Source organism: Bacillus sp. AG4(2022), from assembly GCF_031844465.1.
GTDB classification, from domain to species: domain Bacteria; phylum Bacillota; class Bacilli; order Bacillales; family Cytobacillaceae; genus Bacillus_AB; species Bacillus_AB infantis.
Genome location: NZ_JAUZVH010000012.1, coordinates 1 through 57671, shown reverse-complemented (window position 1 = coordinate 57671; position 57671 = coordinate 1). Strand labels below are relative to the sequence as shown.

The following is a 57671-nucleotide window of genomic DNA, read 5'->3' as shown; positions in this document are numbered from 1 at the left end:
GGGCTTTCGATTGATTCTCAACAAAGACAACATCCGCAAAAATATCAAAATTGCTCTTATCCTGGCCTTCTTTGACTATGAATTTTTTCACTTCTTGAAAAGTCATGATGCCATTCATGGATTGAACATCATTTTCTTTAACATAATAAGACAACTCTTGAGGAGTACCGGTTGTATAAACTTTAAAGAAGGTATCGAGGAATGTTTTTACTTCCTCCTGAAGTTCTGAATCACTAACCTCCCCCTCTTCATTAAGGTTTATGTCAGCAGCTAACACGGGCTTTGTTGGCTTAGAAATAAAGTATGGAACTTTATTAACGACAAACGATTGGCCATCTGTCTTGACAGGAACGACAAAATATTTTTCATATGGTCCTGCTTTCTCTTCCTTTGCTTTTGGCGGCTCCTTCTTTTCCTTTTTCGCTGCCTCTACAGCCTTTGGGTCTGGAGGTGTTACTTTTGACAATCCGTGCAGAATGCGAAGCGTGACTAGCGCTGAATCTGCACCTGTCTCTTCTACTTTCCAAATTTGAGACTTTGCCAGCTTACTATTCCATTGCATGCCTTCAAAAGCTAACCCAGCTTGTTCATCTAATCCACTGGCAAGGAATGACGATAAACGTTCCACCCTGCTCTGCTTGGCTTTATCCGTATTCTCCCAATCAAAATAATGGACCGCAAAATTTTCGGCGAATGTCTGGCTGCCTTCACCAGCTGCAAGGTTAACTTTCTTTACTTCTTCTTTTGGCTGCGAATCTGCCTCAGTCGATCCAGCCCCAGCATTACCTACTCGAACAATGGCAACAACCGAAAGGAACAACACGAGCGTAAATCCTGTCCAAAAAGCACCTTTTATCAACTTCTTCCTGAATACCGTTTTCGGATATTCACGCTTTTTCATGCTTGCCCTCCTTCACTTCATCATCTCGTTCATCGCCTGTTTCCTGCGCTCTTTTTTCTTGGCTTCTTCTCCTAGCGCCCAAACCGCAATGCAAACAAAGATGAATAGGCCGATAGTAGCCCAGATTCCATGTTCAGCGTAAAAAATTTTCACCAACCCTATTACATCTTCTGCCGCTTCTGCAAACGGAGGGTACTGATTGTACGCAAATTGAAACAGGAAATAGCCCAGCAATATGACTAATGCGAATATTAGGAAAACTCCGAGCAGTCTTTTGCTAAAAGAGAGCAACATTTCTTTAAGGGTACTATTAGATGATGGGGAACCACGCTTAACCTTATAGCCCAAACTTTATCACCTCCTTTCATGAATTTACAAAAAATTACATTATTCTATACGTTTATACAAGCTATAAAGTTTCTCTGGATCACTAGAATTAGACGATTTCCAAATAGTACCATACGGAGTGGATATAACATCATCATACGTGGCAAAAAGTAGTGATCCGCCAATCTTTTCTAATTCTCTCGAATCAGCTTTTTTCGCATTGAGCATTAACTGATTTCGTTCTGTCTCATTGTTTGAAACAAAGAGCACACGAACGATTCTGATGGCTTCCCCGAATATAGCATCATTTTTGAAGGTTCCTTTTCTCACATACTCGTTGTAACGCCGTACCTTATTCATGGTCACATCAATTCGCTGCCGGCTTCTTTCTAGCTCAACTAAAAATAGAATTTGTACTTTTTGTTCATTCACTGTACGCTCCAAAACAAAAGCTCCATCCGGACGAATCACAGTTGTTGAAGACTGGCGATCCTTCCCCTGTTTATCCTTCGAAACTTCACCATAATTCCGAAAGGCTCTCCTTTCAGAGAAATATTCTTTGAAAGTAAACAATTCATCTTCACTGGAAGCGTAAGCTGCCTGAATATGTGACATCCTGAGTGAATGGAAAACATAAGTTGGGGTTCGCTGCGTCCAGCGCGCATCCCAATCAGCTTCGCCTAAAATCTCTTTCACCTCTTGTACCCCTTTGGTATCCAAGGTGTACACCAGCCTGTCATTTCCTCTTGTAGACGCTTTAGCGACCGGGAAGGACTTTATATACCCCTCTCCTTCTAACGCCTTCATTTGGCGCGATATCCACGCTCTCGAGTATGGTTTTCCATCAGCATGAACAAATATATACTTTTCGAGATACTCCACATCTGCAAATACAAGATCATGTAATGAAACGAATAGTTGTTCCTCGATTTCTCCAATTCTTTTGACCATCAAAAATCCCCCTACACCAACAAATCATCAATGCTGATTTCTTTTTTCTTTTCATCCGAATCCCTCTCTTCTCGATCATCAAACTGAATAACAATCTCATTAGGATCTTTTTCAACTTCCGCTTGGACCTGATCTTCGTTTAACAAGGAATGTTCCACTATGTTTTTTCCTGCTGTTCTTTCGGATTCTTCATATTCCACTCCTTCCACTTTACTCAACTGTTCTTTTCCTATCAATACATGACCGTCTTTAGATTGATCCTCAATAGTTTCAATTGCAGCAGCAGCTTTTTCTCTCCCCGCCTCGGCAACTTCATCGGACACCAGTACTGAGTCAATTTCATGGGTACCTCCTCTTTCTTGCTCGGCTAATTCAGGTTCCGAAAAAGAGGAAAGCGCCTTCATCTCGTGCTCCATGGCTTCATCAATCGTCCGTTTTTTCATTTCAGGGATAGATCTTTCATAAAGGGCGGGTCCAGGAGCCTTCATCCGAAGTAAGAAAGGACGTGTACGCTCATTGGCAACCTGCATTCTCATATAACCATGAAACGGCTCAATATTAAGATAATCACTATCTTTTAAAACCTCTGATGGCATCGAGCGATTGACAGCCTGGGCATCCTCCGGGTTCCCTAACCTTAGTGAAACAAAGGTTCCGAAGTTCCGAAAGATGGCATCCGATACTTCGGAAGGCACTTGCCCTTTCAGGCCTTGCATACCAAGTATGATAGACGTTTTATATTTCCGGAGTTCGGAAGCAAAGGATTCTATTGCATCTGTGCTATGTTCCATCAAAGTGGGGGCTTCATCAACCATTACAAAATGATAAGGTAATTGATCTCGTTCTGCTGCAGGGGTATCAGCCCTGCTTTTTCCTGCAAGCTCTGCAAAAGTCAGACACATAGATCCAATTAGCTTCTTTTCATCACTTGTTAGTTCAGACAAATCCAGAAGAGTGATTCGGCCCTGATCCATACTTTCGCGGAAGCGCAATCCATTGGTTTGAGCCCGCAGCATTTTCCCCAGAACTCCTGATAAAGTGATTTTCCTTAACTTATTAAGCGTGGAATTGGTTTTTTGCTGAAGCTCCCGGTCCTGAAGCCCCTGTAAATTCGAGAAATACAGATATAGATCGTTTTCTATGGGATCTTCTCTATTCAATCTTTCAAGCACACTTTCACGATAATCCGGGTCGCTCAATAACCTCTGTAGATTCGGCAAACTCGCTTCCCCGATTCGCTGCAGCGCAATGCCGCCATTAAGAAAGTTATCATCTATATTCGGACCCCAAAAATCCTTCCAGGTACGTTTTAAAACATCTGCGACTGTTTGAGCAATTTTATCCTCACTTGTCGTAAAGTCCACATCATAAACATTGAAGGGGATTTCACCTTCAGAGAACTTTATATATCGGACCAGATGCTGTTTTTCAGGAGGAATCCTAGCTGCAATGTCCTGGCATAAATCACCGTGAGGATCTATCACTGTCCCACCGATTGCATTTCCTGCGCCATCAAGATTGATTAAATCCTCCACCAAGTTATACATAGCTGTCGATTTTCCCATCCCCGACATTCCAATAAAAGCTGCATGATATCGTAATGTACCAAGATCAAACATGACAGGATAGTTCTGTCCATGAAAACTGTGCGTACCAAGTGGGATGGCCAGATTAGGATCAAATGATGCCTGTTTCACTTCTTTGGGCAAAGGGGTAAATCGCATTTTCAGCCTGTTTAACTTATTATTTTGAACCCTTTCACTGGGTAGCCGCATGATGGCAGCCATTTCTTCAGTCCCTAAAACAACATGCTTTTTCTTTCTCTCCATTGAATAAATCCGTTTACGAAACTCCCACCTGAACAAAGGACGGATAATACGGAACCACCACCACTCACGACCATATAGCTGATTCAGGCGCCCACTGGAGAATGTACCAATGGAACCTTTCGCGCTTTTTATTAACAGCTTTGCATCCTTCTGATCCCGGCCAAATGCAACGACCTTTATTCCAAGCCGCGACAATGTTCTAGTCGATTTGCCCTCAATAGCTGACAAATAAAGCTCATTATCCTTTTGAAGAGTTTCATCCCTTTCCCCCTGCTTATGAAACTGACGAACAATACCTCTAAAACTCTTCTCTGTTCCATAAGCTGGCTTGACAAGAAATTGCATATGAATCTCCTGGTCATCCCCTACACTATCAAGAAACTCTATTAACTCTGCTTGCGTATCAACCACTTCGTTATGATAAGTTTTAATCGGGACAGTCCAGTGGCTTTCAGTGAACAGCTTGGTTCCAGCATGAGGACGGGAGAAATCAATGGTATGGTCCTGAACTTCAAAAATTTCTACTCCCGGATGCTCTGCGTAAAACTTGCTTTTAAACGCCTTTCCAACATATTCATCCGGAACCCAAACAAAGAACCGGATATCATTCTTAGTGGCAACGATCTCCCAACTAATCCATTCCTGCTTAATAATTCTCCTATACCATGGCCGCTGCAAAAAGCTCAGCATTGTGGCCCAGGCAGTTTCATCTTTAAAATACAAGATCTTAGAATCCATCGTTGTCTTCAGCTCATAAACTTTCCCCTCGCTAGGTATCAAAAACGGCAACAAATGGAACCTCAAACAGCCTCACCCTCCTCTAGATATTCTCAATAAAACCATCAAATTATCAATTACATTATTGTCCCCAAAAAACTAAAACCATCTTTCTAACTCCGACCTACACCATAAACCTTATTCTTTACCCACTCAAAATCCCTGGAACTTATCCCTTGAACTTTACTCTTTTACTCACTTGAACTCACTCTCTTGAACTTACTTACTTACTCTCTCTTACACTCACTCACTTACTTACTCACTACTCTCTACTCACACTTACACTTAACACACACACACTCACTTACTCTCTAACTTACTACTCACCACTCCCCACTACTACATATCATTTGAAATCAGGTAAGTGGGTTAATTATCTAAGGTCCTGCCAAATGGTCACGGATTAACGCTCTATCGATCCGTGACCATTTGGCAGGACCGGCCCCGGTTTGAGCACCCCAAAAAGTAAATTAGATGTTAAAAGTAAGTAATAGTATTAATTAACAATTAATTAAATGTCTATTTGTCTCTATACTAACAGTTTGGGAATAATATACAACATGACGCAGGTCCCATTTTTTAGGAGGTTAATGATATACATTCGTACTAATATTGAAAACTAATACAACTACAAAAACCTGGCGAAGAAAAGTATTAATTGATTCTTTGTTACTCAAAAAAATAAGATTTATATCCATCACCTATAAGGATGATCAAAAGAATAGTAAAACATTAAAATACATCCAGAACTCCAATGCATAAAAAAACTAATAATAGTAATTCTAAAATAGAAACAATAAGCAGTTACAATGTCAGAGCCAGAAAGAGGATACTATAGATATGTATTGGCAGACTGGCTCATTAACCGGACCTTGATAAAGGCTGCGATTCAGACCGGAACAGCTTGTCCATTTCAGCGTACAGCCAACTATCGAGCGCAGGGAATTCTAATGGCTTGCCTGCAGGGAAGTGATAAGGATTAGGCAGCAGTTCAGCAAATGACAGTTGGGCCTGCTGGATCTGCTTCCTCCGCAAATGAAGCAAATGCTTGAAGATCATGCTCCGGCTGCTAATTTTCGAAATCGCTCCCCTTCCTCGTCCACTGGTGTGTTTTACAATACTTTTTGAGCGTTTAATCACTTCTTTAAGAGAAGAAACGGCCAGTCCGAAGGTTTTAGCAAGCATAGTCAAAGAAGCCTCTAAAAACGGCTTTTCAGGGCTTAGGTGTTTTTGGATATATATTAGAATGTCCTCTTCCCATTCTTCGTAATGGGACCTTTCACGAACCTCCCGGTCTTTTTTAAATTTATACCATCCTTCCCGGCCTTGAAATTTCGCCTCTCCATCTGTCCATAGAGTAAGCAAATTTTCAGCATACGAGCGCTTTACACCTTTGTACTTGCCGGAGTAGGCACTTTTTAATATCCGTTCAAATTCTCGTTTTAACAAAGGATGGGACAAGCGGCTATTGAATTCATCCAGTTCATCATAGGTCTCTTCAAATGCCCTTCCACTGGCATAGTTGGCCAAGGCAAGCGTCATAATGGCATTGTTTCGGCTCGCACTGTGGTAACCTTGTTGAATGTCTCGAGCGTTAATAAGGGCATGATACCAGTCTGTTTGCGTATAAACCAATTCCTTACCGTTCGGGTTCTGCACCAGCTGCAGGAAGGCACCCTTTTCTTGCTTTTCAAATTGTTTTGACCAGGAAATCAGCTGCACGGTATTTGCTGGCTGATCGTAAAAGTCCAAAATATTGTCTTCTGATGGAATACGGTAAAAGCCGAAAGGTGTGCAATTCAAATCAAGCGGTATATACTTCAATAAAGCTTTCCGGATATTATCAGACAAACGTTCTGCTACCCTCAAAGACTTGTATTCTTTTTGTTTATGAATATAAAAAGGCGATTCCAGGACAAAGAAGCACTGAAATCCTCTTGGTGTTTCCAAAAGAAGGTTGGGCCGGGGAAGACCTATCTCCTCGCAGCCTAAATACAGTGCATAAAGATCAACTTCTTTTGTATCGATGTCAAAACCTATGACATTGACCTGCTTAAGATTTTCTCGCACATGTCCTTTAATGATGCGCTTCTTAAAATCATAATAGGTGCCTCCACGGTATGTATTAGGCGTCCAGTGGGTCAAATGCTGGTATTTATCCCTTAGCGCTTCATACGAAGTAATGATATATCCTTTTCCTTCTGTAAGTTCGGCTTTTGAAGGTGATACAAAGACCGCTCCTTTTCGGCCCGGATTCATATCTTGCTCTGTCTTGCAGGCTTGTATTCTATGTATAGGTTCTCTGGATCCTCTCTGCTTATACATGTGCAGACTGTTATGTGTCATGAATTGCATAATTTCGACAGGAGAAATAACGGTTTTTGCAGCCATGCTATTCGTAGAAATGCTCAAGTGTCACACCTTCTTTTTCATTCGATTCGTAACGGGCCATATCTGCCTTCCGAAATATTCGAAAGATCATATGTGTAGATTTTGTTGAAACTAGTATATCGAAATCGTTTTTTGAAAAAGGATGCCCTCTAAGAGAAATGCACCAAAAAAAAAAGGCCCTCGAAGCCTAGAGCTTCAAGGGCTGAAAAAAAAGTTCCATTTTTTTTATTATGCAGGTTCCGCTCAACTTTCATCCCAAAAATCATATAATGGTGCATTTTTTCTGCTCTCATATTTATAAAAATTTCAAACAAACCCACTGATATCAAGGTTAATAAGAAGACATATGTTTAGTGATAGTAGACAGGTTCCGCTCAACTAAGTGTTTTCTGGTGCATTTTTGATATACAGGTTCCGCTCAACTTTAAAATTTTCCTTCTGAACTGCAACAATCAGTATGGTATTAACTCGTAGAATCCAATTAAAAGTTGAAAGCTATAGTATTTCATCCTCCACAGGTTCTGCACATATTTTGCACCAAAATAAAAATTGGTGCATTTATAATTTTAAAGGCTACTATTAATAAAGCCCGGAATTTATATTATTAATAGTTCTGTGTTTATTAGAAAATGAAATCAGTACTACTGAATGGTGCATTTTCTAATACTGTGCGTAACCTGTGTAGTATTTGGTGCATTTCATCCCAAATAAGCATGATTTATTGTTATAATGATTATCACGTGGTGCATTTTAATATGGGTTTTATTCCGTTATCTTATTTCAGAAAGGATGTCTCGCTAATGAAATATGATGATTTACCTGACCATCTGACTCTGAACTATGAATATTTAAAAATATCTATTTTCGAAGAAGTGAAATATCTATTTCAAGATCGTCCCTACATACTGACCGAATGGAAAAAAGAAGCGTATGGAATGACGGAAGAAGAGATGATAAAGCAGGCTCCTGGTAAATCCATGAAAGCGAGTTTGCGGGCTTTGTTCTTTCTTTTTACACAGACTCTATACTCAGAAAAGCAAATCACCAAAAAAATGATTCAGGAAGCAGTCAGTCGATACAAGGAGACCATAAAAATCTTGCTGACAGAGCATTTGATAACTGACTTTCCCGAATATGAAATTAAAATAAGCATGAACAAAGAAAAAATTGATGAGGCTCTCGAACGGGATTTTATCTATGGCAGCATGGATATTGACTATCACTTGATGAGAGACATCGTAACGAAAAAAAAGGAATTTAAAGAAGTTGAACCGGGATATTTGACAAGTGAAATTATTGATAATAGAGGAAATGTCAGAGGACTCGCTGAACTCAGGCCCTTTGAATCGCAATTGACTGGAGTAGGCAAAGACCAGCAGGCGATGTGGCTTGAAATGATAGAATCCACATTAAGCTCCTTGGATGAAATGACAGCCGATTTGTTCGATTTGATTACATACCTTTGGATGGTGTCTCCAAAAAACAGTGATGGATTTATAGAATTTCACAGCAACGATGCTTTACGCCTCAGGAACGTTAAAAAACGAACCTCTAAAGGACGAGAGTTAGATTTCCGGGAAGAGGACCGTTTTAATATTATGAAACGTGTGGCTGCCCTTTCGAGCATATGGGTTTCTTTAGGTGAACAAAAAGTCAAGGTTATTAATACTGCAGATATACAAGACAATGAACTTTATAAGTTCAAAGACTTTCAAAAGATGTTTGAAATTGGGAAGATTAGAGTTGCTTACGATAAAAAGACAGGTGAAGCAAAAGGAATCTATGCCGTTCAGGTAAAACCGACATCTATTCTAACGCCTTACTTGGTCGGCCCTAACCAATCCATTGGTATTTTAGACCTTAAAGTCTTTCAATACAGCCATTTTACTCAACGAGAACAGAAGCGTCTAGCAAGGTATCTAAACTTCCAGTGGAAAATCAGAACCATCAAGCGATCTCTCCAGCAGCCATTTAAAGTATCGACTCTGCTAAAAGTAATGGACATATCATCACGTTATAATGGAGTGCAAATTAGGGATAAATTTGAAACCATATTAGATGAGCTGCAAAAAGATGAAGTTATTAAGACCTGGTCTTACTCGGAAGAAGTTAATGAAACCAAGGTTGGAAAAAAAGGATGGCTCAACCAATACTGGTCTAAACTCAATGTCACCATCTTGCCAACAGATTCGGTAGTGGAGGAAAACCAAAAAAACCTGGGGCTTTATAAAAATCAACACCAACAGGTTGATGAAAGAATCATTCAAAAAATGAATCAGATAAGCCAATCAGATTCTTTCCCTGCGTTTTATAGTTCCTCCATTCATTCTGACAGCAAAGAACAATTCCCTAAAGAACAAATAGAAACAAAGATGGAGGCTGCAGACTTAAATAACGACATTAAATTTGATGCAAAATTTGAACAGCAGTCCTTTCACTTTATGGATAATCAGCAAAATATCACCTTGGACCCTGAAACAATGAAAGAAACGATCGACTCTTTAGGCATTAGCATCCGTCAGGCAGCCAGCGAAATTGGTATTGCCCATACAACCCTTTCTCGTTATATACGAAAAGAAAGCAAGCGTCAGAATAAAAATAATGACACTAAGATGCTTATTTGGTTAAAAGAAAAAATTCCGGTATAGATACTGTTTCACACTCATCATAACCGACAATTTCTAAAGTTAAAGAACTAAAATCTTTCATATCAAAATTTGCTAAGTGTATCTCTGAGATAAAGGTATTCCAAAAATCATATAAAAGACTTCTAGGAATACGATATTTTTAAGATCAACAAAAGGTTCTCGCAATCTATTCGGATGGGGTTCCGAAACAATAGGACCTGGCCTATCCCGCACTCAATCCGATTTGAATGCCTATAGCCCTTTGATCCAGACTTAAGTATAGGAACGCCTTGGATTAGATGAACTTTCGCTTTGTAGCTACCTCTAGTATCTCTTGAATAAAGAACAACCAAAGGCAGATTCAAAAATCTGTCTTTTTTTATTTTTCTCAACACATACATATTAATATCTATGTTAATATGTATGTAAATGTATACAAAAATATTTTCATTAATATTAGCTTAGGGGTGGAATAATATGGCCAAGATAATAACAATTGGGCTTCAAAAGGGCGGGGTCGGAAAAACGACTACAGCTGGGACACTTTGCTACTTGTTGGCGGAGGATGGCTACAAGGTCCTGGGGGTGGATATGGATTCTCAGAGCAACCTTTCCAATCTACTTACGCAGCATGACGATACTTATTTTGAAGGAAGCACAGTGCTTGAGGCAATCGAAGCCGGAGAAGTAGAACCATACATATATAAAGTGACTGAGAATCTCCATGTGCTGCCATCAGATGATTACCTGGCAACTTTAGCTAAATACCTTTACACACAATGGAAAGGAAGAAATCAATCGCTCGCTTTACGTGAGCTGCTGGATCAGGTTCGAGATAAATATGATTATATTGTCATCGATACGCCCCCATCGCTATCAGAACCAATGGTCAATGCCATCTGTGCGTCTGATTATGTTGTTGTATTGGCTGAAAGCTCCAAGTGGGCATTTAACGCAATCCCTCGATTCCTGGAAACGGTTGAATTTAGTCAGCAGAACATCAATCCAGGACTCAAGGTGGCCGGGATCCTCCGCACCATGAATGATGTTAGGCGCGCAGACTCAAAAGCATTTGTTGAAGTCATTGGAGAGGAATATCCAGAGCTATGCTTTGATGTAGTCATCAGAAGAAAAGCTTCAACAGGAAGAATTTCATTAGAAGGGCTTTTTGATAATAAAGAGCTTAATCAGGCATTGGATCAATATAAAGAATTTTATAAGGAGTTGTTGCAACGTGTCTAGAGCAGATGATATCAAAAGTAAAATTCAAAATACTAAAAGGAGAGACCCACGTGGAAGTCTAATGGGTACTACTCCAAACGAAGATAAGAACGAAAATATTAATGTTGATGAAAATATTAATGTTGATGATAATATTAATGTTAACAATAATGTACATGTAAATAATAACCAAGATGGAAGCTTGCTGAGTGAGCTAGTGTCCGGAAAGAAGACAAAGAAGAAATCTGATTCACTAATCAATTCCGGGATCTATTTCGAGCCTGATGTTTATGAAGTTCTTCAGTCACTTGCCAAAAAGGGTGGACGCGGGGCAAAATCCAGAATTGTTAATGAGTCATTGCGGAAAGAGTTTATTGCCGCTAATTTACTCCCAAAAAAAGACTGAGGTACAATGTATAACAAGAGTCCTTTTAAAAGGGGAATTTCAACTGATAAGTTATCCTTTTTAATGATGATTTGAGCGGAGACGACTTAAGTAATTTAAGCAGATATTATGGACCTGCTTTCTTAATTTTATTTTATATATAATTACATAAATATAAATATACACATTAATATAAAAGGCTGCATCATTCTGGTGCAGCCTTTTATATGCTCAGCAACTATAAATTTTCTTCCTTCAAATATAAAACACCTGCGAAAAGCCACTAACTATAACATTAACATTAATATTAATGTTAATGTTAATGTTATAATTAATGTTAATGTTAATGTTAATGTTAATGTTGATATGGATGTTAATATGGATGTTAATATGGATGTTAATCTGGATAGTTAGATGTTTATACATGTCAAAAAACAATAAAAGGATCCACACATGTTACGTCAAATATGTGTAGTCCTTATTCAACTAAAGCACCCGATAGTTTAAGTACAATATTTCACAAACTTTTTTAAAGTCCCCCATTGCTGAATATTTGAAAAGCCCTCTTAGTTATGATATCTCCCTTGACAAACCAAAAAATTATTAATTTTCCATGCAATAATACATAATTGATAAAAAAATACCAGATACTTGTTATAGAATATAAAATTAATCTTAAAAAGGAATTGATTATATGGATAATAAAAAGGCTGCAAAGTTAACTGCGGGTGAGTTAGCACACTGTTGGGAACAGTTCATGAATAATAGTATGTCAAATGTTGTTTTGGAGTATCTTACCCTAACATCAGAACTAGAAGAAGTTAAATCTCTTTGTAGTGAGGCGGTTTCTATTTCTAAATCTGCTGTACAATTTTTTGAATCTGTTCTACGAAGTGAAAACTATCCAATCCCTAAAGGCTTTAACATTAAAGATGATTTAAACCCAAATGCCCCTAAGATGTATACGGATGTTTTTATACTATTTTATTTAAATAATATGTCTAAAATTGGAATGTCCTTAACAAGTATGGCACTATCCGATTCAGTAAGGGAGGATATCCGCAATTTTTTCCATGAACAATTAAAAAACGTTTCAAATTTATTTGAACGTACAACAACTATTCTATTAGAAAAGGGAGTATTTGTAAGACCTCCTTCAATTACCTCCACTCATGAAACAAACCCAATTGCAGATAAAGGATTTTTGGGTAACTTCTTTAATGATAATCGAGAATTAACGGCAAGAGAAGCAAATGAGCTACACAAAAATGTTTTTATGAATTATATTGGTAAAAACTTATTAATTGGATTTATACAATCTACATCTAATCAGCAATTAATGAGTTTATTGCAACATGGAAAAGAATTATCTTTAAATATTATAGACAAATTAGGTGATATTTTAGTTCAAAATGATTTGCCTATTTCAATGACTTGGGATACGAATGTTTTGGATGGTAAAACATCTCCTTTTTCAGATAAATTAATATCTTATCTATTAGACCAACTTAATCGTGATGGTATCGCCAGTTATGGATATAGTGCAGCAGTAAGTATCCGAAAAGATTTAAAAACTACATATGCAAAGATAATTGCAGATGTGTATCAATATGAAGAAAATATAAAAACCTTTATGATAAAAAATGAGTGGATGGAGAAACCTCCTGTTGCACTAAATAGAGATAAGCTTGCTCAAGACTAAAAAAAAAATAAAGCTACCAAAGTACGGTAGCTTTTTTGTTTTTCAAAGGAGTATTCCAAATCTCCTTTAAGAAATGGTGAGTGTACTAGATATATGAAAGCCATTATTCCACTAACCTGCCCCGTTAGTCATATAAGAAAATCTGCAAGCACTATAACCTGTAAGAAATATCTCAGAAGGACTAACAGGGAGTCTTCTTGCCACTGGTGCTCTTCAACAAGCCACCATTATTTTGTCTAGCTTAGGTATGGTTAAGCTTCCAAGTTATTATTTGAAGAAGAAATTGGGGCCTGGAGGAACTTGCGCGGAATCAAATCACATAAACATTTATATACATGTTAACATTTACATTAGTGTATATATTAACACAAAAATTCGCACCCCAAGATACGGCTTTTTATATGCTCCAGAAATCATCATAGTCCGCATTGTAACCAGACTTTTTTAGAGCCTTTCCATCCAGCTGGAATAGCGCACTTGTACAGAATACACGGCAAAGCAAAACAGCAAAGGGCAGAGATTGCTTCCTATTCGTGCATACATTGCTTTCTCCTGTCCGTTCCCTTTAGCCCTAACCCCGAAAGGGGACCTTTTATAACATACAATACTCAAGCACAAAGAGTTCTCTTACTTTACGGAATCAGTGGCCCCTTTAGAAACAGGTTCCCTGTCCTTTAAATCAGCCTGGCGCTCCTGTCGAATAGTCATCGGCTTATTCTTATCCCTTTTCATTTCTTCTAAATATCTGGCTAAATAAGCATCGGTAATACGTCGGGGCACATACCCTAATCGCTGCCGAATTAGATTTTCAAGAACAAACATTTTGCGTGTTATTCTTTCATAATTTACCCCTGTTTCTTCTTCTGTTTCCCGATAATCGTCTAACTCTCCGTGTTTCCGGGCCTTATAAAATATATTCATGTAGTTATATATATTAGTTCTCTCTGTGCGTGCATACTTGAGAAGACTGAGCAGTTCAAATGTTGAAAGTCTCATTAACTCCGGTGTGGTTTTCTCCAAATAAGCATCCAGTGCAAAGTCGCGCACTCTGACTGAAATGCGCTCATGATTCCGTTGCACTTGATGCTCCCCTAATATCATAATGCAAAAATCACAATAATATTTTGGACCCTGCGGCATCAACTCGCTGCCACAATACGGACATGTTATGACACTTTGTTTATCCATGTGAATACCTCCTCGCTTCTCTTCTCCTTTTAACAGGGCCGCCTTTCTTTCTGGAAAGGCGGCTTGCCTTGTGCTTGCGATATTGTAAGCTATTACTCTTTTTATTCTTCGCCCTTTTCGTCTTCACCTAAAATGTAGTCCGATGCTTTTTGAGCTTGTGCAGCTGCTTGAACGACAAGGCGGTTATCATCCTTTAAAGAGCGAAGCCAGGAGTTGATGTAACTTACGCTATTTTCAATAGTGCTGTTATCAATTCCAGCTACTCCACAAAGCATTGCTGCTCCCAATTCTGCCACTAATTCTTCTTTGGAATAAACTTCATCCCCGAATGCTACATTCGCTGTAGTTACTCCGGAACGGGCAAGCCTACTTTTATGGCCTGTACTATGAATCATTTCATGAAATAGAGTGCTGTAAAATTCTTCAGCTTTCACAAAGTCCTTAATGGGCGGGCAGTTAATTTTATCGAGTGTTGGATAGTAGACGGCTCTTCCAGAATAAAAGGTGTAATCCGGGCAGTTTATATATCCCTTATATATCTCTTCAGCTTTTTCAATTGGATCGTGATCAAATGATACTTCTTTTCTTTTACTTTCCAAACCTTCTACCTGCGAATTAATTTCAAATACCCGATAGTATCGCAGGCACGGGATTTTTTCGACTTCTCCGTTTTCTTCATTCTCTTTTTCTAACCATTTCCAAAATACCACAATGTGCGATTTTTCTCCCTTTTTAACCTTGCCTCCGGCTTCCTTGATTTGCTTAAAGGTGGCATATTCTCCGGCTTCTAAGAGAAATGTATTGACTCCCCTATATGGTTTTTGTGTTTTCCAGTTAACAGCTCCCCCATTGATCCACGGCTTACGCCAAGGGATGACACCCTCCTCTAATTGCTCGATGATCCTTTCTGTAATCATTTTATACACGTTCTTTTTTCCTTCTAAGTTCTTCTCTTTTGTTTTTGGCATTGTCTGTTCCTCCTTTTGTTCTTTGCCTTCTGAAGCGTTTCCTTTCCCCAAAGGGAAGAATTTTGCCCCTTTGACAGGAGAAACGAACAATGAGCATAGAGAAGGAGTCAAGGGAGCTCTTAGCGGAAAAGTTTTTTGTGTTGCGAAGCGTATGTAACAAAAAAGTTTTTTGCCCCTTGACTGCTTCTCTATCCGACTTAGCTTGCAGCAATTGGAGGGCGAAGCCTAGGAGGCTCCGGTTGCTGCAAGGTTAGCTCGGATTGCGTTATTGTACGATTCGGAAGGCAAAGGGCAAAATCCTCATTTAATAGCAGCCGGCGGGCTGCTTTCCGCTTTGTTTTTAGGTTTTGGTTTTTTCAGAACTTCGGCTCGTGGGGTACGGCCGAAGGCAAATGGAACAGGAACCTACGGAATGTAGGCGAAGCATGAGCCGTACAAGCCGTGGTTATCGGTTCATTTAGTAGCACAGCGACACGTACAGGCTGTTAGAAAGGGGCTCTACCCTTTCTTACAGCCTGTAGTGCTGCCGCCCAAAGAAGGTTTTAGCTTCCATATAACATATAGACGACAGTATGACTACGAGCCATATGTTTTTGCTTCATGCAAAAAAGGAGAAGGATTCAACCTTCTCCTCTTGTACTTTTATTTATTCTTGTTCATTGTATTTTTGGGAAAGGATAATTAAACGAGGCATCCATACCCCTAAAAACAAGAAAAAAGGCATTTCGAATGCCTCCATTCGAAATGCCTTTTTAAAGAATTCTATTTTAGTGTTGCACTTCCATACATATGCCCCATTTTTGAAGCACCAACATATACTTCGCAAGTACCTGATTTAAGAACAAGGCCAGCCCATCTTATACCGTACACTGATTCAAAATAGGTTTGAGTATAAACTTCTGCATATGTCTCAGAGCCAACTGCTGGAAATCTGCTTCCTCCATTTACACGCCTTTCCAGAGTAATGGTAGATCCTAAGGCATAACGTCCATAACTTCCTGTACCTGTTTGAACTTGCACTGAAGTGCCATTATATTTAAATTGCCCTTCTGCCCATACGTGGAATAACTTCCCTCCGTAAGCATTGTAGGCGATACCTGTTGTTCTTTCAGTATCTGTGTATTCCCAAGGGAGAGCGTTTGTACCAATCAATCCATCATTTGCGCCAGCATTGGCTATTAATGGCTGCTCAGCTTTTTTAACTTTCTTCCTCTCAAGAACAAACATTTCACCAGTATCTCCTACATACACATCAACACTTGCCTCAGAATTATTTAATGAAATTAATTCACCATCGTTGGAATTATTTTCACCTTTCTTCTCCTGAATGAATTCATTAAGGTTTAAAACTTTCTCATCGTCTTTATTAGCATTTTCTTGAGCTTTTTCAGGAAAAACATCAGATAACGAAATGTTCGGATTTTTAACTGCTTCAGGCGCTGGGTTCTCTTGATAGTGAGAAGAAATTACTTTATCAACAGCTTCAAGGGAAGCATTTTTATTATCCAATCCCTTTAATTTTGAAACTAATTCCGGAACAGTCGTTTCGAGGTAAGTTCTCATTTCTTGAATATCTTCTGCATTTTTATCTTTTTCACTTGCTTGAGCAGAAGACATCCCTGGAAAAATACCTAAAATCATAGTAAATGCCAATAAAAACATACTCAACTTCTTTTTCATAATGTAGCCCTCCCTTTTGGTTTAATAAGGAGATTCTACAAAATAATTACAATCCCTTCAAAAAATTACAAAATTAGATAAATTAGTAAATATTTACCATTTATTTTTAATTACTCCGTAGACTAGATATACTAGTAAAATTAGTGCAGCAATCCAAATTGGTCCCAACAATATAGGGGCAAAATTGGTAGTGATTTTTAATAACACCCCTGTAAAAACAAATAATACAATGAAAATTGATATCAGATACATAAACTTCGGGTATTTTAATCTCATGTTCATCACCTTCACTTTTTAATTTTTTGGAAATACACAGGTTGGATTATTTAGCACCTTTCTTATTAGGGGTGGCTAAACCTTGTCCCTTTAGATCAATGCAACTGATGCCGTTTATTTAAGCAGAAAAACACAAGGGCTTCCAACTGAGCTCACTGGTTTTTTTAAAACACTACTCCTATAACTATAACAAACCTTACATAGGTGAAAGGTTGGGAAAATTTTTTACATAGTATTCAATATACATTCCTCAACTTAATTTGACATTGACTGAAATAGGGCCTACTAATTCCAAACTGTTTGTCTTAGTATATTTATCTGCTTCTCACACTCAAAGCATGAATTCTATTTAAGACTCATCATCTTCCCATCTAGCATTATTTAATACGTCCAAAAGGTCACATTCCTAACCGTAACTTTTCTTTTCCACAAAAGTCTTCAACTGTACTCAAGGACCAATATTTCACACCACCAACAAATAAATCTGGATTAGGAACTTTCCCACGGTCATAGTAAAGATTAAGCTTTTGTCTTCCGTAATTAAGCCCTTCCTTTGATAAGTAGTCAGCAAACTGGCTTAGACTTAAATATTCGGACCCGTTTTTAACCAGACAATAGGACGGATGTTTAATCAAATAGGTATCTTCGCGAAAATAATTTGTTATCAACTCAAGAGCAAATTCCAGCCAATCATTATCCAAACGTTTATACAGATGCCCTAAATCAAACTCTTCTTTGTCGGGATCTTCAAAAAACCAGGCTAACTTAAGGAATGTAGCTTGGACTTCATCCAGCTGCGTCAGGGATTGCTCAGACAGAAAAAGGTTTTCATAATGATTCAATCTTTCTTCCAGCAAGGGGAACTTCTCAACGATCTTCCGGGTTGCCTTTTTCATATTAACTCCTCCTTGTATACATTGTATACAAAATATAACACACGATGTATACAATGTATACATTTCGACCAAAAAAAGGGAGATTCCTCTCCCTTTCTGCTACATTTGACCTTTCTCTTTCATGCTGTAGAAATCAGCTTTCGCATTGACAATCAAATGATCTAAAACCTCAATCCCCAGATGCTTGCCGCATTCAGCCAATCGTCTTGTGACATCTATATCTTCTCTTGAGGGAGAAACGTCCTGGCTGGGATGCTGATGCGATACGATGATTGATGCGCTGTTATTCAAGATGGCACTCTTGAATACTTCCCGTGGCATAACTAGGCTTGCGTTCAATCCTCCAACATGGCAGCGATGGACGGCAACTACCTGATTTTTCGTATTCAGACACATGACGAAGAACACCTCACGGTCATCCTCTCCAATGAAATGCGCGGCCGCCTTTGCACCATCTTCCGGGGAACGGATGATAAACTTTTCGTCAGCTTCAACCTCTGTGATGACCTGCTTGATCCTTACCACTTCATAAATCGTTTCCAGCTTCATTTCCTTTTTCATTTTCGCCTCTCTCCTTTCTTTGTTCGGATCCACCTGAACCATTCGCGCAAACGGGGGAAGGGTTCGCTTACGAAGAAGCGAACTTGCCAGAGAGGGGTAGGCCCATCCCATGCTTTACGGGATGGGCCGTTAGAAAACGAGTGAAGCCCAATGACTTAGGGGCAGTTAGGAAGCGTTTTGTGCTTCCTTATTGCCCCTTAGCCTACTTGGCTTTGCCGTTTTCTTTCCCCGAACGCCCGCCCTTCCCGCCGTCATAAGCGAATGGTTACAATGAGGAGAACGAAGGAAGGAGAAGGGGAACTGCACAATGGGCGGCTAAAAGCATACCGGGAGGTATGCAGCCGCCTAACGGCAAGGGTTCGATGCCCGCAGCCGTTATAACAAAGCAACCTTCAGAACCTGCTCGGAACTTCCGAAGGGGTTCTGAAGGTTGCGTATTGTATCACGGCGGAGCCTGATGCAATCGGATTTCAGGGGGCTCGATGCCCCCTGAAATCCGTCAGTAAAGAAGGTTTGCAAAGCCATTTCGATCAGGTGCTTTCGCTCTTAGAAAGCAGCAGAGAAATGGCGTATGGCAAGAAGCGCAGCTGCTTGCAATCGGGTTGCAAAGGCTCGATGCCTGCAGCAACCCGACCTTTCATTTGAAGCGATCCAACGGGCTACCGTTGGCGGGGTGTTGGGCGCGCAGCCCAAGGTATTCAGGTTTTCGGCTCGTGGGGTACGGCCGGAGGCAAATGGAACAGGAACCTACGGAATGTAGGCGAAGCATGAGCCGTACAATCCGTGGTTATCGGACCATTTAGTAGCACAGCGACACGTACAGGCTGTTGGAAAGGGCGCTTTTCCCTTTCTTACAGCTTGTAGTGCTGCCGCCCGAAAATGTCTTTAAGTGCCCTGAAATTGTTTCTAAAGAAAAAAAATTCGCCTTAAGGCGAATCTAGTCATCAATCACATAGGATTTCTAATGGTCTCGTCTGATGAATTTCTCTTTAATCCATGGCAAGCTAAAATGATCCTTTTCCACTCCCGGAAAACACCGGGGGCAATACTTTCTATTTAAATGAGGGCTATCATCCAAAGGCAGACTTTTTAATTCATGCTCCGGAAAAGATCTGTTGCAATATGTACAGCGCTGCAATTAATAATCCCCCCACACATAATAGTCTTCTTATTCCATAATGACTGGCTAATTGGGAACAGATCCTTAACACTTAGTTCACCTGTTTACGAGACGCTCTCACATATTCAATGATCGCAAAAATGACTTGTTCTTCCTTCTCTGCAAAATTTTGATCAAATAGCAGCCGTTTCCCATCAAATTTAAATGCTTCGAGCAAATAAGAGACACGGGGTTTACTATAGGCTTTGCTATTGGCCACACAAGCCTCCCAAACGGATTGCTCCAGCTCTTTTGAATACCTTCGATGTAAGATACATTCGCGAAGTTGAGTTTTCTTGATTTCTATATACCCTTCCCATATGTTTTTGTTCGTGATTTCGTACCACATTTCAACGCGGGCTCGTTCTTTTGCTTCTTTTACAATATCTGTTTCAATTATTTCTGCATTTTCTATTGCAACATCTGTTTTAATAACATCCGGAAGCCTCTCAGACAAAAAAGACTCTACACTTTCCATTGGAATCTTCCAGCCCTCTTTCCGGGAAGAAGGAGAAACTCCTTTAATGACTCCTTGCCGCAGCCAACGGCGAACGCTCTCTTTGTGGCTTGTAATTTTATTTTTCTTGAGTATCTCAAATACTTCATCCAAATTATACATATTCAAGCACTCCTCTTAAACAACAATTGTTTTATAAAAACATAATAAAACAATTGTTGCATTATTTCAAGTATAATCAGGAATCATCATACTAATCCTGATTAATCTTATTTGGGGAGAACTGTTAACTCTTTTTTATCATTTACAGAAGGCCAACTTTATCAATAAGCGATAATTAGTATAAGTTGCCTCTCTCGCGGACATGACTGTTCCTATTGCCATATTCAAGGCATTGAGTGACAAGCCATACTATGTAAAAGAACGGAGTCGAAGGCCACACATGAATGATCTATTGGAAGCAAAGCTGACAATTACAAGGATAAAAGAGAAGCTTCTTGACCTGGTCGGTGGCCTTATAGCCGACAATCTAACTGACAAGGAATACACGGTAGCAAAACTGCTGGAAATAGTGGATTACATTGATGATAAAGATATTAAAGTCGGTGATATTGAAGTTAAATAGTTATCAAATAAAAACACCATGAAGGAGCTCGAATTATAATAAAGCGAATGTTTTAATTAAAAAATGCTATGCTATAAACACGCTATCTTTTCTTTGAATGCCAAAAGAGTTGAAATACATGTAGTGAATAAGAAATTGCATACTACTATTGAGCGTGCAAAGAAATACCGATTATTCTTCTATTGTTTGCTCTATGAATTCTAAAAAACAAAAAAACCAAAAGTATAAACTTTGGTTTTTTTGTTTTTTTCTTATTAACAACTAATTATTGCGTTGCTAAACTAATTAGTATTCCTTTTTAATTAACAAAAACAGCTATGTCATACTTCTCAACCAATAGAAGCAAAGACAGTATTGTTGTTGAACATTGGTATTCAACTCCCAAAAGGTGTTTTTAAATTAATCAAAAAGGTGACTTTTTTAGTTTATAACACCATCTTAAGCCGATTCTTTAGAATATTTTCGGGTCTATCCTCCTTTATATAATTATTTTGTATTTCGTGAACGTAATGGAAAAGTTATAATGGGAGTAGGTATTTGGGGAACCTTTAGGTTCCCTTCCTACCTATCTGTTGTGAACTCCTAGCTTAGTTCCACCAAGAACATAAATTAAGCCTGGGAGTTCGATTTACTATCCATCCCGTTCTTAAGTTTTTTCCGATCGCAAATTATGCGATGGATGGAACTTAAGGCCGAAAGGAGAATAGCAATCATTTCCCACTTTTCCAAATTGTTCACCTCGCTTTATATAGAATTACTTACCAGCTTACCAGCATTCTGTATATTATTCAAGCAATCTCCATTTATATAATATTCTATTGAAAAATAGCAAAAGAACTTTCCATCTTTCTCTTATTAGTTTATTTTCCAATAAGAAAAGCAGCTGTTCAGACAAGTCACATGCCCCCCACCTGCTTCTTCCTAACCACCTTAAATATGGTTACTGGTTACTCTGTGTTTAATCTTATAAAAACATTCGTACTTCCTGCTCTTCTATACTTCCTTCTTCCAGTGCCTTAAGTAGGCTTTCCTTCTGAATCTTTATCAACTTGCCGTCATTAACCTGAAAATAAGTAGGATATTCATTACTCAATAAATTTGCAACATACCTAGATAACCCCATGTTTTGAAGAATAATGACAACCATACTGCGTGTACCATACTCCAAATAGTTGCTCCAATTTGCCCCTGCCTGATCTTTACCGTAAACCTCTTGCAATATTAAGTAATAATGATTTACGTACTTTTGTATAGTAAATCTAAGAATCTCCTCTATCTCTTTAATTAAATCATTTATAAGTGTGTTGACCTGAATTCGACTATTTCTAACAAAAAAATCATTCCTCTGTATATTAGACTCATCATAATATACGATTTTTCTTTTAGTTTTCGAGTAAAAATCAATACTCTGATTAATTAGTTCATTCAAGCTTTTACCATTAATCCAGTTATTCATAAGTAGTGCAAAATACTTTAAGCTATTTTTACTCTTCAACCTTCTTTCATATTGATCCCACTTATAAATATTATGGAATAAATCTAAAACTGCCAAACACTCTTCATAATTTATTTTTTTAGGAAAAAGTGTCTTTTTAAAATTATGCTCATTTTTAATAATGTATTGAAAAGCTGATTCCTGTTGCTCAACAGCCATATGTTGGTTAGTTTTTAATATTTGATAAGGAATTTCTATACTTTGCACTTTTTCTTTAGCAATCTCAATGATTTTTTCTTGTTTATTTTGTATTAACTTGTTAATGACAGGACTTTGATACTCGGTCACTAAATCCAACGTGTCGATACTGATAATGTTTGCAAGATAACGAACAATGTCTTGTTCAGTTTTATTTATTTTTTTTATTTCTTTATTTAGCATAGCATCGGTAATATGGTTTAAATTGTTTTCCAAGTTGTTAGAAACAGTTGGATTCATAAATATCTGTTCCTTATTCTCTAAGTATTCATTAACTTTTTTCCAGTCTTTTTCCTCATCTCGGATACAGTAAATGTTACCTGACAATTCATATTTTAATCTTCCTGCTCTGCCAGCAAGATTCCAAAAGTCTACCTTTTTGAAATTTCTAATGCCATTTTTATTTTTCAGTATAAATACATTTTTTGCTGGCAGATTAACACCTTCCAATAAAGTCGAGGTACAAAATAAATACCTGATTATTCCGTCTTTAAAAAGCTGCTCAATATTGTACCTAAGCACCTGCGGCAAACTGCCGAAATGATAAGCGACTCCTCGTTTCAAACAATCAATTAAATAGTACTCTGGATGCACTATTTTCTTAATTATTTGAATAGCTTCTTGAATTCTTCTCTTTTGATAAGTGGTTAAGCTTGTTTCACCGTACTCTTGGCTGAATTGTCTTGCCTTAGCAACTGCATCTCTTCTCGAATGACAATAGATTAAATTCGATTGTTCCTGAGAAAGTAAGTTAATTAAGTCTAAACTGTCATTATCCTGGTTCGAAACAATTTTTGGATAATACTCTTTTATTCCATTCTCAGTATAATGATCAACTTGTTTGGTTATAAGATCCACAAAGAATAACTGCTGTGAAACTGGTGATTCATTCGAATAAAATACATGTTCAACTTCTTTATTGAATAATTTCAAGAAAACTTCAGGATTTGATACATTGGGAGAAGCAAAAAAGAGTTGTACATTGCGATTAGCATATATAGTCCTCTCGACCGCTGTGTATAAAGTTATGCTCCTCTTATCTTGATCACTAGCAAGTTTGTGTGCTTCATCAACAAAAAGACAATCGATTGAAGGATATCCTTCTTCTGACAAAAAGGATAACAGCCTTTCAGGGGTTAAAACCATTATCAGATTCAAACCTTCAATATTAACTCCTTCTAGATTACCATTTGTTAATACAGTGTAATTTTCATCTTCTAGTTGGCTGTATAAATCTTTTTTTATTTCAGTAGCAAATTGATGGATTAACGCTCTTGTCGGCACAATAACCACAATATTTGGCTTGTTATGCTTCTTCATCTGCTCCGCTATGTTTATTTTCATCATAAAGGATTTACCCATGGAAGTTGGGCCCGAAAAACTAAACACAGGTGCATCTTTCATTTGGTGATATAACAAATATTGTGGATCGGTTAAGTATATATTTTCAAAGTCCTTAATATGTTGGATTGATTTTTTTACACCTTTTTCAATCTCCCGATCCAAGGGAAGAGTGACATCGTAGTCTAACAATTGCAGAGCAGGAAAGTTGCCGATTTTAGAAAGCACAGCGCTAGAAACTGTTTTAAAGTTCAAATCTTCTTTATAAAATGGAAAAAGCAAGGTGACAATCTTATAAGCTATGTTTTTGTGTTTACTGGAAGTTGAATTAGATAATAAATCACAGAATCGCATTAAATCTATTAACTCTTTTTTACTTAGAAAGTTATTTTCTTCATTGAACAGTTCCTGGTAATAGAGTTTATTGATTCTGTCAAACAGCACATTATAATACTCATCCTTTAGTACGTCGGTAGCAAGTCTTTCTAGTAATTTCATGACACTTCACCTTTTAGCCTTTTAATTACAGCTTTTCTTACCTCGTCAATTTTTATAAACGGTATACAGTATATATAAAAGGAATAGCCATATAAATCGTACTTTTCCACTAATGAATCGATATGCTTAAATTCCTTTTGCACTTTTTCGCTTACCAATTTTCTAATTTGTGCTTGAAATTCATTATTAGGCAATTTTCGCATTTCCTTTGTTATTTCAAGATTAAATCCTACAAAAATACCAAAAGCATGATTGGTTTGGATAGCGTCTTCTTTAGCGCTTGGAAAGATAACTTTTTTTAACTGTTCATACATTTGATCATCAACTATTTCCTGTGCTAAATGAGAATTAATAAGTTGCATTTCATAATGAACATTATTTTTAGTATGATTCAAAAAACTGTCAATTGATTCAAAAGCTTTATTAATCCCTCCTCTAAGTGTTTTATACATTTTCGACTCACCGAAAACGATTTGAAACTCATTGGAATTTATTTGTAACAAATGAATTCCATCAGCACCCTTCACATAATCATTATGTGATGTCTTTAAATTCATTTTTGTTAAAAGCTTAGGTGCTTCAAGGTGTGTTTCCAAAAAGCAGTATAATAGTAATTCACCAAATTCTCCTTCATTCGCTTGATAATCTCTGAATTTTTCTTGAGCAAGGATATTTAGTTCACCAAAACGTTGCTGATCAACATACTGCTGATACTCTTTCTTTGATAAACAAAACGTAATCATGGAATTTGATAATTCCATTAAAAGTGGATTCATATCAAATTTATTATTGGAAATTTTCAGAATGTGCAAGTTAATTTTAGTTTGGGTTTCATCAAGTAAATGGTCCTCAATATCATGATAAAAATGATCAAGAAAAGTTTTCCTTACAAGCGGTCGAAGCAAAAGATCCACCCTCTAGTACATTTTTGTTGGTTCAATTATACCATTTCATTTCCAAAATAATATAAGTCTGGTGTATATTGCTGTGCTGCTGTGACCGCCAAGTAAAACAATTATTGCACTGACACAAACTTCTTATTCATTTTAGAACTTTCTTACAATGGTTATTCGGCTGACTTTTTGCGTTTAGCTCTTATTAAAGTGCTTTTTGAAATTCCGGTTAGATTTTCGACTTCTTTGTATGAGCGCGAGGTCAATAGCTCTAGCGCGTGTTCTATCTGCCCACGGCTAAACTTTTTCGGCCGTCCCTCGCGGTAATCTTTGCGTTGCCTTGCTATCGCTTTACCTTCCTGTGTACGCTCCACGATCAAGTCACGCTCGAACTCCGCAAATCCACTCATTATAGTAAAGATTAAGCGTCCAGTCGGCGTATTTTCAATCAGTCCCATATTAAGGACATGAACCTTCACGCCGCGGTCGAATAGCTCCTTAACAATTGCTAGAGCTTCAGACGTCGACCTGGCAAAGCGGTCAAGCTTCGTTATGACTAAAGTATCGCCTGTCTTCAGCGTAGTTAATAAAGCCTGAAATTGTGGTCTGGCCGCCTTCGTGCCAGTAAACTTTTCCGAATAGATTTCCTCGCAGCCTTCCGACTCAAGCATAGCAATCTGTGCTTGCAAATCCTGGCCCATCGTGGACACTCGCGCATATCCGTATTTCATAATATCTACCCTCTTTTTAACCCATATATATGAACCTAAGTTATGACACCATACAACACCTTGAGTTTACTGGGTTGCCAAAACGGTGTCAATACTTTTGAGTTATGAAACCGTATGTTTTAACGAAAACAAAAAAAGCTGACTAATAATGGTCGGCTTTCCAATTTCTTTATTAAACTAAAGCACCCGTTTGTTTAAGTACATTCATTCACAAAGTCATTCTTTTCACATAAAATGTTACCTTTTGTGAGTCAAAAAAAGCTGCCTTTACTGGCAGCTCATATAAACTAATTTTTGATAATATATATTATTTAGCTGAAAGTTCGTCACCTGTGACCCATTGGTGATTTTCCACTTTTTCTCCACCTGTGGTTGGCGTGTAATCAACCATATAAATAGTTGTTTGTTCTGCTGAGTCAATAGTAGCTTTTACGCCTTTCATTCCTTCCATATGGTTTACGTTCAAAGTGACTTCATCTCCCACTTTGTAAAGAGTATCTCCAGCATCTTTTAAATCCTCCTGAATTACCCACTTATGATTTGTCACCTTTTCTCCACCAGTTGTTGGAGTATAAGATACGGCATAAACTGTTGTATCGTAAGCACCTACAATTTTTGCTTCTGCACCATTCATTCCTTCCATATGGTCGGTTTCTAAAATAACTGCACTTCCAACTAAATAGGTGGGATTATTTGCTTCTTTTAACCCTTTAGGCACTTCACCAGAAAGAGAATGATTCATTTTCGAATGTTCTGAATGGTTCATCTGTTCCTGTTCAACTTCGTTATTGTTATTTTCTGTGCTTGTATCATTTCCGCAACCACTTAACCCTAAGGTAGCAATACTTAGAAAAACAATTAGTTGCTTCTTCATTTTAATTCACTCCTCTATAGTTCTTACTTATTTTCAAAACTTATTTAAATTAATTTCACTTTTTGCAACCTCAACGCATTTAACACGACAGACACAGAGCTAAATGCCATGGCAGCGCCGGCTACCCATGGTGCTAGCAATCCGATGGCAGCAATCGGTATCCCCAGTGTATTATAGGCAAATGCCCAGAATAGGTTTTGTTTAATATTCCTCATGGTCCTTCTGCTCATCAATATCGCATCAGCAATGCTGTTAAGGTCTCCCCGGATCAGTGTAATATCGGCTGCTTCCATGGCCACATCGGTCCCGGTGCCAATAGCCATGCCGATATCGGCGGTTGCCAGTGCCGGTGCATCGTTGATTCCGTCGCCGACCATTGCCACCTTCCTGCCTTGTTCCTGAAGCTTCTTCACTTCTTCTGCTTTACCTTCAGGCAGCACTTCGGCTATCACCGAATCGACGCCGACTTCTTTCCCAATTGCCTGTGCAGCGCGTTGGTTGTCGCCTGTCATCATGATTACCTGAATGCCCATCTCTTTTAAGCGGCTAACCGCTTCACTGGATGTATCCTTAACGGTATCAGCCACCGCGACAAGCCCTGCATATTGTCCATTAATGCCAGCCAGCATGGCTGTTTTTCCTTCGCTCTCCAGCTTTTCCATGACAGGCAATACCGAGGTAATATCAATAGCATATTGCTGCATAAGTTTTCGTGTACCGACGACAATTCCCTGGCCTGATACTGTTGCCATTACCCCATACCCAGGAATCGCTTCAAAAAATTGTATATGTGCAGGCTCTATCCCTTTCTCTTGAATCCCTGTAACGATGGCTACAGCTAACGGATGCTCGGATTGCTTTTCCGCAGCGCCGATCAATGACAAAAATCTCTCCTCTTCCTGGCCTTCCGCCACAATGAAATCCGTTAATACCGGTTTGCCATGTGTAACGGTTCCTGTTTTATCCACAACCACTGTGTCGATTCTCTGCGTTTGTTCCAGGTGTTCACCGCCCTTGAACAGGATTCCGAACTCTGCTGCCCGCCCGGAGCCTGCCATGATAGAGGTAGGAGTCGCCAATCCAAGTGCACAGGGACAAGCAATCACGAGCACGGCAATTAGCACTTCAAGTGCTGGTGTAAAATCGCCCGGCTGTACCCAGAAAAACCATACCAGGAATGTTGCGATGGCAATCCCGACCACGATCGGGACAAAGATTCCCGAAATCTGATCCGCCAGACGCTGGATGGGTGCCTTCGATCCTTGGGCGTCTTCTACCACTTTTATGATTTGGGCTAATGCTGTATCCCGGCCCACCTTAGTCGCTCTCATTTTAATAAAACCGTTTTTATTAATAGTTGAACCGTATAGGACGTCCCCTTCCTTTTTATCTACAGGAAGACTTTCGCCCGTCAGCATTGATTCATCCACCGATGTTAAACCTTCCAGTACATCTCCATCTACCGGAATTTTTTCACCTGGTTTCACTAAGATCGTTTCGCCAATTGTGACTTCTTCCAATGGCACTACCTCTTCAGTGCCATTCCGGAGGACGACCGCTGTTTTTGCCTGGAGCCCCATCAGCTTTTTAATAGCTTCAGATGAACGGCCCTTCGCTTTTGCCTCAAACAATTTACCCAAGAGGATTAGCGTGATCAGCACGGCGCTCGTTTCGAAATAAAGCTGCGGCATATGATGTGTTCCAGTATTGGCAATTGCTTGGTAGAGACTATAGAAATAAGCTGCTGAAGTCCCCATGACGACAAGGACGTCCATATTGGCACTGCCGTTACGGAGCGCCTTATAGGCACCGACGTAAAATTGCTTGCCGATGATAAATTGTACAGGTGTGGCCAAAATCAACTGGACCCATGGGTTCATTAAGAACTTGGGCACATATAGGAACGAAGTAAACGAGAAGTGTCCGACCATCGTCCATAACAGCGGCAATGATAATATCGCAGATATAATGAACTTGCGCTTCTGGTCTTGAATCGCCTTTTCACGGTGATCCACCTGCTCGTGTTCATCTTCCTTTTGGTGGGCCCCATAGCCAAGCTTTTCTACTTTGGCAATGATGTCTCCAATGGACACCTCTGAAGGATTGAACTCAATCACTGCTTTTTCAAGGGCCAAATTGACGTTTGCCTCCGACACGCCCTCCAGCTTATTCAGGCCTTTTTCAATCCGCGTAGCACATGCCGCACAGGTCATTCCTGTAAGATCGAATTCAGCTTTTTGTTTTACCACCCTATAGCCCAGTGCCTCGATTTTCTTTTCAAAATCAGCTTTATTTAGTTTAGCTGGATTATATTTAATGGATGACTTTTCAAGCGCCAAATTGACCGAGGCCTGTTCGACACCTTCCATTTTGTTCAAGCCTTTTTCAATCCTTGTAGCACAGGCTGCACAAGTCATCCCTGAAATCTGGAGACTCGCTTCCTTTAATTCCTTACTCATTGTTCTCACCTCTCATATACCAGATAGGGGTATATTTTATTGAAAAGAAGAGAGTGCAAATAGCACTCTTACTCGACATCGTATCCTTGCTCCTCGATGGTTTCTTTAATTTGCTCAAGTGAAACCTTGGAGTCATTAAAAGAGACATCCACTTTCGCTTCCTCGAGTTTCACTTTTACTTCGCTTACTCCAGGTAATTTTCCTACGCTTCCTTCCACCGTGTTTACACAGTGTCCGCAAGACATTCCTTGTACATTTAACGTAACATTTTGCATATTGATTTCTCCCCTTTTATTTTTTCATGAGTTTTTGAATCGTTATTACTAACTCGTCTAGAACCTTTTCATCGCCTTCTGAAAGCCGATCAACGACACAGCCTTTCAAATGCCCTTCCAAAAGGATCTTCGCTACGCTGTTAAGAGCGGATTGAGTGGCAGAAATTTGAGTAATAATATCATCACAATAAATATCCTTGTCCACCATACCCTTAATGCCCCTAATTTGGCCCTCGATGCGATTGAGTCTATTTGTTAAATCCTTCTTTACACTCTTTGGATGATGGCTTTTTCGGCTTGATGTGACATGACAAACCATTTCAGGCAAACTGTTCTCCATGAATCCCACCTCCAATATAATCACATTATAACATACCTAATAGGGGTATGAAGAGTGAAAAGCATTATATTCTTCGGCCTATTTATGATTTGTTGCTATCATCCCTTTTATTCTTTATCTTACTTATAGTGACTAGTACTTGATCTTCATGGTATCAAAGGGAGATGTAGTATCCTCAGGGCATTTCTACTTCAGACCTTTATCATAAATTTTAGAAGTTATCTTGCATTCAATTTTCTTGTTTTTTTGCAATTTTTTTTCAAAAATATCATGTAAAATAAAAAGGCGCAAAAAGAAATGGGGATTTATACAATGAATAAAATATCCACAAAACTTGCTATTTATTTCCTTTTAGCTGTATTAATCTTGGAGTCCTTGCTGATGTCTTACCTCTACAACAGTATAATTAATTCCCGAGTCCAGGAAGAGTTTCAAATGATTCTTTCCAGAGGCAACAGCCACCGGGATGTACTGGAGGACAGTTTTACCGAAAGCACCTTGACTCATATAGCCTTGATGGAATCGAAAACAGACACTGAGGTGGTCATCACGGATGGTAAAAAAAAAATAATTGTCAGTTCGAAAGACGTATCTGACAACATGGTTAATTTGATCAACGACCATCCTCAAAAAATTGCCAGGGAAGGATTACTGATTGAATCCAATTGGAAAGAAATGAACTATCTTGCAACAGTGACGGAGTACAACACAGGTGCAGAAGAAGGTTATGTATATATGTTTAAAAATACAGAACCGTTACGGTCTTTGATTAAAAAGCTAAACTACCATTTTTTATTGGCGGGGATTATGAGTTTGGTGATAATTGCTATCATCTATTTTCTTTTGTCAAGAATTCTAACAAGCCCTCTAATCAAGATGAAAGAGGCAACACAACAACTTAGTAACGGCTACTTCAAGGTAAGGCTTCCTGATTTAGGTAAAGATGAACTTGGTGAGCTCTCCAACTCTATACAAAAACTTGCAAACGATCTTGAAAGCATCCAGAATGACCGACTCGAATTCCTAGCCAGCATCTCACATGAATTACGAACGCCATTGACCTATATTCAAGGCTATACGACTGTGGCTCTCAGGGATGGACTGCCGGTAGAGAAAAGAAACGAATATTTAAAAATCATTCAGGATGAGTCAGAGAGAGTTGTGCATTTGATCGAAAATCTATTTGAGTTGGCAAAAATCGATCAAAATAATTTCACGATTACAAAACAAGAAATTGAATTATGCCCGCTCATCCAGGACATAGTGGCAAAAGTTGGGCCTGCCTTCGACCAAAAGGACATCACTATTCAAGTAACTTGTCCAAAACTAGTCTATGCATTCGCTGATCCCCTTCGATTGGAGCAAATTATTCTCAATTTGCTTGATAATGCTCTAAAATATTCTGAAGCAAATACAGTCACAAAAATAATCGTCAGCTCTACACGCGACAATAAAGTCAAAATTAGAGTCACCGATCAAGGAATTGGGATACCTGAGAACGAGCTTCAAAGTATTTTCAAACGGCTATATAGAGTTGAAAAATCACGTTCCCGCGGATATGGCGGATCCGGACTCGGCCTTTCCATTGTAAAAGAATTAGTGGAGGCTCATGGTGGTTCGGTGACAATAGAGAGTCACAATATAAAGGGCACAACCGTGGAGATACTAATATAGTGAGGTGTATACCTTGAAGAAGATTTTACTAGTCGATGATGAAGTTAGGATGCTTAAGCTCCTGGAATTGTATCTGGAACCTAAAGGCTATTCATGTTTAAAGGTTTCCGGTGGCTACGAAGCAATTCAAACGTTAAAAAAGGAGAAGGTCGACCTTGTTTTACTTGACGTCATGATGCCAGAACTCGACGGGTGGACTACCTGCAGAAAGATTAGGGGGTTTTCGAATGTTCCCATTATCATGCTTACCGCCAGAAGTGATAAAGAAGATGTGATTAATGGCCTTGATGTCGGTGCAGACGATTATATCACCAAACCTTTTGATGAAGATATTTTGGCAGCGCGTGTGCATGCCTTATTGAGAAGACAGGAATCTCCTGTTCAAGAACAAAATAGTGAGATAGTCAGAGGTGAGTTCCGTTTGAATACGGAAGCCTACACATTAAAATATCAAGACCTTTTCCTTTCTTTAACACTGAAAGAGTTCTTGTTGCTAGAAACTATAATGAAACACCCTGAGAGAGTTTATACTAGAGAGCAGCTCCTTTCCACCGCTTGGGATATCAATGCAAACACTGATATCCGGACCATCGATTCCCATATAAGGAACCTCCGAGACAAGTTGAAAAAAGTCGAAATTCCGATTGAAAAGCACCTGACCACCGTATGGGGGATCGGTTATCAATGGAAAATTTAATGGATTAGAGGAATTATGATGAAAAAGAGAAAATGGATTATAGCTGTAGCAGCAATAGTACTTATCGTTACAGGCTGCTCTTCTGCAGCGGAAGAATATGAATTTGTAATCGCTGAAAGAGAACAAATTGACCACATTCATGGGGTCGGTTACCCAAACAATAAGGAGGAACTTTTCGTTGCTACTCACGATGGTTTGATGAAATTTTTTGAAGGTAAATGGCTTGAAGCAAACAGTAATAGAAATGATTATATGGGGTTTCAGCCGTATCAAGATGGATTTTATTCCAGCGGCCATCCAGGGGCAGAATCTGAGTTAAAGAACCCGCTTGGTTTAGTCAAGAGTACCGACCAGGGTGGAACACTTGAAAAACTGGCTTTCTATGGAGAAACCGATTTTCACTACCTGGCAGCAGGTTATAAATCCGGCATTATCTATGTAATTAATGAGCAGCCTAATTCTGTGTTGGAAAGAGGCTTTTATGTAACGGAAAATGAGGGAGAAACTTGGAAAAAAGTGAGCATGGAAGGATTTGAATCGGAATCAATCGGGAACATTGCTGTACACCCTTCTGATAGTACTGTCGTAGCAATAGCGGGTAAGGACGGCGTATTTTTATCAAAAGATCAAGGTGAAAATTTCAGCAAAGTTCCGAACACCTCTAAGGTAACAGGAATTGCGATGAGTGAGAGCAACGGTCTATTTGGAAGCATTCTACAAGATAAAATTCAACTATACGAGTGGAACGTTTCTGATGGAAGTATTGCTCCATTCCCTACCCCACCTCTTGAAGAGGATAACCCAATTATGTACATTGCTTCAAATCCGCAAAATGAGCAAGGATGGTCCATTGTAACCTATAAAAACAACATCTATATAACAGAAGATAACGGGGAGAATTGGAAAGATATTTCTAATGTAAGAGAAAACTCTTAAATGATTGGCAGTACAAGTATGTATGGAATCCTTTCAAAAATCAGTATAATAAGTAATCCCTTTTTAAATGCGTTGGACAATGTCCATTCATTTCTCAGTGAGTCGAACCCCTGAATATCTCTTAGGCAAAGCGGTCATGATTTCATTCTGAATACCGGGAGATAAAAAAACACACAAGTATAGATAAAGAGCTTGTGTGTTTTTTATTGTGCAACTCAAAATGGTAATACCTCACCTTAAAACTCAACTCTGCCTTAATCATAAATAACCTGTATTTTGTGATATTCAAATAGGAATCTAAATTGTCTTCCCACTTCGATGGACATGGATATTCTTTCGCCCTATCATCTAAAACCACTATGAAGAAATAATTAAGGATAATGATTGGTCTGCTCAGCCGGCAGCTAGTTCAGAAGAAACAGCAAAGATTGTGAATCAAATCAAAACATTAATCGAGAAATCAAAAGGATAAAATGAAGAGGCTTAGAAAAATTTTTTGTTTAAAGTGAAAGTTGCTAAAACAATACCGCAAGAAATCAAAGCTTTCAATTTGATTTCTTGCGGTATAATTATTTTGATATATGTCCCGGCATCTTATTTACTTTATTAAACTTTGAGCAATTTAGCATTAATTGCTACTATCACTGTACTCAAGGACATAAGAACAGCACCGATTGCAGGACTTAATACAACTCCAGCATTATAAAGGACCCCTGCCGCAAGTGGAATAGCCACTATGTTATATCCGGCCGCCCACCATAAGTTTTGAATCATTTTTTTATAAGTTGCTTTCGAAAGTGCTATAATGGATACTACGTCATTCGGATTACTTTTTACCAAAATAACATCCGCCGTTTCCATTGCTACGTCCGTTCCTGCTCCAACGGCTATTCCAAGGTCGGCGTTTGCAAGCGCCGGTGCATCATTCACACCGTCACCTGTCATCGCTACTCTTAAGCCCTCTTTTTTTAATTCTTTAATCTTATCAGCTTTTTGATGGGGCAGAACTTCTGCATATACCTCATCCAGATCTAAGTTTTTGGCCACCCAATCGGCCACCTGCTGGTTATCTCCTGTCAGCATAACAGCCCGGATGTTAAGCTCTTTGAGACGTCTCATGGCTTCCTTGGAGCTTTCCCTCACTTTATCTGCGAGAGCAATCATTGCTGCTACATCTCCATCAACCAATACAAACACTACGGTCTTGCCTTCTCCTGACAGCTTTAAATAGGATTCTGTATCATATATAATATTTTCTTCAGCCATATAACCTGGACTTACGACCCTCACTTTATTACCATTTACTGTCCCTTTAAGGCCTTTACCGGTTATAGATTGGAAACTTTCCGGTTCAATTAAGTTAATCGAACGTTGTTTGGCCTCTTCAAAAACCCCTCTGGCAATTGGGTGTTCTGATTGAGCTTCTAATGAAGCAGCCAGCCTGATGACTTCTTCTTCTTCACTTTCATACGTTTTAATATCAGTGATGCCGAACTTTCCTTCTGTCAATGTCCCAGTCTTGTCAAAAATAATTGCATCAATGTTTCTTGCCCCTTCAAAGCTTGCTCGATTGCGGATTAATAGTCCTCGTTTCGCAGCGATTGCTGTCGATCTTGCAACAACAAGAGGTGCCGCTAATCCCAATGCATGAGGACAGGCAATAACCATGACCGTCACCATTCTTTCTAAGGCGTAAACAAAACTCTCTCCTAAAAATAACCAAACTACCAATGTAATAATTCCAGCAAACAGCGCCATATAAAAAAGCCATTTTGCAGCCCGGTTAGATAAGTCCTGTGTCCGTGATTTCGATTCTTGAGCTTCCTTTACCATCGTTACGACCTGTGAAAGATAGCTGTCTTCCCCTGTCTTCTCAACTGACACCGTCAAGGAACCTTCTCCATTGATGGATCCACCTATGACTTGGTCGTCCTTGAATTTGTCCACTGGCACCGATTCCCCTGTTAACATTGATTCATCAAGTGATGATTCTCCTTTTATAATCAGTCCATCCACCGGTACTTTTTCTCCCGGTTTAATTAAAATCTTATCCCCTTGTTTCAACTCAGAAGTTGAAACATCTTTCACATTCCCCTCTTGATCGATAAGATGTGCTTCATCCGGCATCAATTTGACCAGTTCTTCGAGAGCTCGAGACGCACCAATCACTGATCTCATTTCAATCCAGTGACCGAGAAGCATGATATTAATCAATGTCGCCAATTCCCAGAAGAAGTTCTTGCCTGAAAGCCCAAAGACAGTTAAGGAACTATAGAAATAAGCAACGGTTATTGCTAATGCAATCAGAGTCATCATTCCGGGTTCTTTTTTCTTTAACTCGTCAAAAGACCCTTGTAGAAATGGCCATCCGCCATAGAAGAAAATAAATGTGGAAAGGCCAAATAGAATATACATATCTCCGGTAAATCTTAAGTTAATTCCTAAAAATTCCTGAATCATAGGTGAAAGAATTAATATCGGGAGTGTAATAATTATTGAAATATAAAACCTTTTTTTAAAATCATCCACCATATGAGCATGATGAGAAGCATGATCTTCCTGGCTGCCATGCAGGTGGTCATTCATTTTGGCATGTTCTTCGTGAGATGGTTGATGATGTCGGTGTTCTGAATGGTCCATTTTCTTCCTCCTCTATAATTATTTAATGTATCAAAGTTTTCTTCTAAACCTCGTTATATTAGTTTATCTCCAACATTTGTGCAAAATTTATGAAGAAATAAAAAAAACACAACAACCAAGTATGAAGCTGCTTTTTTAATATTGAATTTAATCCTTGGTGCCCTTCATAAAGGAGTTGGCAAAACATTTAGTTTTGCATACTTTTTGCAAAAAGAGAGGGAATGCAAGTGAATATACTAAATTGTAAAAGGAGCTTAGCACATGAAACCATATTGGAAATTTGCCGGAATGGTGGTTACCTCCACTATTATCATGTTCATTTTTAAGTATTGGAGCACTTATAAAGTGGAACACATATTTTTCAGTGAAACACGTGCATATATGGCATTGTTAATGGGAGCCACAATGGCTGTCATTATGTTGATATTTATGACACATATGCTGAAAAACAAAAAGTTGAATATCGGGATTTTGACAGGAAGCGCAATTGTATTTGCTTTATCCTTGTATCTTCTTCGAAGCCAAACACTCGTTGATGATGTAGACTACATGGAAGCTATGATCCCTCACCATTCCATAGCTATTTTGACAAGTGAAAGAGCTGAGATCAAAGATCCTCGTGTAAGGAAGCTGGCAGATGAAATTATTAAAGCTCAGCGTAAAGAAATAGCTCAAATGAAAAAGTATATAGAAGACTTGAAGGAGGAATAGGAATCTAGAAATTTGACATGAACATGTACACAAATTTAACAGTGAGTATTTAAGATGTAGCAGGATTTTAGACAAACAAAGCTCCACCTTTTAAAAAAGGTGGAGCTTTATCATTTTAACATGACCGGCTTTCTGAATTTTAGTTCTCGCAGAGTCCAGTGAAAATATGAAACTTCCTAAATTACTGACTTATAAAAGAAAAATACCTTTAAATATCTTTTTAATCCTTAATTTCTGCATTTATTTTTATTATGATTTGTTTGAATAATTACAGGAGGGATCATCATGAAGATTAAACTGCTTGCTATATTTATTTTTTCAATGCTTTTTCTCGCTGCCTGTTCTAATAGCGGTATGAGTGGAATGGATCACAAAAACATGGACATGGATGAAGAAAATAATTCTGAAGTAAAAGAAAAAGTTGAGGGGCTACAAACTACAAACGCTACTGAAACACTTACAGGAAAAGAATTTAACATAGTTGCTAAAGAAGGCAAACATCAGCTGAATAAGAGTGTAAGCGTAAATGCCCTTACTTTCAATGGCTCTGTTCCCGGCTCACAAATTCGGGTGAAGCAAGGGGAAAAGGTAAAAATAAACCTAAAAAATGAATTAGACGTACCTGTAACAATACACTGGCATGGGATTACAGTTCCAAATGAAATGGATGGCATTCCAGGTGTGACACAAAATGCAGTCCAACCAGGTGAAACCTTCATATATGAATTTACACCTGACGATTCAGGAACATATATGTACCATACCCATCAAAATGCTGTTGAGCAAATGGATAAAGGTCTTTACGGTTCATTTATTGTAGAACCAAAAGAGAAGACTTATGATCGTGACTATACACTACTGCTTGATGAGTGGATGAGTAAGCCTGAAGAAGGTGAATCCAGCATGGAAGGTATGGATCACAGTAACATGGGGTCAGATGAAGCCAGCAATAAAGAGACTGATTCAGAGGATTCAAGTATGAGCGGTATGGATCATGGCAGCATGGAGTCAGATAGCAATGACAGCATAAATGGAATGGGCGAAATGGGCCATGACATGAGTGCTTACGATATCTTTACGATAAATGGCAAAAGTGGCGACAGCATTGAGCCTTTAAAGGTAAAAGAAGGAGAAAAGGTCAGAATTCGTCTTGTCAATGTAGGGTTTATGTCTCATAAAATCCATCTCCATGGTCATGATTTTAAAGTGGCAGCCATCGACGGACAAGAACTAAATGAACCAAAAGAAATCAAAGATCAATTGATTTCAATAGCACCAGGTGAGCGATATGACATTGAGTTTACTGCGGACAACCCTGGCGAATGGTTCATCGAGTGCCACGGTGACATGGAAGGCACAAGTGGGATGAAGACAAAAATTCAATATGAAAGCTCTTCTAATTCAACAGATAAATCTAATCAGTCCGAAGAACTTCCAGAGTTCACGTTTGTGAACTATGGCGCTTCTGCACAAGGAGAATTTTCACTGAACCAGAAATATAATGTTGAATATAAAATGGATCTTAATACTGGCATGGATGGCAGCGGTATGGCCTATACGATTAACGGCAAAACTTTCCCTGATACAGATAACATAAATGTTAAGGAAGGCGACCTCGTTAAGGTAACACTGACTAATAATTCTAAGATGGATGATCATCCTATGCACCTGCACGGCCACTTCTTCCGGGTTCTTAGCAAGAATGGAAAGACTGTTGAAGGATCTCCTATAATGAAAGATACGATTAACTTAAAACCTGGTGATGAATATATTGTTGCATTTAAAGCAGATAACCCGGGGAATTGGCTATTCCATTGTCATGACCTTCACCACGCTACAGCTGGAATGGTGAATATGGTTAAATACGAAGGATTCAAACCAAGCTTTACACCTGATTCAAATGCTAATAATAAACCAGAATAATTACCATATACCTCTAGAGAAAACACCCCCATATAAAGGGTCGTTTTCTCTGAATGCTTAAAGCTTTTTGTTTTTGATTAAAACCTAAAGAAGCATCTTTTTACATTTGGTCTTTCAATCTGGGTGTTTGAACGGATGTAAACAAGCTCGGATTCAAAGTAATCCGAGCCTATTAATATGGAATTTCCGACACTAATCCTCATACCAAATCCTTCTAGGCATAGCATGGATAAAAGAAAACGCTGGACATAGAAGAATTCAATCTTTCCATTCAGAAAAAACAGTATTGGACTCTAATTGCAGGATATATAAAGATGCTCCCTCTTTTAGCTTATATAATAATAAGGATTTTTGGTACAATGCACCTCAAACATCAGTGTGAATATCCTAATGTAGGAGTAAGAGGAGGATGACAAACAATGAACCTGCCTGCAGTAGACCTAGGGATTATGACGGAACATTTGAGTACCCATGAGGGGGTCATCCATAAGCTTAAATTGTATTATTCATCAGTACAAAACCCCGTATTTAAAAATTTATTGGGATTACACATTAAAATGTTAAGAAATCACGTTATAGCAATGCTCGGCCTTATCAACCCAGATCCTACACATAAGGTAGATTTATCGGAAATGGACTCAATAAACTGGAATATAAATCTTGGCACACTAGAAGAATATGAAAAAGATATTGCTCTTGAAGCGAGGTCGACTGCCAAACAGATGGGGAGCGATAACTTTAATTCAGCCTTAATGATGAAGGATGCTGACGTCAAAAATATCCACCTTCAAATGTCATACCAGGATGTAAGCATGCAAATGATGTACGACCACCTAATAAAACATACTCTCGGAGAGTTTATTCCCAGGGTTAGCAAAGAAATGCAGCGTTTGACTCTGCAGCATTATTCCCACGTACAAAATGAATAGCTGCCTTAGTTGTGCCGGAAGCCATTTGACTACTCCGGCTTATTTTGTGGAGCAAATTGTGCATTTTTTGTGCAGTTTAATCCACTAAAAAAGTGGTAGAAGGTAGATGAACTGAAAATACCATAATCAGGAGGAATGCATATGTTAGTACCTGCTACAGATATGGGGCTTATTGCTACACATTTATCAGCACACGATGGCTTAATAGCAAAAATTAAAATGCATGAAAAAAAGGTTGAGAGCGAGGAATTAAAATATGTCCTGAATAAAAAGCTCGACCTGTTAAGAAGCCATGTAAGATTGATGATGGAGATGCTTGATCCTGCAAAAAGTGATTTTCAAGAAGTCCCTTCTTTGGATGAGCTTCCTTCAGGAAACCAGCCTGTAGGAAAAGTTCAGAATGCTAGTCAATTGGACAAGCATATCGCCTTAGAAACAAAGAAGGCAGCTGAATCAATGGCTTTGGACAACTTTATTTCCGCCCTAAAAATGCAGGACCCTAAGGTCAAGCATGCACATGTTCAATTTGCCCTTCAGGAAATAGAAATAATTAAAGATGTTACAGAAATACTAAAAGAAGTGGGTGCTGAAATTACCCCTCTTGGTACGGAAGAAGAACAGCAGAAGATTATGAGACATTTTGAGCACATTCTAAACGAGTAAAGAGGTGATAAAAATGCAACAAGATCACAATCATTACAGACACCAAGGTCATCATCAAATGGACCATGGCGCAAACCACACCAATCATCAGCAAACCAACCCTGCTGAAGAACTAAAAGTAGGTTGGGAGCTGAATCCGAATAATGTTCAGCCTAATCAGGAGACCGAAATAAAAATTACCTTAAAAGACAGTTATGGAATTCCGGCAACCGCTTTTGCTGTTGTACATGAAAAAAAAATGCACTTACTTGCAATTAGCAAAGACCTCTCCACCTTCCAGCACCTTCATCCGGATTACAAAGGAGATGGGGAATTTGTAGTCAATACCAATTTTCCAAACGCAGGATTCTATAAACTGTACGCTGATTTTATGCCGGAAGGCAGTACCCAGCAGGTAGCCAAATTTAACTTAAATGTTAAAGGGACACAGGATCAACAGGCAGTTACACCTGACGAAAGTTTAAAGAAAACAGTGAATGGTCTTGATTTTGAACTCTCCTTTGACGGGTTAGCTGCCGATCAGTATCTTACGATGGAGTTTACTATAACAGATACTGAAAGCCAAGAGCCTGTAAAAGAACTGGAACCCTACCTGGGATCAGCTGGTCATGTGGTGATTGTCAGCAGAGACCTGGAGAATTTCCTTCACGTTCATCCAACTGATGAAAAGACTACAGGACCAACCGTTTCTTATAGGGGTAGCGTCAGGAAAATGCGGATTTACAACGCTAAGGAAATTCTCATACTAAAAAGCCAAATTTCTCAACATCAATTGAGAAATTTGGCTTTTTTCGTTGCTCAGTTAAAGCGTCCTTTAGTTGTATAATTAAAATATATATGATGAAAGGAGTAGCCTACTCCTTTTTTGATGGCATTTGTCAGCCACCTTCTATACATGTTGCCGTTGAACTTCCAACAATAGCATTGAGTTCTTGAAGTAGGGAAGTCAATGCATCGGCTTCAACCAATGTAACTAAAGTTTTTTCAGTCAGTGGAATATTGTGTTCTTTAAAAACATCCGTTGTACTTTCCCAAACTTCAGCAATAGCTTTGGGTGACATATTTGATTGTATGACCATTTTGACAACCTCCTTTTAATCAGTTATTTCCCTTTTAATTTTACCCTACTAATACAGCAACTGTAATTCCATGATTATTCCTGTTAATATCCCTATTGAAGCATAACATTGTTTTCAATTATCACACCTGATTGTTGAAGCCCATTTTAGAACCTATTCTTTGATTTTCAATAAGCGTAAACTGTTTAATGTTACAAGTAAAGTTGCTCCCATATCAGCAAATATCGCTATCCATAGTGTTAACCAACCGGGCATGACCAACAGTAATGCCACTAATTTAATCGCCAAAGAGAAGGTAATGTTTTGCTTGATGATTGCTAAAGCCTTACGGCTTAATTTTATTGTATATGGTAATCTACTCAAATCATCAGACATTAATGCGATGTCAGCCGTTTCTAAAGCTGTATCAGTTCCAGCACCACCCATCGCTACACCAACGGTAGATGCTGCAAGTGCTGGAGCATCGTTCACGCCATCTCCGACCATTCCCACACTTTGATGTTTTTCTCGAAGTTCTTTAATGAAATTCAACTTATCCTCTGGAAGTAAATCAGCTCTAATATCAGAAACACCAATTTGTTTTCCAATTGCAGTTGCAGTTCTCTGATTATCACCTGTAAGCATTACTGTTTCTATTCCAATATTATTCAATTTTCCGATAACTTCTTTTGATGTTTCCCTAATTTCATCAGCTACAGCAATTAACGAAAGAATCTCTTTTTTCGTTCCTAGCACCATCACGGTTTTTCCTTGGATCTGCATTTCTGTAATCTTTTGTTTTCTATCACTTTCAATGCTTCCATGTAATTCTTCAAAAAGTGCTGGGCTTCCGACATAATACATTTCGTTATTTACTTTGGCTTTTACACCTTTGCCCGTAATGGATTGGAAGTCTTCAACCATTACATCATTAAAGTCTGATCCATTTTCTTCTGCTTTTCTCATAATTGCTGAAGCAAGTGGATGCTGCGATCCTTTTTCAATGGCTGCTGTTATGGTCATTAATTCATTTTCATTTCCACCATATGTCACAATGTCTGTTACAGCAGGAATCCCTTTTGTTAATGTTCCTGTTTTATCAAAAGCAATCGCTTTTAAGTGTCCTGCTTCTTCTAAATGGATACCACCTTTAATTAAAACACCATTTTTCGCTGCATTTCCTATTGCTGTAACAACAGCAACTGGAGTTGAGACTACTAAGGCACAAGGACAACCAACCACTAATACAGCTAATCCTTGATAAATCCATTGGCTCCAGTCTCCCCCAAATAATGGTGGAACTACCGCAATTAAAAGAGCTAGTATCACAATAGCTGGTGTATAGTATTTAGCAAATTTATCGACAAACGCTTGAGAAGGGGCCCGCTCTGCTTGAGCTTCTTCTACCAAGTGAATGATTTTTGAAAGAGTAGTATCTTCAACTCGTTTTGTTACTTTAACCTCAAGTAACCCTTCTTCATTCAAGGTTCCTGCAAATACTTCATCATCTGTGTTTTTCATTACTGGAACACTTTCACCTGTAATCGCAGCCTGATTTAATGTCGATGTACCTTTAACCACTACTCCATCCATTGCTAACTTTTGACCGGGCTTAACAATCATGATGTCTCCAACTTGAATATCATCAACATGAATCATCATTTCTTCATTGCCTCGTCGAATTAACGCTTCTTTTGGGGCAATATCCATTAAAGATTCAATAGATTGACGTGCTTTATCCATTGAATAACGCTCTAATGCTTCACTAATCGCAAATAGGATAACAACGGTTGCCCCTTCACCCCATTCACCAATGATTGCAGCTCCTATAATGGCAATAGTCATAAGCGTATTCATATCGAAATTTAATCTACTTAGATTTTTGAGACCTTTAATGAATAACGAATATCCACCGATTAAAATGGACGCTGCATAACCAATTGTCGGTAGAACATGCTCCTCACCATACTGTTCTCCTAAGAACCAGCTAACTACAAGTAAAAGGGCTGATATATATACCTTAGCGTTTTCTTTCTGCTTCCAAAAAGGTTCTCGTTCTACCCTTTGTTCTTTTTCATCTCGAATTTTTAAATTTTCAAATGCTCCTGCTTTTTCTAATTCTTCAATGGTTGTCGTCCCTTTAACATAAACTTTGGATGCTCCGAAGTTTACTTTCGCATCCTGAACACCGGGAAGTTCTTTAACATTATTTTCAAAAATGGCTGCACAGTTAGTACAAGTAAATCCTTGAACACGATAGGCTTTCATTTCTTCTTCAGATAGTTTTGCTTTCTCACTAGACATTGCTCTTCACCTCTTTCTTATGTGCTAATGCAATCATCATAATTTGTCTGATATGCTCATCATCTAATGAATAAAATGCCAGTTTGCCTTCTTTTCTAAATTTCACAATCCCCTGTTTATGAAGGGAGCGTAAATGATGAGAAGCATTTGCAACCGTAACACCTATAATATTTGCTATATCACACACACACAGTTCGTCATCTTGACACAAAGCATAGGTAATTTTTGCTCTATTTTCATCTGCAATAGCTTTTAACATTTGGGCAACACTAGAAATATCTACTGTCTGTAAATTACCTTGTATTCGATTGACCTTTTCTTCGTCATAACAATAAATTTGACAAGTATCTTTCTTAATCATATTCTCACCTCAATCTCATTCAAGTGTTTGCTTGAATATAGTATAACCATTTTTAATAATTCATTCAAGTGTTTATTTGAATGAATAAAAAAATTCATAAAAAAAGAATTGGAGTACCCAATTCTAATAACAAAATAACCAAACTGCATAAGACTTTAAGTACATAATTCATAATCTCCTTTAAAACATAGGATAAGGATCTGATTTTCTTTAAAGGGGTTACTTCATAATCTGGCCCTTTAATGGAATAGGACTGAACTATTTGTTCTCTTCCGATAGCTTTCTATATAATGAAGCCCTAGACACATTTGTAATTTCACAAATTTGATTTACAGTCATATTTCCTTCTTTATATAGCTTTACTGCATAATTCATTCCCGCATGATTTTTATGATATTTCTTTATCCGACCTTTAAACTTTCCTTCTTTCTTAGCCAGCTCAATCCCTTCACGTTGACGCATACGGATAAGATCTCTCTCTAACTGATTAACTCCAGCCATTACTGTAATTAAGAATTGGCTGTATGGATTATCTTCTGATAAATCTAACCACGTATCCTTTAGGGACTTTAAACTGGCCTTTTTACTTCGTATTAAATCAATTAATTCAAACAAGTCCTGCGTACTTCGAGTGATTCGAGTTAAATCTGTAACATAAATAATGTCACCTTCCTGTAAATCCTCTAACATTTTTTGAAGTTCCTCACGTTTCTTTGTTGCCCCAGAAACTTTTTCTTCGTATATAATATCCATTCCGATTTCGTTCAGCTGCTGAAATTGCCTTGAAGGGTTTTGGCTAGTCGAACTGACACGTATATAACCGATTTTTCGCAAAATATCACCTCGTTTTTGAGACAAGTCTTATGAGACGCTCTTAACTATGATTTTATCAGTCTACTACACTTGTATCAATAGAGTACACTCTATTGATATATAATTGAACTAATAAATTGAAAAATACAGAAATGGGATGATACTGAATGAAAATTGCGAGAGGTAGAGAATTGCTTACACCGGAACAGAGACAGTCTTTTATGCAAATCCCTGAAGATGAATGGATATTGGGGACCTACTTCACTTTTTCCAAACGTGATTTAGAAATAGTTAATAAGCGAAGGAGGGAAGAAAACCGTTTAGGGTTTGCCGTTCAATTAGCTGTTCTTCGGTATCCCGGTTGGCCATACACTCATATCGGGGTACGACCGAGGTACTTGTAAAAAAGGGTCATAGCATGGATTTTTTTTACATTTACAACCCTTTTTACTCTGTAGGGTAGGGTGGGGTCAGAAAAGTGCGGTTGTTGGTAGGATCCTAATAGGGGTAGTGTCATTGTCGCTACTCCTATTAAGGAATACTTAAACTAAATCACAAATTAATAAGAAGAAACACATCTTAAAAAATGAGCATTGAACCTTTGCATAATAAGCAAAAGTCCTTTAAAATTTGTTAGCCGGGTAGAAAATGCTATAATGCTCTTATAAAAAAGAATGGATGCAAAATAGTTTAGGTAAGTTCTAAAACGATTTCTTTTATTCTTCGACAAACAGGCCAGATTCGTAATTTCTCAAGAGAATAATACAAGTCGCTGTAGGGGTTTTTGTGTTTTTTCACTTATGATCACTTTGATATACAAGACCTATTTCATCTCTCACTTTATCCAACACTTGTATCGTGGTGTATGAATTTTTATATGAGTTAGTATCAGACTCTGTTTTTCCTCGGTTGATTAATTCAATAAATTCTTTCACTTCGTAATACATAGCTGGATGAGATTGGTCGACTGTTAATTGTTCAACCGTGCCGTCAGTGTAGTGAATTTCTACTTTTTCAGCCGTATGAATCTTATCAATCATGATACTTCCTTTTTCGCCTTGAATTTCGCTTGGTAAATAAGAGTTCGTTATTTTGGAATACATCACAATCGCATCTTTATCATCATATTTTAAGATGACGCTACCTTCACCATCCACACCCGAATCAAGCATAATGCCAGTTGCCTTCACTTCTTTTGGTTCACCAAATAATGTAATAAGTGGATACAAACAATAGACACCAAGGTCCATTAATGAACCGTTCGCAAACTCTGGATTGAAGGCATTAAGGACAATTCCTTCTTTGTATTTATCATAACGAGATGAATACTGACAATAGCTTGCAAAGTATCTACGGATAGGACCAATTTTATGTAAATTATCTTGAATGACCTTGAAGTTTGGAAGTAAGGTTGATTTCATTGCTTCCATTAATAGGGCGTTATGATCTTTTGCGGCTTGAATCATCCTCGCTACTTCGGTTGCATTAACAGCCAGTGGCTTTTCACATAACACATGTTTGCCATTTTGCAAAAATAAAATAGCTTGTTCTGCGTGATATGAATTGGGAGTAGCCAATGTACACCGCGTCAATTTCTTGACTAACTGCCATTTCTTTTAGGTTTGTAAATATTTTTGTTACTCCATATTTACTTGCAAATTCTTCTGCTCTACTAATCGTGCGAGAATAAACAGCAGTTAGTTTAAAATCTTCTACATCATTTGCTGCTTCAAGTAATCTTTCTGTAATCCAATTAGTACCGATTACGCCGAATTGAACCATTTATTCAACCTCATTCCTTTGTTTTATAAAACGAAGAGTTTTGTTTACTACACTTATGAAGCGTTTTTCATCGCCAATAGGATTTTATTTTCCCATAAAAAAACTTATATAGACATGGGGCCTACCAGTGAAATATTGGTGATAACCCAAATAGGGCTCATACTGTGAGTGATGGCTAAATTCTTGGCTGTGCCCCACCCAATAATGATCTCTGATCCGGCCATAGAAGGGACTGAATCAGAGGCTATTTTTTCTTTCCTGTATGGACTGTGTTATTTGTAATATGCAGTAAAGACCGCAATTCATAAAAGAAATAAATGCGGTCTTTACGATGTTTCCATATTTTTTAAAGTGTACTCTATTCGAGATTGGCATGTTTGCCGTACATTTTAGTAGAGTCTAAGCCTTTTTTTTCCATAAAACGCAAGATCAATGCATCATAAAATAATAACATCGTTTGCTCAAAAAGTGACCCCATTGGTTGTATGGTCTTATATTCACTTTCAGATTGATCTTTCGGTGATCCAGGCAATTTAATGATAATATCAGCTAATTTTCCAATCGTGGAGTCAGGGGAAATCGTTACAGCTGCGACCGTCCCACCTAAACTTTTTGCTTTTTCAGCGATTGAAACCAAGGTTTTCGTTTCACCTGAACCTGAACCGATGATCAACAAATCATCTTTTTCTAAATTTGCTGTTACAGTTTCACCGATTACATAAGCATCGATCCCCATGTGCATCATTCTCATCACGAAAGATTTGCCCATAAATCCAGATCTGCCCGCACCTGCAACAAAGATTTTTTTGGATTCCAGAATCTTATTAACCAACTTCTCTGCTTCTTCGTCAGAGATTAAGTCGACTGTCCGACTTAATTCTTGAACGACTTCAGCTAAATATTGAGTAGTTTTCATAGTTATAATGAACCTTGTTTAATCAATTCTTGCATTTTAGCTGCAACTGCTTTTTTATCGTCTTTGCTTGTGATACCGCCACCTACGATGACAAGATCTGGTTGTACTTTAATCACATCTGGAAGTGTTTCTAATTTGATTCCGCCTGCAATAGCAGTTTTCGCATTTTTTACAACGCTCTTAATGGTTGCAAGGTCTTCGAAAGAATTTTTTCCTACAGCTTGAAGGTCATAACCTGTGTGAACGCAGATATAATCTACTCCTAGTTCATCCAGTTCTTTCGCACGACCTTCAATGTCTTTAACTGCGATCATATCAGCAAGGATTTGTTTACCTTGTTTTTTTGCTTCTTCTACAGCACCTTTAATGGACTCGTCTTCAGCTGTACCAAGAATGGTGATGATGTCAGCGCCTGCTGCAGATGCTTGGCTAACTTCATATCCAGCTGCATCCATGATTTTAAGGTCAGCTAATACAGTTAAGTTAGGGAAGGCAGCTTTCACTTCCTTTACTGCTTTAAGGCCTTCATTAATCACAACCGGCGTGCCGATTTCTACAACATCTATATGATTTTCTACTTCTTTCACCAATTCAATGGCTCCTGGAATATCTACAAGATCTAATGCTAATTGTAATTTCATTTATTACTCGCTCCTTATATAATAGTATATTGTGCCGTATAGCTTTCTTTTGCACAGTGTTATTGTATCCAATTGATAGCTATTTACTAACGGTATGATACTCAGTATACTGGGTATGTTACTAAATTAAAAGTATGCACTTTTTTATCATATAGTAACAAAAAGTATACTATGGGACATAATAAGGGTTGGAGGTGAAATGAATGCCGAATCTTGGGGAAAAAGTGTTTAATTGTGAAAAAGAATTGACTCTTTCGATTATTGGTGGAAAATGGAAAATGTTGGTATTGTGGCATCTAGGAAAAGAAGGAACCAAACGTTTTGGTGAACTAAAGGCCCTCATGCCGGGTATCACTCAAAGAATGCTTGTTAATCAATTGCGCGAACTTGAAGACCATTTGATTGTTCATCGTGAAGTCTATCCTGTCGTTCCACCAAAAGTTGAATACTCACTCACTGAGTATGGAAGAAGTCTGATGCCTATTCTGGATGCTATGTATGACTGGGGTAAAGATTATATTGAGAATGTATTGGAAAAAGAAACAGAAAACAAATCGTCTATTCAGTAGAAAAAAGAGTTTCTCCTAGGGGTTCGAAAAAGTGTAAAAAAGTTCATATACTAACAAACCACGGTTAGCTATCTTAATAAAGATGCTGTCCGTGTTTTTTTATATCTCTACGTATTTAAAAGGTTGAAAAAACACAACATTTAAACACAACATTTAATAAAAGAATCAGTTACTAAAAAGCCAAGGGCAGCGAATCTTGTATAATCGCTGTCCTTGGCTTTTCACTCTTGGTATTGGATTCAAGTTTATAGTATTATTTTTAACACTATGTTATACCAATGTATCTATATGTTAATAAAGTGCGTACTTTCAAAAGTATAACATACGTAATATACTGATTTTGCTCAAGTAATAGCGAGCTTAAAGAATACTACCAAACCTTAAGGGAATACTGCTACAAGCATGGTGAGATGAAGTGAAACTTCATTTAATAATTTATACATGTTGTTGCTTTTTACGAAAGGAGAGATCCGCATGGAAAGGTTCAAAACTAAGCAGCGAAAAGTTTGTGAAAGATGTCTAATCATCACCATAAATAATGAAACCTGTCCAAAATGTGGACATTCTCAATTAAGAGATATCATTATTACCGGACAAGCTGGGAGAAATAAACGAAACTTACATCCAAAAGTAGGATAACGCAATAGCGAAAATCCTTGTTGTTTTGTAGGGGAAACGAAGAAAATCAGACATTTTTCTATTTGAAAATGCTTTGAAAAAGTGGAGGAATGAAAAGTGGATTCTATGACGTTTGTCTTATTTGGGGCAACTGGGGATTTAGCTAAGCGAAAAATCTACCCTGCCTTGTTTAATTTATATTTGAATCAAAAATTACCAGATTCTTTTTTGATCATTGGTGTAGGAATAGACGAAATGTCTGATGTTGATTTTCAAAACCATGTAACAGACTCGCTATACACTTTTTCTAGACACTTGATAAATGATAAATCCGAAAAACAAGAGTTTGTAAAGGCATTTCGTTATTGCCAGTTAGATTTCACGAATGCTGAAGGGTATAAGAAGTTAGTTGAAGTCGTTCAACAAAATGAAAAAGACCAGAGTATTGAAGAGAATCGAATGTTTTATCTTTCTGTTGCTCCTGAATTCTTTGATGTAATTGCTTTGAACATCAAGGAGAGTGGATTAGGCTCGACAAAAGGATGGAAACGATTAATGATCGAAAAACCATTTGGGCGTGATTTAAAATCTGCTCAAGATTTAAATGAAAAACTAAGCAAAGCTTTTGAAGAAGACGAAATTTTCAGGATTGACCATTATCTTGGAAAACCGATGGTTCAAAACCTTGAAGCTTTAGAATTTGCCAACCCTGTGCTGCAATCACTATGGAACAATCGGTATATTGCCAATGTGCAAATAACGGCTAGTGAAACGGTTGGTGTAGAAGAGAGAGCTAGTTATTATGAAAAAGCAGGGGCTATTCGTGATATGGTCCAAAATCATATGATGCAGCTGTTGATGATGACGGCCATGCATCAGCCAAAACAGATGAGCACGAACGATATCCGTACAGTGAAAAGAAAAGTTATGGACTCTCTTCGGCCTGTACAGAAAGATACTGTAGGTATCCACGTTGTTCGTGGTCAATATGGACCGGGGGAAATAAAGGGTAAACCTGTAGTCGGATATTTAGAAGAACCTGGAGTGAATGCTTCTTCCACAAACGATACATTTGTGGCTGCTCGTTTATGGATTGATAGTTCATTCTGGGATGGGGTGCCATTTTATATCCGGACAGGAAAAAGAATGAAGGAAAAGTCGACGCGGATTGTGATTGAATTCAAGAATCCAACGAAAAATGTGTATACTAACGAGAATCAATTTGCAGAACCCAATCTATTAGTTATCAAAGTAAGTCCAAATGAGGGTGTGTCGATGCAATTAAATAGCAAAAATTTAACAAATGGAAATTTGGAGCCGATAATTGTTGACTTCTCAGCAAGTACAAAAGACATACCAGAAGCTTATGAACTCTTAATATTCGATGCTCTGCGTGGGGACTCTACCTTCTTTGCTCATTGGGACGAAGTTGAATTATCTTGGAAATGGGTACAGCCCGTTTTAGAGGCGTTTGAGGAAAATGCCCTTCCACTCCACCTATATCAAGCCGGTTCGATGGGGCCACAAGCTGCTTCGCAATTATTGGAGGAGGATGGTTTTAAATGGTGGGAAACCAGGGGGGGAGTTTAATCCGCACCTCCCTGGAAGGCTATTGGTATGAAGAGAGCAAACCGAGGTTGGATTTGACAGATAATTGTTACGCGATTTACCCAAGGAACTTAAAGTATTTGTTGAATCCTTATGGTTCCATAAGGAGACCATGAAGAACAACAAATGGGTAGCATAATAATACACGCTATTTTTTGTAATTTAAAGGAGGAAACTCAAGTGAAAGTAGGATTAATTGGATTAGGGAAAATGGGTATGAACTTAGGAAAAAACTTAATTGACAATAAACACCGTGTAATGGCGTTTGATCTAAATACAAATACTATTGAAGAAATTAAAAAATATGGAGTTGAAGGAGCATCCAGTTTACAAGATCTTGTTCAATCATTAGAAAAGCCACGAGTTGTTTGGATAATGGTCCCACACTCCGTCGTTGATTCAGTTATTAGTGAAATCACACCATTTCTAAGTGAAGGAGATATCGTCATTGAAGCTGGTAATTCGCATTATAAGGAATCCATTCGTCGTTACGAACAGTTGAAGAAAGTTGGAGTGAGCTTTATGGATGCCGGTACTTCTGGGGGGATGGAAGGTGCTCGCTATGGTGCTTGTTATATGATTGGTGGAGATCCTGAAGCATGGAGCATTGTCGAGCCGATTTTTAGAGATACAGCTGTAGATAATGGGTATTTATATGCTGGGAAATCTGGTAGTGGCCACTTCTTAAAAATGGTCCACAATGGAATAGAATACGGAATGATGGCCGCCATTGGTGAAGGATTCGAAGTCCTGGAAAAAAGCGATTTCGATTTTGACTATGAAAAAGTGGCACGGGTGTGGAATAACGGTTCTGTCATCCGCTCATGGCTCATGGAATTGACAGAACGCGCATTTTCTAAAGATGCAAAATTAGATGAAATTAAGGGCATTATGCATTCTTCTGGGGAAGGGAAATGGACAGTTGAAACCGCTTTGGATCTTCAAACAGCTACCCCTGTTATCGCTATGTCTTTACTAATGCGTTACCGTTCATTAGACAATGATACATTTACAGGTAAAGTGGTAGCTTCCCTTCGTAATGAATTTGGCGGACATGCTGTGGAAAAATCATAAAGTCATCTGCTGTATATGTCTTTCGTTAAAATGAGCCGGAAATTCATTGGATTTTTAGTTTGGTATATCCCAAAAATTGGTAGATTTACTTAAGTCGTTGATAGTGCTAACTATGTTGATTGAAGCGGAAGGAGCGAGACTCCTCGAAAATGCATTCACATTTTCTCGTGCGGTGCCTATTCACGGATGATGATTCAACGTCCTGTGGGAAAAACAGGACAAGGGAGACCCCGCAGCCGCACAGCGCCGAGGAGGCTCCCGGCTCGCCCGCGGAAAGCGAGCACCTGGAGCCAACAGACAAGTTTAACAGAGCCAAAAAAATAAAACAATATTGAGGTGTGACATCATGAACGTATTGGATGCAAAAATCATTAACACACAATATGGTTTAGAAACCTATTTAGACATGGTGAAGAATATCGAAGTAAAAGAACTCCATTCTCCATCAGATAATGAGCCCTTTTATGAAATAGTATTAGGGATAGAGTATTTTCTTCTAAGGGACGGAAAATATTATGATAGTGAAAGGAATTATTTTCGGATTCAAATGAGCGAAGATTTTAATTCAATCACGTTAAGAGAGACAGATACCGAAAGTTTATTTGCTGTCAAAACCGAACACGAGAGAGACTCAACTAAGCTACTGGTTGGAGAATGGCTTATAAAAACCAATGCTTTCAAGCAAGTAATAAGTGAACTGATCCAACAAAAGAAAATGGAGAATGTTCAAAATGAGGGAGACACTCGAAAAGTATTAGGAACGATAAGATTCTTGGAAATATTACTTGAAATCAAAACAGAAGACATACTAAGTGCCGATGTAGAGAGGGACCATTGAGTTTTCTTAATACTAACTATCTTTTAATGTACGCTATTGATAATTACACGGTCCCACTAAGGATTTTTCAAAATTGAAAAGGGGGAGTTTAAATGTGTTTTTAAAAACTTCCCTTATATACTGTAGAAAAGGAGAATGCACTAACATGAAACGTTTTACTATGCCGAGAGATCTTTTTTACGGAGAAGGATCTCCGATTGAAGCAGCTAAGCTAAATTTGATTGAAAGGGGAAGTAATGTATGACTATTTCGTTTGATTACTCCAATGCATTAGCATTTATGAAAAAGAGTGAAGTAGATAATCTAAGTGAATTTGTAAAAGTGGCTCATAAAATGCTACATGAAAAAACAGGCCCCGGCTCTGATTATCTTGGTTGGGTCGATTTGCCACTAAACTATGATAAGAGTGAATTTGAAAGAATTAAACAAGCTGCTGAAAGAATCAAGAAACATTCAGACGCAATGGTTGTAATTGGTATTGGTGGTTCGTACCTGGGGGCAAGATCGGCTATAGAATCTCTGTCCCATAGCTTTCATAACCAGATGAACAATAAGACACATGTTTATTTTGCCGGTCAGAATATCAGTTCTACTTATATATCTCATTTATTTGAACTATTAGAGGGGAAAGATATCTCTGTTAACGTCATTTCTAAATCAGGAACAACGACAGAGCCAGCCCTTGCTTTCCGTATTTTCCGTGACTATATGGAGAAAAAATACGGAAAAGAAGAGGCGAGAAAACGTATTTTTGCTACTACAGATCAGAAAAAAGGCGCATTAAAAAAGCTTGCGGACGAAGAAGGATATGAAACGTTCGTTATTCCGGATGATGTTGGTGGAAGGTATTCTGTGCTAACAGCAGTTGGTCTCTTACCAATTGCCGTAGCAGGACTTGATATTGATCATATGATGGAAGGGGCAGCAGCAGCAGCCCGTAAATACAACAATCCTGATTTATTGACAAATGAGAGCTATCAGTATGCTGCGGTCCGAAATGTACTCTACAATAAGGGAAAAGCAATTGAAGTGCTTGTTAACTATGAGCCCTCCCTTCACTACGTATCGGAATGGTGGAAGCAGCTGTTTGGGGAAAGTGAAGGAAAAGATCAAAAGGGGCTATTCCCTGCTTCCGTTGATTTTTCAACGGATTTGCATTCCATGGGGCAATATGTACAAGAAGGTCGACGAAACCTTTTAGAAACGGTTTTACAGATTAAGAAACCTCGAATTGAAGTGACTATTCAGGAGGATCCAGAAAATATTGATGGATTAAACTTCCTGGCAGGTAAGACGATGGATGAAGTCAACAAAAGTGCATTTCAGGGTACCCTTATGGCCCATATAGATGGAGAAGTACCTAATCTCGTGATTGAACTGGATGAAATGAATGAATACACTTACGGTGAGATGGTTTACTTTTTTGAGAAGGCATGTGGGATTAGTGGCCATCTATTAGGAGTTAACCCATTTGACCAGCCTGGAGTCGAAGCATACAAGAAGAATATGTTTGCTTTACTTGACAAACCTGGTTTTGAAGCAGAAAAAGCTACTCTCATGGAGCGTTTATCAAAATAATTATATCTGATTGGTTTTGTATTAATAAAAAGATTGTTACCAAAAACCATATTTTTTGTAACAATATTTATGAGAAATACTGATGCTTGATTTTACTAATTTTATAGGTTACCAAAAATAATTACCAAAAGTTTTACCAAATACTTTTACAAAAATGATGTCTCTTGTACAATTAGATTATTAAATTGTGCAGGAGGCTTCTTTATGATAATCGGTTATGCTCGAGTTTCGACAGTTGACCAAAATTTAGACCGACAAATTATATTACTTTCTGAGTACGGCTGTGAAAAAATGGTTCAAGAGAAATTTACTGGGACTACAAAGGATAGAGATGGACTTAACTCATTGCTAGATGTAATAAGGAAAGGTGATACCGTTGTAGTAGAAAGTATTTCACGCTTAGGGAGAAAAACACTTGATATTCTTTCTATTATTCAGCAATTCGAGGATACTGGTGTAAAGTTCGTTTCTATTAAGGAGAACATGGATACAAGAACATCAACGGGAAAAGCCATGTTTCAAATGATGTGTGTCATCGCAGAGTTAGAAAGAAATTTAATTGTAGAAAGAGTTAAAGAAGGGTTAGAAGCGAGTAAAAGAAGAGGAAAAAAACTAGGAAGGCCTAAAGTGGATCAAGGGAAAATTGAAATAGCCTTGAGGATGTATGACAGTAAAGAATACTCGGTAAAAGAAATTGTAGAAGGTACAGGACTTTCACAGGGATCATTATATCGAGCGATTAATAAAAGAAAACTAGTAGAAGCAAATTAATAATCTCTTATATTTTTAGGGAATTATGTGACGGACTAGGGCAGCTACTCTGTCACCACCCCCAACTTAATTTGAATGGAGTTGGTAATTTGTCATCTATAGAACGTACGGCTTATCCAAGATTTAAAAAACGTCCTACTTCAAAAGAACTTCGTGATGTTTACTCCCCTACACCTGAAGAAAACCAATTTGCGCATAAAGTTGCTAGAGGACCTGTTTCAGTTCTAAGTCTATTAGTTATGTTAAAGTCTTTCCAACGACTTGGTTACTTTCCTCCACCGAAAGATATTCCTGTAGAGATCATGATTCATATTCGGACCTGTTTGAATCTCTCTGCTAGTGTTGAACCGAATTACAATAGTAAATCAATTTACCGACATCAAAAAGCAATTAGAGATTACCTCAATGTACGTCCTTATGGAAAAGAAGCCTTACATATTGCAACTACTTCAATTTATAAGGCTACACAGGTAATGGACAATCCAGCCGATCTTATCAACGTATCCATTGAAATATTAATAAAAGAAAGGTGTGAATTACCTGCTTTTAGTACATTAGATCGATTGGCTCGTCGTATAAGAACATTAGTGAATCACCAGTTATTTAATTCAGTATTTTCAAAATTGACTCCTGAAATTGAGCGAAAATTAGATCAATTACTAGTTACTAAAAATGATAATCGGACTTCTGAATATAACTTATTAAAAGAAATTCCAAAAAGCGCAACACTTTCGCATATGAAAGAAATACAAAATAGGTTACTTCTGTTAACTGATTTTATAGAAGAAATTGATAGCTTACTAGAGGATATTCCAAATTTAAAAATTAAACACTTCGCTTTAGAAGCAAAAGCGCTTGATGCATCAGAATTAAAAGACTTTAATTTAGCTAAAAGATATATGCTGCTACTTTGTATGATTTATCGCTCAAAAATTTCAGCTATAGATAGTTTGGTAGAGATGTTTCTCAAAAGAGTCAGAACTATACATAACAAAGGCAAAGAGGAGCTAGAACTTCTTCGAGAAAAACATAGATCAAAAACTGAAAATCTTATATCTGTTTTGGCGGAAGTCTTAAATGCCACAAGTATAAATGAGAACGATACCTTGACTGGTCAGAAAATAAGGGAGTTATTAGGGAGAAGAGGTGGTATCGACGCATTAAAAGAAGATTGTGAATCAATTTCATCATATAATGGCAATAACTACCTTCCTCTTTTATGGAAGTTCTATAAAAGCCACAGGAAAACTCTTTTTAGATTGATTAGTATGATTGAAATTAATTCAACCACACAGGATCAATCACTTTTAGAAGCTTTACAATTTTTACGTGATAATGAGAACCGAAAAATTGTAAAGCTACAAATAGATTTGGATCTTTCATTTGCTAGTGAACAGTGGAAAAAAACGATTTATGTACCTAAAGAAAATAACTTAATCCATCGTAAACACCTTGAAATCTGTATTTTTTCCTATCTTGCAAGCGATTTAAAAACGGGAGACCTTTGTGTAAAAGGATCAGAGAATTTTGCTGATTACCGTGAACAGCTCCTTTCTTGGGATGAGTGTAAACCTATGGTAGATGAATACTGTAAGGAACTTGGCTTTTCTTCAAATTCAGGGGATTTTGTTCAACAATTAAAGCTCTGGCTAGGAGATACTGCACAAAAAGTAGATTTAAACTACCCTGATAACGGCCAGGTAATCATTAATGAAAATGGAGAACCAACGTTGAGAAAAATAATGAGAAAAGAACAACCTCAGACAAGTAAGGCGTTAGAGGTAGTTATTTCTCAACGGTTACCTGAACGAAATGTCTTAGATATTCTTTGTAATGTAGAACATTGGACAAATTGGACACGGCATTTTGGACCATTATCTGGTTCAGATCCTAAGCTTGAAAATGCAATGGAACGTTATATCATTACTTCTTTTGGATACGGATGTAATTTAGGACCAACACAGACTTCTAAGCACATGAAAAAAGCAGTAACCCCACACATGATTTCATTTGTAAATCGGCGACATATTAATGCATCTAAAATAGACGAAGCTATTCGTAATATTTTAAATCAATACAATCAATTTAGTTTGCCTAGACTATGGGGTGATGGAAAAACGGCTGCTGCAGATGGAACAAAATTTGATCTCTACGAAGAAAACTTAATCTCTGAATACCACATTCGATACGGAGGTTATGGGGGGATTGCATATCATCATGTTTCAGATACTTATATTGCACTCTTTAGTCACTTCATTCCATGTGGAGTTTGGGAAGCAGTTTATATTATTGATGGTTTGCTGAAAAATAAATCAGACATTCAGCCCGATACGTTACATGCTGATACGCAAGGTCAATCAACGCCTGTTTTTGCACTTGCACATTTATTGGGGATTAATTTAATGCCTCGTATTCGAAATTGGAAGGATTTAAAATTTTACAGGGCTGATAAGGACACAAAATATCACCACATTGATCAGTTGTTTAGTGATACCGTTGACTGGGACCTAATTGAAACACACTGGCAAGATCTGCTCCAAGT

The 57671-nt window shown here is 38.1% G+C and carries 45 protein-coding genes and 2 pseudogenes (1 of these 47 running past the window's edge); 21 read left to right on the top strand and 26 right to left on the bottom strand.

What is annotated here, in order from left to right; genetic code table 11:
• The 5 genes from Q9R36_RS24305 to Q9R36_RS24285 form a co-directional block, all read right to left on the bottom strand.
• Positions 1 to 901, bottom strand: partial view of a conjugal transfer protein gene (locus Q9R36_RS24305; RefSeq protein ID WP_311226046.1) — the 5' portion only. The gene continues 77 nt to the left of window position 1, outside the view; 901 of the gene's 978 nt are visible here — the first part of the coding sequence; the start codon lies at positions 899 to 901; its stop codon lies beyond the left edge, outside the window.
• A gap of 12 nt (positions 902 to 913) precedes the next feature.
• Positions 914 to 1249, bottom strand: a complete 336-nt coding sequence (locus tag Q9R36_RS24300) for a hypothetical protein (RefSeq protein WP_311226045.1) — start codon at positions 1247 to 1249, stop codon at positions 914 to 916.
• 39 nt (positions 1250 to 1288) lie between these two features.
• Positions 1289 to 2179, bottom strand: a complete 891-nt coding sequence (locus tag Q9R36_RS24295) for a replication-relaxation family protein (protein WP_311226044.1) — start codon at positions 2177 to 2179, stop codon at positions 1289 to 1291.
• Positions 2180 to 2190: 11 nt separating this feature from the next.
• A complete protein-coding gene (locus tag Q9R36_RS24290; protein WP_311226043.1) occupies positions 2191 to 4812 on the bottom strand; it encodes an ATP-binding protein in 2622 nt (873 codons plus the stop codon).
• Positions 4813 to 5646: 834 nt separating this feature from the next.
• Positions 5647 to 7197, bottom strand: a complete 1551-nt coding sequence (locus Q9R36_RS24285; protein WP_311226042.1) for a primase C-terminal domain-containing protein — start codon at positions 7195 to 7197, stop codon at positions 5647 to 5649.
• 779 nt (positions 7198 to 7976) lie between these two features.
• Between Q9R36_RS24285 and Q9R36_RS24280 the strand changes: the two genes are divergently transcribed.
• From Q9R36_RS24280 to Q9R36_RS24265, 4 genes are all read left to right on the top strand, one after another.
• Positions 7977 to 9824, top strand: coding sequence for a helix-turn-helix domain-containing protein (locus tag Q9R36_RS24280; RefSeq protein WP_311226041.1), 1848 nt, complete (start codon positions 7977 to 7979; stop codon positions 9822 to 9824).
• Between the two features lie 456 nt (positions 9825 to 10280).
• Positions 10281 to 11045: a ParA family protein gene (locus Q9R36_RS24275; RefSeq protein ID WP_094769646.1), complete on the top strand. Its 765-nt coding sequence runs from the start codon at positions 10281 to 10283 to the stop codon at positions 11043 to 11045.
• On the top strand, positions 11038 to 11430 hold the full coding sequence (locus Q9R36_RS24270; protein WP_311226040.1) for a hypothetical protein: 393 nt from the start codon (positions 11038 to 11040) through the stop codon (positions 11428 to 11430). The genes Q9R36_RS24275 and Q9R36_RS24270 overlap by 8 nt, the downstream gene beginning before the upstream one ends.
• Before the next feature lie 673 nt (positions 11431 to 12103).
• On the top strand, positions 12104 to 13111 hold the full coding sequence (locus Q9R36_RS24265) for a DUF3231 family protein (protein ID WP_047945067.1): 1008 nt from the start codon (positions 12104 to 12106) through the stop codon (positions 13109 to 13111).
• Positions 13112 to 13738: 627 nt separating this feature from the next.
• Here the strand turns inward: Q9R36_RS24265 and Q9R36_RS24260 are convergent.
• The 6 genes from Q9R36_RS24260 to Q9R36_RS24235 form a co-directional block, all read right to left on the bottom strand.
• Positions 13739 to 14299, bottom strand: coding sequence for a hypothetical protein (locus Q9R36_RS24260; RefSeq protein WP_311226039.1), 561 nt, complete (start codon positions 14297 to 14299; stop codon positions 13739 to 13741).
• Positions 14300 to 14400: 101 nt separating this feature from the next.
• Positions 14401 to 15267 (bottom strand): ArdC family protein, encoded by an 867-nt coding sequence (locus Q9R36_RS24255; RefSeq protein WP_311226038.1) that lies wholly within the window; start codon positions 15265 to 15267, stop codon positions 14401 to 14403.
• A gap of 762 nt (positions 15268 to 16029) precedes the next feature.
• A complete protein-coding gene (locus Q9R36_RS24250) occupies positions 16030 to 16947 on the bottom strand; it encodes a hypothetical protein (RefSeq protein ID WP_311226037.1) in 918 nt (305 codons plus the stop codon).
• 674 nt (positions 16948 to 17621) lie between these two features.
• A complete protein-coding gene (locus Q9R36_RS24245; RefSeq protein WP_311226036.1) occupies positions 17622 to 18119 on the bottom strand; it encodes a hypothetical protein in 498 nt (165 codons plus the stop codon).
• A gap of 99 nt (positions 18120 to 18218) precedes the next feature.
• Positions 18219 to 18662 (bottom strand): JAB domain-containing protein, encoded by a 444-nt coding sequence (locus Q9R36_RS24240; protein ID WP_311226059.1) that lies wholly within the window; start codon positions 18660 to 18662, stop codon positions 18219 to 18221.
• 1229 nt (positions 18663 to 19891) lie between these two features.
• On the bottom strand, positions 19892 to 20458 hold the full coding sequence (locus tag Q9R36_RS24235) for a hypothetical protein (protein ID WP_311226035.1): 567 nt from the start codon (positions 20456 to 20458) through the stop codon (positions 19892 to 19894).
• Positions 20459 to 20738: 280 nt separating this feature from the next.
• Here Q9R36_RS24235 and Q9R36_RS24230 point away from each other — a divergent pair, with 280 nt between their 5' ends.
• Entirely contained in the window at positions 20739 to 20921 is a 183-nt protein-coding gene (locus tag Q9R36_RS24230; protein ID WP_311226034.1) for a hypothetical protein, read from the top strand.
• A gap of 964 nt (positions 20922 to 21885) precedes the next feature.
• On the opposite strand, the gene Q9R36_RS24225 is transcribed toward Q9R36_RS24230, so the two are convergent.
• The 7 genes from Q9R36_RS24225 to Q9R36_RS24195 form a co-directional block, all read right to left on the bottom strand.
• Positions 21886 to 24453: a DEAD/DEAH box helicase gene (locus tag Q9R36_RS24225; RefSeq protein ID WP_311226033.1), complete on the bottom strand. Its 2568-nt coding sequence runs from the start codon at positions 24451 to 24453 to the stop codon at positions 21886 to 21888.
• On the bottom strand, positions 24450 to 25358 hold the full coding sequence (locus Q9R36_RS24220; RefSeq protein WP_311226032.1) for a HamA C-terminal domain-containing protein: 909 nt from the start codon (positions 25356 to 25358) through the stop codon (positions 24450 to 24452). Before Q9R36_RS24220 ends, Q9R36_RS24225 begins: the two co-directional genes overlap by 4 nt.
• A 161-nt stretch (positions 25359 to 25519) precedes the next feature.
• Positions 25520 to 26077 carry a recombinase family protein gene (locus Q9R36_RS24215; protein ID WP_311226031.1) on the bottom strand — a complete coding sequence of 186 codons (558 nt, stop codon included), beginning with the start codon at positions 26075 to 26077 and terminating at the stop codon, positions 25520 to 25522.
• 307 nt (positions 26078 to 26384) lie between these two features.
• Entirely contained in the window at positions 26385 to 26951 is a 567-nt protein-coding gene (locus tag Q9R36_RS24210; protein ID WP_311226030.1) for a YdhK family protein, read from the bottom strand.
• A gap of 44 nt (positions 26952 to 26995) precedes the next feature.
• On the bottom strand, positions 26996 to 29410 hold the full coding sequence (locus Q9R36_RS24205) for a heavy metal translocating P-type ATPase (protein ID WP_311226029.1): 2415 nt from the start codon (positions 29408 to 29410) through the stop codon (positions 26996 to 26998).
• A gap of 68 nt (positions 29411 to 29478) precedes the next feature.
• Positions 29479 to 29685 (bottom strand): copper chaperone CopZ, encoded by a 207-nt coding sequence (copZ, locus tag Q9R36_RS24200; RefSeq protein WP_311226028.1) that lies wholly within the window; start codon positions 29683 to 29685, stop codon positions 29479 to 29481.
• Between the two features lie 16 nt (positions 29686 to 29701).
• Positions 29702 to 30025, bottom strand: coding sequence for a metal-sensing transcriptional repressor (locus Q9R36_RS24195; RefSeq protein WP_311226027.1), 324 nt, complete (start codon positions 30023 to 30025; stop codon positions 29702 to 29704).
• A 312-nt stretch (positions 30026 to 30337) separates the two neighbouring features.
• On the opposite strand from Q9R36_RS24195, the gene Q9R36_RS24190 reads away from it, so the two are divergent.
• Genes Q9R36_RS24190 through Q9R36_RS24180 form a run of 3 tightly spaced genes read left to right on the top strand, consistent with a single transcriptional unit; the run spans position 30338 to position 33332 of the window.
• On the top strand, positions 30338 to 31699 hold the full coding sequence (locus tag Q9R36_RS24190) for a sensor histidine kinase (RefSeq protein WP_311226026.1): 1362 nt from the start codon (positions 30338 to 30340) through the stop codon (positions 31697 to 31699).
• A gap of 13 nt (positions 31700 to 31712) precedes the next feature.
• Positions 31713 to 32396 carry a response regulator transcription factor gene (locus Q9R36_RS24185; protein WP_311226025.1) on the top strand — a complete coding sequence of 228 codons (684 nt, stop codon included), beginning with the start codon at positions 31713 to 31715 and terminating at the stop codon, positions 32394 to 32396.
• Positions 32397 to 32411: 15 nt separating this feature from the next.
• Complete coding sequence (locus tag Q9R36_RS24180; protein WP_311226024.1) at positions 32412 to 33332, top strand: F510_1955 family glycosylhydrolase; 921 nt, start codon at positions 32412 to 32414, stop codon at positions 33330 to 33332.
• A 606-nt stretch (positions 33333 to 33938) separates the two neighbouring features.
• Here Q9R36_RS24180 and Q9R36_RS24175 read toward each other — a convergent pair.
• Entirely contained in the window at positions 33939 to 35972 is a 2034-nt protein-coding gene (locus Q9R36_RS24175) for a heavy metal translocating P-type ATPase (RefSeq protein ID WP_311226023.1), read from the bottom strand.
• 261 nt (positions 35973 to 36233) lie between these two features.
• Here Q9R36_RS24175 and Q9R36_RS24170 point away from each other — a divergent pair, with 261 nt between their 5' ends.
• The 5 genes from Q9R36_RS24170 (at position 36234) to Q9R36_RS24150 (ending at position 41024) form a co-directional block, all read left to right on the top strand.
• Positions 36234 to 36683: a DUF305 domain-containing protein gene (locus Q9R36_RS24170; RefSeq protein ID WP_311226022.1), complete on the top strand. Its 450-nt coding sequence runs from the start codon at positions 36234 to 36236 to the stop codon at positions 36681 to 36683.
• Positions 36684 to 36968: 285 nt separating this feature from the next.
• Positions 36969 to 38606, top strand: coding sequence for a multicopper oxidase family protein (locus Q9R36_RS24165; protein WP_311226021.1), 1638 nt, complete (start codon positions 36969 to 36971; stop codon positions 38604 to 38606).
• 419 nt (positions 38607 to 39025) lie between these two features.
• Positions 39026 to 39535: a hypothetical protein gene (locus Q9R36_RS24160; RefSeq protein WP_311226020.1), complete on the top strand. Its 510-nt coding sequence runs from the start codon at positions 39026 to 39028 to the stop codon at positions 39533 to 39535.
• Between the two features lie 141 nt (positions 39536 to 39676).
• Entirely contained in the window at positions 39677 to 40198 is a 522-nt protein-coding gene (locus tag Q9R36_RS24155) for a hypothetical protein (protein ID WP_311226019.1), read from the top strand.
• A gap of 13 nt (positions 40199 to 40211) precedes the next feature.
• Entirely contained in the window at positions 40212 to 41024 is an 813-nt protein-coding gene (locus tag Q9R36_RS24150; protein WP_311226018.1) for a hypothetical protein, read from the top strand.
• A gap of 52 nt (positions 41025 to 41076) precedes the next feature.
• On the opposite strand, the gene Q9R36_RS24145 is transcribed toward Q9R36_RS24150, so the two are convergent.
• From Q9R36_RS24145 to Q9R36_RS24130, 4 genes are all read right to left on the bottom strand, one after another.
• Entirely contained in the window at positions 41077 to 41277 is a 201-nt protein-coding gene (locus Q9R36_RS24145) for a hypothetical protein (protein WP_040037814.1), read from the bottom strand.
• Between the two features lie 153 nt (positions 41278 to 41430).
• Complete coding sequence (locus tag Q9R36_RS24140) at positions 41431 to 43560, bottom strand: heavy metal translocating P-type ATPase (protein WP_041098637.1); 2130 nt, start codon at positions 43558 to 43560, stop codon at positions 41431 to 41433.
• Positions 43553 to 43921, bottom strand: coding sequence for an ArsR/SmtB family transcription factor (locus Q9R36_RS24135; protein ID WP_040037816.1), 369 nt, complete (start codon positions 43919 to 43921; stop codon positions 43553 to 43555). The genes Q9R36_RS24140 and Q9R36_RS24135 overlap by 8 nt, the downstream gene beginning before the upstream one ends.
• A 258-nt stretch (positions 43922 to 44179) precedes the next feature.
• Entirely contained in the window at positions 44180 to 44755 is a 576-nt protein-coding gene (locus tag Q9R36_RS24130) for a recombinase family protein (protein ID WP_040037817.1), read from the bottom strand.
• Positions 44756 to 44901: 146 nt separating this feature from the next.
• Between Q9R36_RS24130 and Q9R36_RS26190 the strand changes: the two are divergent.
• Positions 44902 to 45114: pseudogene (locus tag Q9R36_RS26190) on the top strand (DUF4158 domain-containing protein); the annotation flags it as partial.
• Positions 45115 to 45528: 414 nt separating this feature from the next.
• Here Q9R36_RS26190 and Q9R36_RS24125 read toward each other — a convergent pair.
• From Q9R36_RS24125 to hxlA, 3 genes and pseudogenes are all read right to left on the bottom strand, one after another.
• Positions 45529 to 46516, bottom strand: a pseudogene (locus Q9R36_RS24125) (Gfo/Idh/MocA family protein).
• A gap of 358 nt (positions 46517 to 46874) precedes the next feature.
• A complete protein-coding gene (hxlB, locus tag Q9R36_RS24120; RefSeq protein ID WP_066154431.1) occupies positions 46875 to 47432 on the bottom strand; it encodes a 6-phospho-3-hexuloisomerase in 558 nt (185 codons plus the stop codon).
• A gap of 2 nt (positions 47433 to 47434) precedes the next feature.
• Positions 47435 to 48073, bottom strand: a complete 639-nt coding sequence (gene hxlA, locus Q9R36_RS24115) for a 3-hexulose-6-phosphate synthase (RefSeq protein ID WP_066154434.1) — start codon at positions 48071 to 48073, stop codon at positions 47435 to 47437.
• A gap of 203 nt (positions 48074 to 48276) precedes the next feature.
• Between hxlA and Q9R36_RS24110 the strand changes: the two genes are divergently transcribed.
• The 7 genes from Q9R36_RS24110 to Q9R36_RS24080 form a co-directional block, all read left to right on the top strand.
• The gene (locus Q9R36_RS24110; RefSeq protein ID WP_031538335.1) at positions 48277 to 48642 is read left to right on the top strand and encodes a winged helix-turn-helix transcriptional regulator; all 366 of its coding nucleotides are present in this window, start codon (positions 48277 to 48279) and stop codon (positions 48640 to 48642) included.
• Positions 48643 to 49377: 735 nt separating this feature from the next.
• The gene (gene zwf / locus Q9R36_RS24105; protein ID WP_031538334.1) at positions 49378 to 50850 is read left to right on the top strand and encodes a glucose-6-phosphate dehydrogenase; all 1473 of its coding nucleotides are present in this window, start codon (positions 49378 to 49380) and stop codon (positions 50848 to 50850) included.
• Positions 50851 to 51048: 198 nt separating this feature from the next.
• Positions 51049 to 51942 (top strand): phosphogluconate dehydrogenase (NAD(+)-dependent, decarboxylating), encoded by an 894-nt coding sequence (gene gnd / locus Q9R36_RS24100; protein ID WP_031538333.1) that lies wholly within the window; start codon positions 51049 to 51051, stop codon positions 51940 to 51942.
• Positions 51943 to 52288: 346 nt separating this feature from the next.
• The gene (locus Q9R36_RS24095) at positions 52289 to 52780 is read left to right on the top strand and encodes a hypothetical protein (RefSeq protein ID WP_031538332.1); all 492 of its coding nucleotides are present in this window, start codon (positions 52289 to 52291) and stop codon (positions 52778 to 52780) included.
• Positions 52781 to 53020: 240 nt separating this feature from the next.
• Positions 53021 to 54358, top strand: coding sequence for a glucose-6-phosphate isomerase (locus Q9R36_RS24090; protein WP_031538331.1), 1338 nt, complete (start codon positions 53021 to 53023; stop codon positions 54356 to 54358).
• A 204-nt stretch (positions 54359 to 54562) separates the two neighbouring features.
• Entirely contained in the window at positions 54563 to 55129 is a 567-nt protein-coding gene (locus tag Q9R36_RS24085; protein ID WP_066154495.1) for a recombinase family protein, read from the top strand.
• 89 nt (positions 55130 to 55218) lie between these two features.
• A partial coding sequence (locus Q9R36_RS24080; protein ID WP_311226017.1) for a Tn3 family transposase occupies positions 55219 to 57671 on the top strand: 2453 nt, incomplete at its 3' end.

Coding starts and splice junctions, on each gene's coding strand:
- Q9R36_RS24295 (WP_311226044.1), bottom strand. CDS start 2,179: ATGGTCAAAAGAATTGGAGAAATCGAGGAACAACTATTCGTTTCATTA.
- Q9R36_RS24280 (WP_311226041.1), top strand. CDS start 7,977: ATGAAATATGATGATTTACCTGACCATCTGACTCTGAACTATGAATAT.
- Q9R36_RS24275 (WP_094769646.1), top strand. CDS start 10,281: ATGGCCAAGATAATAACAATTGGGCTTCAAAAGGGCGGGGTCGGAAAA.
- Q9R36_RS24265 (WP_047945067.1), top strand. CDS start 12,104: ATGGATAATAAAAAGGCTGCAAAGTTAACTGCGGGTGAGTTAGCACAC.
- Q9R36_RS24260 (WP_311226039.1), bottom strand. CDS start 14,299: ATGGATAAACAAAGTGTCATAACATGTCCGTATTGTGGCAGCGAGTTG.
- Q9R36_RS24255 (WP_311226038.1), bottom strand. CDS start 15,267: ATGCCAAAAACAAAAGAGAAGAACTTAGAAGGAAAAAAGAACGTGTAT.
- Q9R36_RS24250 (WP_311226037.1), bottom strand. CDS start 16,947: ATGAAAAAGAAGTTGAGTATGTTTTTATTGGCATTTACTATGATTTTA.
- Q9R36_RS24245 (WP_311226036.1), bottom strand. CDS start 18,119: ATGAAAAAGGCAACCCGGAAGATCGTTGAGAAGTTCCCCTTGCTGGAA.
- Q9R36_RS24235 (WP_311226035.1), bottom strand. CDS start 20,458: ATGTATAATTTGGATGAAGTATTTGAGATACTCAAGAAAAATAAAATT.
- Q9R36_RS24230 (WP_311226034.1), top strand. CDS start 20,739: ATGAATGATCTATTGGAAGCAAAGCTGACAATTACAAGGATAAAAGAG.
- Q9R36_RS24225 (WP_311226033.1), bottom strand. CDS start 24,453: ATGAAATTACTAGAAAGACTTGCTACCGACGTACTAAAGGATGAGTAT.
- Q9R36_RS24215 (WP_311226031.1), bottom strand. CDS start 26,077: ATGAAATACGGATATGCGCGAGTGTCCACGATGGGCCAGGATTTGCAA.
- Q9R36_RS24210 (WP_311226030.1), bottom strand. CDS start 26,951: ATGAAGAAGCAACTAATTGTTTTTCTAAGTATTGCTACCTTAGGGTTA.
- Q9R36_RS24205 (WP_311226029.1), bottom strand. CDS start 29,410: ATGAGTAAGGAATTAAAGGAAGCGAGTCTCCAGATTTCAGGGATGACT.
- copZ (WP_311226028.1), bottom strand. CDS start 29,685: ATGCAAAATGTTACGTTAAATGTACAAGGAATGTCTTGCGGACACTGT.
- Q9R36_RS24195 (WP_311226027.1), bottom strand. CDS start 30,025: ATGGAGAACAGTTTGCCTGAAATGGTTTGTCATGTCACATCAAGCCGA.
- Q9R36_RS24190 (WP_311226026.1), top strand. CDS start 30,338: ATGAATAAAATATCCACAAAACTTGCTATTTATTTCCTTTTAGCTGTA.
- Q9R36_RS24180 (WP_311226024.1), top strand. CDS start 32,412: ATGATGAAAAAGAGAAAATGGATTATAGCTGTAGCAGCAATAGTACTT.
- Q9R36_RS24175 (WP_311226023.1), bottom strand. CDS start 35,972: ATGGACCATTCAGAACACCGACATCATCAACCATCTCACGAAGAACAT.
- Q9R36_RS24170 (WP_311226022.1), top strand. CDS start 36,234: ATGAAACCATATTGGAAATTTGCCGGAATGGTGGTTACCTCCACTATT.
- Q9R36_RS24165 (WP_311226021.1), top strand. CDS start 36,969: ATGAAGATTAAACTGCTTGCTATATTTATTTTTTCAATGCTTTTTCTC.
- Q9R36_RS24160 (WP_311226020.1), top strand. CDS start 39,026: ATGAACCTGCCTGCAGTAGACCTAGGGATTATGACGGAACATTTGAGT.
- Q9R36_RS24155 (WP_311226019.1), top strand. CDS start 39,677: ATGTTAGTACCTGCTACAGATATGGGGCTTATTGCTACACATTTATCA.
- Q9R36_RS24150 (WP_311226018.1), top strand. CDS start 40,212: ATGCAACAAGATCACAATCATTACAGACACCAAGGTCATCATCAAATG.
- Q9R36_RS24145 (WP_040037814.1), bottom strand. CDS start 41,277: ATGGTCATACAATCAAATATGTCACCCAAAGCTATTGCTGAAGTTTGG.
- Q9R36_RS24140 (WP_041098637.1), bottom strand. CDS start 43,560: ATGTCTAGTGAGAAAGCAAAACTATCTGAAGAAGAAATGAAAGCCTAT.
- Q9R36_RS24135 (WP_040037816.1), bottom strand. CDS start 43,921: ATGATTAAGAAAGATACTTGTCAAATTTATTGTTATGACGAAGAAAAG.
- hxlB (WP_066154431.1), bottom strand. CDS start 47,432: ATGAAAACTACTCAATATTTAGCTGAAGTCGTTCAAGAATTAAGTCGG.
- hxlA (WP_066154434.1), bottom strand. CDS start 48,073: ATGAAATTACAATTAGCATTAGATCTTGTAGATATTCCAGGAGCCATT.
- Q9R36_RS24110 (WP_031538335.1), top strand. CDS start 48,277: ATGCCGAATCTTGGGGAAAAAGTGTTTAATTGTGAAAAAGAATTGACT.
- Q9R36_RS24095 (WP_031538332.1), top strand. CDS start 52,289: ATGAACGTATTGGATGCAAAAATCATTAACACACAATATGGTTTAGAA.
- Q9R36_RS24090 (WP_031538331.1), top strand. CDS start 53,021: ATGACTATTTCGTTTGATTACTCCAATGCATTAGCATTTATGAAAAAG.
- Q9R36_RS24085 (WP_066154495.1), top strand. CDS start 54,563: ATGATAATCGGTTATGCTCGAGTTTCGACAGTTGACCAAAATTTAGAC.